55 protein-coding genes, 1 tRNA gene and 4 pseudogenes (1 of these 60 running past the window's edge) are annotated in these 56,520 nt (G+C 60.5%); 39 read left to right on the top strand and 21 right to left on the bottom strand.

The genetic code is table 11. The features are described 5' to 3' along the window. The 16 genes and pseudogenes from O4H31_RS15160 to O4H31_RS15085 all read left to right on the top strand — a co-directional run. On the top strand, nt 1-20 hold the 3' end of the coding sequence (locus O4H31_RS15160; RefSeq protein ID WP_093743399.1) for a DUF411 domain-containing protein. It extends 448 nt beyond the left edge of the window; 20 of the gene's 468 nt are visible here — the last part of the coding sequence; the start codon falls outside the window, past its left edge; the stop codon is at nt 18-20. A gap of 96 nt (nt 21-116) precedes the next feature. Further along, a complete protein-coding gene (locus O4H31_RS15155) occupies nt 117-551 on the top strand; it encodes a CBS domain-containing protein (RefSeq protein WP_093743400.1) in 435 nt (144 codons plus the stop codon). Between the two features lie 119 nt (nt 552-670). Further along, nucleotides 671-1,618, top strand: coding sequence for a cation diffusion facilitator family transporter (locus O4H31_RS15150; protein ID WP_093743401.1), 948 nt, complete (start codon nt 671-673; stop codon nt 1,616-1,618). 54 nt (nt 1,619-1,672) lie between these two features. Beyond that, entirely contained in the window at nt 1,673-2,101 is a 429-nt protein-coding gene (locus O4H31_RS15145) for a hypothetical protein (RefSeq protein WP_208597578.1), read from the top strand. A gap of 98 nt (nt 2,102-2,199) precedes the next feature. After that, nucleotides 2,200-3,147 carry a WD40/YVTN/BNR-like repeat-containing protein gene (locus tag O4H31_RS15140; RefSeq protein WP_244153696.1) on the top strand — a complete coding sequence of 316 codons (948 nt, stop codon included), beginning with the start codon at nt 2,200-2,202 and terminating at the stop codon, nt 3,145-3,147. Then, nucleotides 3,144-3,638 carry a DUF411 domain-containing protein gene (locus O4H31_RS15135; protein WP_093743402.1) on the top strand — a complete coding sequence of 165 codons (495 nt, stop codon included), beginning with the start codon at nt 3,144-3,146 and terminating at the stop codon, nt 3,636-3,638. The genes O4H31_RS15140 and O4H31_RS15135 overlap by 4 nt, the downstream gene beginning before the upstream one ends. Before the next feature lie 16 nt (nt 3,639-3,654). After that, nucleotides 3,655-3,792 carry a hypothetical protein gene (locus O4H31_RS15130; RefSeq protein WP_162931771.1) on the top strand — a complete coding sequence of 46 codons (138 nt, stop codon included), beginning with the start codon at nt 3,655-3,657 and terminating at the stop codon, nt 3,790-3,792. Beyond that, nucleotides 3,789-4,265 carry a c-type cytochrome gene (locus O4H31_RS15125; protein WP_093743403.1) on the top strand — a complete coding sequence of 159 codons (477 nt, stop codon included), beginning with the start codon at nt 3,789-3,791 and terminating at the stop codon, nt 4,263-4,265. The genes O4H31_RS15130 and O4H31_RS15125 overlap by 4 nt, the downstream gene beginning before the upstream one ends. Continuing rightward, nucleotides 4,262-4,840, top strand: a complete 579-nt coding sequence (locus O4H31_RS15120; protein ID WP_093743404.1) for a DsbE family thiol:disulfide interchange protein — start codon at nt 4,262-4,264, stop codon at nt 4,838-4,840. Before O4H31_RS15125 ends, O4H31_RS15120 begins: the two co-directional genes overlap by 4 nt. Then, the gene (locus tag O4H31_RS15115) at nt 4,837-5,352 is read left to right on the top strand and encodes a TlpA family protein disulfide reductase (RefSeq protein WP_093743405.1); all 516 of its coding nucleotides are present in this window, start codon (nt 4,837-4,839) and stop codon (nt 5,350-5,352) included. Before O4H31_RS15120 ends, O4H31_RS15115 begins: the two co-directional genes overlap by 4 nt. 311 nt (nt 5,353-5,663) lie before the next feature. Then, a complete protein-coding gene (locus O4H31_RS15110) occupies nt 5,664-5,951 on the top strand; it encodes a hypothetical protein (RefSeq protein ID WP_260010360.1) in 288 nt (95 codons plus the stop codon). A gap of 54 nt (nt 5,952-6,005) precedes the next feature. After that, nucleotides 6,006-6,653, top strand: a complete 648-nt coding sequence (locus O4H31_RS15105; RefSeq protein ID WP_093743407.1) for an SCO family protein — start codon at nt 6,006-6,008, stop codon at nt 6,651-6,653. Further along, a complete protein-coding gene (locus tag O4H31_RS15100) occupies nt 6,650-7,288 on the top strand; it encodes a hypothetical protein (RefSeq protein ID WP_269347061.1) in 639 nt (212 codons plus the stop codon). The genes O4H31_RS15105 and O4H31_RS15100 overlap by 4 nt, the downstream gene beginning before the upstream one ends. Beyond that, a complete protein-coding gene (locus tag O4H31_RS15095; protein ID WP_093743409.1) occupies nt 7,276-7,767 on the top strand; it encodes a hypothetical protein in 492 nt (163 codons plus the stop codon). The genes O4H31_RS15100 and O4H31_RS15095 overlap by 13 nt, the downstream gene beginning before the upstream one ends. Further along, nucleotides 7,760-8,488, top strand: coding sequence for a cytochrome c biogenesis CcdA family protein (locus O4H31_RS15090; protein ID WP_093743410.1), 729 nt, complete (start codon nt 7,760-7,762; stop codon nt 8,486-8,488). Before O4H31_RS15095 ends, O4H31_RS15090 begins: the two co-directional genes overlap by 8 nt. 218 nt (nt 8,489-8,706) lie before the next feature. Continuing rightward, a pseudogene (locus O4H31_RS15085) lies at nt 8,707-8,832 on the top strand (NAD-dependent epimerase/dehydratase family protein); the annotation flags it as partial. A 23-nt stretch (nt 8,833-8,855) separates the two neighbouring features. On the opposite strand, the pseudogene O4H31_RS15080 reads toward O4H31_RS15085, so the two are convergent. Both O4H31_RS15080 and O4H31_RS15075 read right to left on the bottom strand, forming a co-directional pair. After that, nucleotides 8,856-9,244, bottom strand: a pseudogene (locus O4H31_RS15080) (transposase); the annotation flags it as partial. A gap of 114 nt (nt 9,245-9,358) precedes the next feature. Next, entirely contained in the window at nt 9,359-9,565 is a 207-nt protein-coding gene (locus O4H31_RS15075) for a helix-turn-helix domain-containing protein (RefSeq protein ID WP_093743552.1), read from the bottom strand. Nucleotides 9,566-9,686: 121 nt separating this feature from the next. Here O4H31_RS15075 and O4H31_RS15070 point away from each other — a divergent pair, with 121 nt between their 5' ends. Further along, a complete protein-coding gene (locus O4H31_RS15070) occupies nt 9,687-10,064 on the top strand; it encodes a hypothetical protein (RefSeq protein WP_260010353.1) in 378 nt (125 codons plus the stop codon). An 89-nt stretch (nt 10,065-10,153) separates the two neighbouring features. Here the strand turns inward: O4H31_RS15070 and O4H31_RS15065 are convergent. After that, nucleotides 10,154-10,402: pseudogene (locus O4H31_RS15065) on the bottom strand (integrase core domain-containing protein); the annotation flags it as partial. A gap of 705 nt (nt 10,403-11,107) precedes the next feature. Here O4H31_RS15065 and O4H31_RS15060 point away from each other — a divergent pair. The 9 genes and pseudogenes from O4H31_RS15060 to O4H31_RS15020 form a co-directional block, all read left to right on the top strand. Next, nucleotides 11,108-11,668, top strand: a pseudogene (locus O4H31_RS15060) (replication-associated recombination protein A); the annotation flags it as partial. A gap of 31 nt (nt 11,669-11,699) precedes the next feature. Further along, the gene (locus tag O4H31_RS15055; protein ID WP_120351821.1) at nt 11,700-12,053 is read left to right on the top strand and encodes a fluoride efflux transporter FluC; all 354 of its coding nucleotides are present in this window, start codon (nt 11,700-11,702) and stop codon (nt 12,051-12,053) included. Then, the gene (locus tag O4H31_RS15050) at nt 12,050-13,096 is read left to right on the top strand and encodes an RluA family pseudouridine synthase (protein WP_067622210.1); all 1,047 of its coding nucleotides are present in this window, start codon (nt 12,050-12,052) and stop codon (nt 13,094-13,096) included. The genes O4H31_RS15055 and O4H31_RS15050 overlap by 4 nt, the downstream gene beginning before the upstream one ends. Continuing rightward, nucleotides 13,093-13,776, top strand: coding sequence for an HAD-IA family hydrolase (locus tag O4H31_RS15045; RefSeq protein ID WP_269347053.1), 684 nt, complete (start codon nt 13,093-13,095; stop codon nt 13,774-13,776). Before O4H31_RS15050 ends, O4H31_RS15045 begins: the two co-directional genes overlap by 4 nt. Beyond that, complete coding sequence (locus O4H31_RS15040; RefSeq protein ID WP_269347052.1) at nt 13,773-14,486, top strand: ATP12 family chaperone protein; 714 nt, start codon at nt 13,773-13,775, stop codon at nt 14,484-14,486. The genes O4H31_RS15045 and O4H31_RS15040 overlap by 4 nt, the downstream gene beginning before the upstream one ends. Nucleotides 14,487-14,679: 193 nt before the next feature. After that, entirely contained in the window at nt 14,680-15,696 is a 1,017-nt protein-coding gene (locus O4H31_RS15035) for an amino acid ABC transporter substrate-binding protein (RefSeq protein ID WP_067622203.1), read from the top strand. A 216-nt stretch (nt 15,697-15,912) separates the two neighbouring features. Continuing rightward, on the top strand, nt 15,913-17,127 hold the full coding sequence (locus O4H31_RS15030; RefSeq protein ID WP_269347051.1) for an amino acid ABC transporter permease: 1,215 nt from the start codon (nt 15,913-15,915) through the stop codon (nt 17,125-17,127). Between the two features lie 3 nt (nt 17,128-17,130). Continuing rightward, the gene (locus O4H31_RS15025) at nt 17,131-18,429 is read left to right on the top strand and encodes an amino acid ABC transporter permease (protein WP_067627541.1); all 1,299 of its coding nucleotides are present in this window, start codon (nt 17,131-17,133) and stop codon (nt 18,427-18,429) included. 14 nt (nt 18,430-18,443) lie between these two features. Next, a complete protein-coding gene (locus tag O4H31_RS15020; protein ID WP_067916165.1) occupies nt 18,444-19,211 on the top strand; it encodes an amino acid ABC transporter ATP-binding protein in 768 nt (255 codons plus the stop codon). A gap of 61 nt (nt 19,212-19,272) precedes the next feature. Here O4H31_RS15020 and O4H31_RS15015 read toward each other — a convergent pair whose 3' ends face one another. The 10 genes from O4H31_RS15015 to rpmH all read right to left on the bottom strand — a co-directional run bounded on the left by O4H31_RS15015 (nt 19,273) and on the right by rpmH (nt 27,653). Further along, a complete protein-coding gene (locus tag O4H31_RS15015) occupies nt 19,273-19,767 on the bottom strand; it encodes a SixA phosphatase family protein (RefSeq protein ID WP_269347048.1) in 495 nt (164 codons plus the stop codon). A gap of 60 nt (nt 19,768-19,827) precedes the next feature. Continuing rightward, entirely contained in the window at nt 19,828-20,691 is an 864-nt protein-coding gene (argB, locus tag O4H31_RS15010) for an acetylglutamate kinase (RefSeq protein WP_269347046.1), read from the bottom strand. A 36-nt stretch (nt 20,692-20,727) separates the two neighbouring features. Then, nucleotides 20,728-21,378 carry a ribosome biogenesis GTP-binding protein YihA/YsxC gene (gene yihA / locus O4H31_RS15005; RefSeq protein WP_269347044.1) on the bottom strand — a complete coding sequence of 217 codons (651 nt, stop codon included), beginning with the start codon at nt 21,376-21,378 and terminating at the stop codon, nt 20,728-20,730. Next, nucleotides 21,378-22,115, bottom strand: coding sequence for an MOSC domain-containing protein (locus O4H31_RS15000; protein ID WP_269347042.1), 738 nt, complete (start codon nt 22,113-22,115; stop codon nt 21,378-21,380). Before O4H31_RS15000 ends, yihA begins: the two co-directional genes overlap by 1 nt. Beyond that, the gene (yidC, locus tag O4H31_RS14995; RefSeq protein ID WP_269347040.1) at nt 22,115-23,986 is read right to left on the bottom strand and encodes a membrane protein insertase YidC; all 1,872 of its coding nucleotides are present in this window, start codon (nt 23,984-23,986) and stop codon (nt 22,115-22,117) included. The genes O4H31_RS15000 and yidC overlap by 1 nt, the downstream gene beginning before the upstream one ends. Nucleotides 23,987-24,266: 280 nt before the next feature. After that, nucleotides 24,267-25,808, bottom strand: a complete 1,542-nt coding sequence (locus tag O4H31_RS14990; RefSeq protein WP_269347038.1) for a putative bifunctional diguanylate cyclase/phosphodiesterase — start codon at nt 25,806-25,808, stop codon at nt 24,267-24,269. A 122-nt stretch (nt 25,809-25,930) separates the two neighbouring features. After that, nucleotides 25,931-26,785 (bottom strand): tRNA 2-thiocytidine(32) synthetase TtcA, encoded by an 855-nt coding sequence (ttcA, locus tag O4H31_RS14985; protein WP_269347036.1) that lies wholly within the window; start codon nt 26,783-26,785, stop codon nt 25,931-25,933. A gap of 66 nt (nt 26,786-26,851) precedes the next feature. After that, complete coding sequence (yidD, locus tag O4H31_RS14980; RefSeq protein WP_269347033.1) at nt 26,852-27,073, bottom strand: membrane protein insertion efficiency factor YidD; 222 nt, start codon at nt 27,071-27,073, stop codon at nt 26,852-26,854. Continuing rightward, a complete protein-coding gene (gene rnpA, locus O4H31_RS14975) occupies nt 27,070-27,492 on the bottom strand; it encodes a ribonuclease P protein component (protein WP_269347031.1) in 423 nt (140 codons plus the stop codon). Before rnpA ends, yidD begins: the two co-directional genes overlap by 4 nt. Before the next feature lie 26 nt (nt 27,493-27,518). Further along, the gene (gene rpmH / locus O4H31_RS14970; protein WP_007118882.1) at nt 27,519-27,653 is read right to left on the bottom strand and encodes a 50S ribosomal protein L34; all 135 of its coding nucleotides are present in this window, start codon (nt 27,651-27,653) and stop codon (nt 27,519-27,521) included. Nucleotides 27,654-27,971: 318 nt separating this feature from the next. On the opposite strand from rpmH, the gene O4H31_RS14965 reads away from it, so the two are divergent. From O4H31_RS14965 to O4H31_RS14950, 4 genes are all read left to right on the top strand, one after another. Continuing rightward, nucleotides 27,972-28,706: a TVP38/TMEM64 family protein gene (locus O4H31_RS14965; protein WP_269347027.1), complete on the top strand. Its 735-nt coding sequence runs from the start codon at nt 27,972-27,974 to the stop codon at nt 28,704-28,706. Next, the gene (locus tag O4H31_RS14960; protein ID WP_269347024.1) at nt 28,703-30,124 is read left to right on the top strand and encodes a dihydrolipoyl dehydrogenase family protein; all 1,422 of its coding nucleotides are present in this window, start codon (nt 28,703-28,705) and stop codon (nt 30,122-30,124) included. The genes O4H31_RS14965 and O4H31_RS14960 overlap by 4 nt, the downstream gene beginning before the upstream one ends. Before the next feature lie 8 nt (nt 30,125-30,132). Then, on the top strand, nt 30,133-31,518 hold the full coding sequence (locus O4H31_RS14955; protein WP_269347023.1) for a sensor histidine kinase: 1,386 nt from the start codon (nt 30,133-30,135) through the stop codon (nt 31,516-31,518). A gap of 76 nt (nt 31,519-31,594) precedes the next feature. After that, a tRNA-Arg gene (locus tag O4H31_RS14950) sits at nt 31,595-31,671 on the top strand. Nucleotides 31,672-31,709: 38 nt separating this feature from the next. On the opposite strand, the gene O4H31_RS14945 is transcribed toward O4H31_RS14950, so the two are convergent. Further along, a complete protein-coding gene (locus O4H31_RS14945) occupies nt 31,710-32,351 on the bottom strand; it encodes a 2-hydroxychromene-2-carboxylate isomerase (RefSeq protein ID WP_269347021.1) in 642 nt (213 codons plus the stop codon). A 349-nt stretch (nt 32,352-32,700) separates the two neighbouring features. Here O4H31_RS14945 and O4H31_RS14940 point away from each other — a divergent pair, with 349 nt between their 5' ends. Next, the gene (locus O4H31_RS14940) at nt 32,701-33,006 is read left to right on the top strand and encodes a M24 family metallopeptidase (protein ID WP_269347019.1); all 306 of its coding nucleotides are present in this window, start codon (nt 32,701-32,703) and stop codon (nt 33,004-33,006) included. Nucleotides 33,007-33,170: 164 nt separating this feature from the next. Here the strand turns inward: O4H31_RS14940 and O4H31_RS14935 are convergent, their stop codons facing one another. From O4H31_RS14935 to O4H31_RS14915, 5 genes are all read right to left on the bottom strand, one after another. Continuing rightward, a complete protein-coding gene (locus tag O4H31_RS14935; RefSeq protein WP_269347017.1) occupies nt 33,171-33,893 on the bottom strand; it encodes a hypothetical protein in 723 nt (240 codons plus the stop codon). A gap of 225 nt (nt 33,894-34,118) precedes the next feature. Then, on the bottom strand, nt 34,119-39,860 hold the full coding sequence (locus O4H31_RS14930; protein ID WP_269347015.1) for a hypothetical protein: 5,742 nt from the start codon (nt 39,858-39,860) through the stop codon (nt 34,119-34,121). 121 nt (nt 39,861-39,981) lie between these two features. Continuing rightward, on the bottom strand, nt 39,982-42,615 hold the full coding sequence (locus O4H31_RS14925) for a beta strand repeat-containing protein (protein ID WP_269347013.1): 2,634 nt from the start codon (nt 42,613-42,615) through the stop codon (nt 39,982-39,984). 58 nt (nt 42,616-42,673) lie between these two features. Next, a complete protein-coding gene (locus tag O4H31_RS14920; RefSeq protein WP_269347011.1) occupies nt 42,674-43,186 on the bottom strand; it encodes a hypothetical protein in 513 nt (170 codons plus the stop codon). Nucleotides 43,187-43,604: 418 nt separating this feature from the next. After that, nucleotides 43,605-44,225 carry a response regulator transcription factor gene (locus tag O4H31_RS14915; RefSeq protein ID WP_067624320.1) on the bottom strand — a complete coding sequence of 207 codons (621 nt, stop codon included), beginning with the start codon at nt 44,223-44,225 and terminating at the stop codon, nt 43,605-43,607. 251 nt (nt 44,226-44,476) lie between these two features. On the opposite strand from O4H31_RS14915, the gene O4H31_RS14910 reads away from it, so the two are divergent. From O4H31_RS14910 to O4H31_RS14875, 8 genes are all read left to right on the top strand, one after another. Beyond that, complete coding sequence (locus tag O4H31_RS14910; protein WP_269347007.1) at nt 44,477-44,959, top strand: molybdopterin-dependent oxidoreductase; 483 nt, start codon at nt 44,477-44,479, stop codon at nt 44,957-44,959. Nucleotides 44,960-45,037: 78 nt separating this feature from the next. Continuing rightward, entirely contained in the window at nt 45,038-47,575 is a 2,538-nt protein-coding gene (locus tag O4H31_RS14905; RefSeq protein ID WP_269347225.1) for a hybrid sensor histidine kinase/response regulator, read from the top strand. Nucleotides 47,576-48,121: 546 nt separating this feature from the next. Beyond that, on the top strand, nt 48,122-49,090 hold the full coding sequence (locus O4H31_RS14900; RefSeq protein WP_269347005.1) for an iron-siderophore ABC transporter substrate-binding protein: 969 nt from the start codon (nt 48,122-48,124) through the stop codon (nt 49,088-49,090). Further along, entirely contained in the window at nt 49,090-50,091 is a 1,002-nt protein-coding gene (locus O4H31_RS14895; RefSeq protein ID WP_419723607.1) for a FecCD family ABC transporter permease, read from the top strand. Before O4H31_RS14900 ends, O4H31_RS14895 begins: the two co-directional genes overlap by 1 nt. Beyond that, complete coding sequence (locus tag O4H31_RS14890; protein ID WP_269347003.1) at nt 50,088-51,119, top strand: FecCD family ABC transporter permease; 1,032 nt, start codon at nt 50,088-50,090, stop codon at nt 51,117-51,119. The genes O4H31_RS14895 and O4H31_RS14890 overlap by 4 nt, the downstream gene beginning before the upstream one ends. Beyond that, nucleotides 51,116-51,940 carry an ABC transporter ATP-binding protein gene (locus O4H31_RS14885; RefSeq protein WP_269347001.1) on the top strand — a complete coding sequence of 275 codons (825 nt, stop codon included), beginning with the start codon at nt 51,116-51,118 and terminating at the stop codon, nt 51,938-51,940. The genes O4H31_RS14890 and O4H31_RS14885 overlap by 4 nt, the downstream gene beginning before the upstream one ends. Before the next feature lie 97 nt (nt 51,941-52,037). Then, nucleotides 52,038-54,134 carry a TonB-dependent siderophore receptor gene (locus O4H31_RS14880; protein ID WP_269346998.1) on the top strand — a complete coding sequence of 699 codons (2,097 nt, stop codon included), beginning with the start codon at nt 52,038-52,040 and terminating at the stop codon, nt 54,132-54,134. Between the two features lie 61 nt (nt 54,135-54,195). Further along, nucleotides 54,196-55,239: a siderophore-interacting protein gene (locus tag O4H31_RS14875; protein ID WP_269346995.1), complete on the top strand. Its 1,044-nt coding sequence runs from the start codon at nt 54,196-54,198 to the stop codon at nt 55,237-55,239. 7 nt (nt 55,240-55,246) lie between these two features. Here the strand turns inward: O4H31_RS14875 and htpX are convergent, their stop codons facing one another. Both htpX and O4H31_RS14865 read right to left on the bottom strand, forming a co-directional pair. After that, nucleotides 55,247-56,170 (bottom strand): zinc metalloprotease HtpX, encoded by a 924-nt coding sequence (gene htpX, locus O4H31_RS14870; protein ID WP_269346993.1) that lies wholly within the window; start codon nt 56,168-56,170, stop codon nt 55,247-55,249. Nucleotides 56,171-56,250: 80 nt separating this feature from the next. After that, complete coding sequence (locus O4H31_RS14865) at nt 56,251-56,490, bottom strand: hypothetical protein (RefSeq protein ID WP_269346991.1); 240 nt, start codon at nt 56,488-56,490, stop codon at nt 56,251-56,253. Nucleotides 56,491-56,520: the final 30 nt, after the last annotated feature.

The following is a 56,520-nucleotide window of genomic DNA, read 5'->3' as shown; positions in this document are numbered from 1 at the left end:
CGCATTACGACGCTGCATAGGGCACTGCGCTGAAACTTGCTGCAAAGTATGGTGACAGGAACCTCAGTGTCCATCTTTTGGTTTGCACTGTGTCAACCAAAGCAAGGAGCAAGATCATGCAAGTTCAGGACATCATGACGAGCAATCCCACCTGCTGCGACCCCGATACTTCGATTCAGGAAGCCGCTGCCCTTATGGCTGAAAAGTCTGTCGGCTCCATTCCGGTGCTCAATGACGCCGGTGAGCCCGTTGGCATCGTGACGGACCGCGATATCTGCTGTGGTGCCGTTGCGCAGCGCAAGACGGTTGAAACACCGGTTTCAGAAGTCATGTCGAACGACCTTCTGACAGTCTCTGCTGACGACGACGTTGAGAGCTGTTGCAACAAGATGGAAGAAAAACAGGTTCTGCGTAGCGTGGTCACCGACGAAAGCGGTAAATGCTGTGGCGTCGTCGCCCAAGCGGATGTCGCCCGGGAGGCCGGTGAAGCGGAGACCGCAGAGTTGGTGGAAGAAGTTTCGCAACCCAAGAAGAAATCGGGCTGCTGCTGACAACGTAATGAGCCCAACGGTTCATCCGGATAAGGGCTTTCAGTTTTTTGCCAATGGAAATGATCAGAACGCGGTGTAGGACCGCGTTCTGATCGAACTAACAGAAAGAGGCGCGGCCGATGGCTCACGATCACGCTCATATAGATCCCGAGAGTGGTGACCGCAGGGTATCCATTGCGATTTGGGCGAACGCGCTGCTTACGGCGGCACAGATCGTTGGCGGGATTTTCGCCGGTTCGTTGGCGCTTATTGCTGATGCGCTGCATAACTTTTCTGACATGGCCTCATTGGTCATCGCCTTTGTCGCCCGAAAAATCGCGCGACGTCCAGCGGATGAACGCATGACCTTCGGCTATGGCCGGATCGAAGTCGTTGCCGCCCTGATCAACTACACCACGCTTATCCTTGTCGGGCTTTACCTGATCTATGAAGGCGGGATGCGCATGATTGACCCGCCGCAAGTGGCGGGTTGGACTGTCGTGATTTTGGGCGGGGTCGCGCTTGTAGTCGACACTCTTACGGCGCTGCTGACCTACTCAATGCAAAAGGGCAGCGTGAACATCAGAGCGCTGTTCCTGCACAATTTATCGGATGCTTTGGCTTCAGTTGCCGTAATCATCGGCGGCATCCTGATCATCCTTTACGATCTTCGGTGGGTTGATCCGGCCATCACCATCGGCATTGCCCTTTATATCCTATACCTCGCTCTAACTGAGATCGGCGATCCTATACGTATGCTGATGCTGGGCAGCCCGCCTGACATGGATGCGGGTGCGGTGGTTGAAGCGATGACGAACGTCGAGGGTGTGCGCGATGTGCATCACGTTCACCTATGGCAAATGCAGGAACATGAGGTCGCACTCGATTGTCATGTGGTTTTGGAGGGAACAGGTCTCGAGGACCTTGAGTCTGCAAAAGATACCCTCAAAGGAATATTGGCAGACGACTTTGGCATCACCCATTCAAGCCTTGAGTTTGAAACCCTCGGCAATGCGCATGAGAATGCATCACTGTTCGGTCATGCGGATCGGCGAAAGAGTAAAGGCGAAGGAACCGGCACAGATTGAGCGGCAGCCGAACTCGCGAAGGCTGCGCGCCGCCTTGAGCAACGTCCCGCCCATATGAGCGCATTCCGCCATTCTTCCGCTTTCCTTTTTCGACCAAGGATCGACATTTCAACAACGTGCTCCTATATCACCATCATGCGCATTTTGCTTCGCCTTGCCACGTTCTGCCTATCACTCGTTCTCCTAACGGGTGCGTTGGCGCATGATCTGGCGGCGGCGAATATGTCGATAGAGATGTCCGGCATGACCGTATCCTCGACAAGTGATCAGGGCGAAGCCTGCGCAGCTTGTTTGCCAGGGGAGCAAAGCGAGGTTGTCTGCGACATAGATTGCACAGCTCCCGTATTTGTTTATTCGCAGATGCATCAGTCATCCATAGAGAGCGTTCAGCGCTTCTTCATGCCTGCGCCAGCGGATCTCAGCCTTGCCGGGCTTAATCCCGGGTCTGATCCTTTCCCACCAAGAACCACCTTCCTGAGTTGACCGGCCGCACCGAAGGGTGACGGCCCGGTCTCGCGTTGTCTGCTGCCAAGCGGCAGCAAAGCGATCGACCTTATCCGTCACTTTCGGGAACGACCTTCATGTCACTTTATCAATCGCGCGATATTTCGCGTAGACGCATGCTGTCCAGCGGACTCGCTGCCATGGGTGCGGCGCTGACCCTACCTCATGTGTCATATGCAACCACTCAGGGGGCTTCGATCCGGGCCCTCGGATACGACGGCAACTCATTGATCGTCGCGTCTGAGCATGCTCTCTGGCGCGTCTCCACCGCAAATCAAATAAGCGAACGGCCACTTGATCACACAGTCACCGCGATCGCCAGCCACCCCGAGGCTTCGGGCAGTCTCTTTGCGGCGGTCGAGCCAACCGGTCTCTTGCGCAGCCGCGACGGCGGGCGCACGTGGACCAACGCAGGTGCAGGTTTGCCTCCAGTCCGGGTTACTGCTCTGACCCAAGCGGCCCTTGAGCCAGGTTTGGCCTATGCTGCGCTTGCGGGTGACGGGCTCTGGCGCAGCGAAGACGCCGGGGAAAGCTGGGAGTTCGTGATGGACCGGCCCTATCTGAACGGAGCCGAGCAGGAGGTGCTCACGCTCGTTTCTGTGGGAAATCCGACTGGCATGGGCGGCATCTGGCTATATGCCGGAACTGAGGCAGGACTAACCCGCGTGCCCGATTGCTTTTGTCGCTGGCAGGATGTGACGGCGGGTAATGCCATGGATGCTCTGGTCGAGGGTAAAGCGCTGCCGCCCACGACACCGCTGCCTGTAGGGCAGCCTGTCCCACATCTCGCGCTCTCGCCCAAAGCACCGGAGCAACTCTACGTGGGCCTCGACAGTGGCCTTTGGACTTCGGCAGACGCAGGGGTGAATTGGTCGCTGGTTGCTGATGGAAAAATCGACGCACTGGCTGTCGATCCTGCCGATCCTCAGCGTCTGACCGTCGTTCGCGACGGCAATCTTTCTGTCAGCCGCGATGGCGGCCTGACGTTCGACACTCTCGACATCTTTGAAGGAGACAAAAATTGAACAGTAAATTCACCCTCGGCACGGTTGCCGCAATCACAGCCGCCGGCATCATTGGTTTTGCCACCTTCGGCATGGCCGAAAGCGACAGAGCGCCTGACACGGATACCGCTGCGATCACCGTTCCGGCTGACCGCCAGATGACCATTTGGCGCGATCCGTCCTGTGGCTGCTGTGACGCCTATGCCGATTATGCAGAAGAAAACGGTTATCATGTCACCCGCATTGACGACCGCGATTTTGACAAGCGTTCTGTCGAAGTTGGCGTGCCAGAACAGGGGCTCGGTTGCCACCTCGCTGAGGTCGATGGCTATTACATCAGTGGTCTGGTCCCTGTGGAGGTCATTCAACGCCTAACGTCTGAACGCCCCGAGATCACCGGCATTACGCTGCCGGGTATGCCCAGCAACGCACCCGGCATGGCGGGCAAGAGTGGCACCCTCAAGACCTATGCCTTCGGCGAGGACGGCGTGGCCGTGTATTCAAATGAGTGAGGATGGAATGATGGAAATGATGAACGGATCTATGATGAATGGGCCGATGTCGGCCGGAATGATGATCGGCTGCGGCCTGTTGTTCCTTTTGGTGCTGGCGGTGCTGGTTCTGGGCGTGTTGGCTCTGGTCAAATACCTGAGGCGCTCGGCATGAGAGCGTTGATCGTAGCCGCTGTGGTTGGCATCACGGGCGCCGCTGCGGTTGCTGTCTGGGCCGGGGGGAAGGAAGACGCCCCCCCGGCGCTCACCGTGCTTGGCGTGCCTGTGGATGCGGAAATGCTCGATCAGGGCGCTGACCTCTATGCGGAGAACTGTGCCTCCTGCCACGGCGCAGACCTCGAGGGCCAACCGGACTGGCGCAGGCGGCTCGACAATGGTCGCATGCCCGCGCCGCCGCATGATGAAACGGGCCATACATGGCACCATGCCGATCAGCAGCTTTTCGACATTACCAAGAACGGGCTGGCCTCGGTCGTGCCGGGTTATGAAAGCGACATGCCCGTGTTCGAGGGCATTCTGAGTGACGCGGAAATCACAGCGATCCTTGGCTATATCAAGAGCACATGGCCCGAGCGTGAACGCAATTATCAGGCCGAGATCACCTCGAAGAACGAGGAAGGATCATGAGCAACCAGGATCAAGCTGCGCCCAAGTGGCGATGGTCCCTTCTGATCGCCGCGCTTCCTGCGGCGGTCTTCGCGGCCATCGCGGCGGCTTTCCTATGGGGACTGTTTAACAATGAAGACAGCCTTCCGAGCACCATGATCGGCCGGGACATCCCAGAGTTTGATTTGCCTCCAATCGAAGGACGCGAAAACGGCTTGTCGACATCAGATCTCCGCGGCGAAGTTTCACTCGTAAATGTCTGGGCCTCCTGGTGCGTGCCATGCCGGGTCGAGATGCCGCTGCTGGTGGAGCTTTCTCAGACCGGCAGCGTGTCAATCCACGGCATCAATCTAAAGGACAAGCCAGCCGCTGCACGCAGGTTTCTCGCAGAACTCGGCGATCCCTATGACCGGATCGGTGCGGATAGCTCTGGCCGGGCCTCTATTGACTGGGGCGTTTACGGAGTGCCGGAAACCTTTGTGATCGATTCAAAAGGGCGCATTGCTTACAAACATGTTGGCCCCTTCAACCGGCACTCTCTGGAAAACGATATTCTTCCAGTGGTGCGGCGTTTGCAACAGGAGCAGGGGGCATGAAGCGGCGCGGTTTTCTTGGCGGCGCACTGGCGCTCGGGGCCACGCCGGCTGCGGCGCGTCCGGTCATGGCCGAGCACAACGCGCCCTTACCAATGCTCTCGCCGCCGATCACCGACGGGAGGGGCCGGGACCTGACTTTGGCAGATTTCCGGGGACGCACGGTGTTGCTTAACATCTGGGCGACATGGTGCGCCCCTTGTCGTGATGAGATGCCAACCCTCGACAGACTACAGGCAAAGCTTGGCGGGCCAGAGTTTCATGTGCTCGCCTTGTCGATCGACCGGGGTGGTTTCGACACCGTCCGCGCATTCTATTCCGACATCGGCATTCAGCATCTTGCTCTCTACGCCTCGGATCAATTGAGGGCGATGATGGCTCTTGGCGTGGTCGGCTTACCGACGACACTTCTTGTTAGCGCCGAAGGCCGCGAAGTCGCCCGCAAAGTGGGACCGGCCGATTGGGACAGCCCGGCGGTAATCTCTCAAATCAAGCACGTCGTTTCAAAAGGATGAACCCAACAGTGACCCAAATTTCAAACAACGATAGGTCAGCAAGTGCGATCCCCGTGCCTTCGCGGCGACAGACCCTCATGCTGACTGGCTTTGCCGCTATCAGTGGCGGCGCTGCGCTCAACTGGGACTGGCTGACTGCTGTTGGTGCGGCACCTTTGATCCTTAGCCTCGCTCCTTGTGCCGCTATGTGCGCTCTGGGGCTTTGCATGCGCGGCGGCTCTGCCGGCTGCGCCAAAAACGATCCGACAACCAAGCCGGACACCACGACAGACTAATTCTCAACCCAAGAAGGAACTGACATGACTTACAAAATGAAAATCACCGCTGCTGCCCTGACCGGCATGATGTTGGCCGCTCCCATCGCTCAGGCACAAGATGCAAAACCAGAAGCGGGCGATATGCCGATGGCCGAAGGTCACAGCATGAACGGCGAGATGTCCGGCATGAAAAACATGGAAGGCATGAAGGGTATGGAAGACATGATGCCCATGATGAAAATGATGTCTGATATGGGGCCGATGATGGAAGCCTGCACAGAGATGATGCAGTCCATGACCGACCACATGAATTCTGCGCATGGCGAAGATCAAAAGGGCTGAACCTCGGTCCGCCCGTCTGACTGGCGGGCGGATCATTCTATTGAAAGAAGTATCATGACTAAGATTACGCCGGCCCGTCGTCGGCTAAGCATTGCCCTGTGGGCGAGTGCTATCGCTGCCGCCGTGCTTGTTGCGGGCCTTGCCCTGCTGCGCCCGGACCACGTTCCTGCCGGCCAAGCGGTCTATCGCGGCGACGCTGACATCCGTTCAGAATTCTCGTTGCTCGACCACAACGGTCAGGTCGTTAGCCAAAAGGACTACGCAGGCCGCTGGCAGCTTGTGTTTTTTGGCTTCACCCACTGCCCAGATATCTGTCCAACCACCTTGGCATATATGGGTAACGTGCTGGAACTGCTGGGCCCTGAAGCTGATGAGATTGCTCCGCTCTTCGTGACGGTCGATCCAGAGCGCGATACGCCTTCGGTTCTGAAGGAGTATGTCGCGAATTTTCACCCGAATCTGATCGGGTTGACCGGAAGCGAGGACCAAATCGCCGAGGCGACCGAGGCCTTCAAGGTTTACAACGAGAAAATTCCCGCAGAAACGGCGCCCCACGGATACATGATGGCCCACGCCGGCCATATTTACCTGATGAACCGCAAGGGTGAGTTTGACGCTGTTTTTCTTGAAAGCGCGCAACCAGCTGAGGAGATGGCCGAACAAATCTCCATGCGTATCGCGAAAGAGAAACGGACCCAATGACCCAAAAATACACCCCCATCACATGGCGCAGCGCCCTCTTACTTGTTGCCAGCCTACTTTTGGCCTCACCGGTTTTTGCCGATCATCCGGGTGAGAACCTTAATCAGGTGATGGCTGCCAAGGAAGCCGCCTTCGAACCGATCTTGCCCGGCGACGCACCAGACCTCGCTTGGATAGGGGCGGCGCATGAAAGCACATCCCTCAATGCTTTGAGGGGAAAGATCGTGGTTCTGAGCTTTGTGCCCGAAGGTTGTGGCGATCCTTGTGAGGCACAACAAGCTACGCTCACCGAAACGCTCACTGCGCTCAACTCCAGCGCGATGCGCGATATGGTGGTCTTTGTTACCCTTAGCGACGAGCCGCAAAGCGGTCCCGCTACGCAGAACAGGATATTCGCGCGGACGCCAGACCCTGAAAAACTTAGTCATCCAAACGCTGCTCTCGCTGGGGTAAGCGAACGGAAAGACCTAACCCCTCAGGTCCATCTGCTGAACCGCGCAGGCCAGCAGGTCGGCATTTTTCACTGCGCTGATTTTGAGCCGCTTAACCTCTTGCTCTATATCAATGTGCTGACCAACACCCATCCTCATGCTGAACCCAGCTTCTGGCAGCGAATGACTGGATGGTTCTTATGAAATCTTACAGCACGATCACGGGACCCCATTGGCTTTCCGCACTTCGGCGTTTTGCCGTAATCACCTTCCTGGGGCATCTTATTTGGGAGGCCGCACATATTCCACTTTATACCATCTGGGTTGAGGGAACGTGGGGTGAGATTATCTTTGCTGCCGTGCATTGCACCGGAGGCGATCTACTGATCGCCATGAGCAGCATATTGCTTGCCCTGTTCTTCTTTGGCACCGGCTCTTGGCCGCAAAGGCGGGTATATCCTGTTTTAGGCGCAATGATGGTGATGGGGCTTGGCTACACGGTTTTCAGCGAATGGCTAAATATCGAAGTGCGCGAAGCATGGGCCTACCGCGAGATCATGCCGGTCATTCCGATCATCGACGCCGGGCTAACCCCCATGTTGCAATGGATCTTCGTTCCTCTCGCGGCCTACTTCGGCGCGGTTAGGCATTCCTCCCGCAAGGTAGACGTGCCTGATGCTTGATGTCTCCTCTCTCGGGCTCATAGCGGCTTTGCTCGCCGGGATAATCTCCTTTGTGTCACCTTGCGTCTTACCTTTGGTGCCCGGCTATGTCTCCTATATCGCGGGACGAACTGGGGTTACTGGGGCGCATCGCAGCCGCAAACAAGCGGTTTGGTTAAGCTTCTGCTTCGTAGTGGGGTTTTCGACGATTTTCATAGGACTCGGGGCTTCGGCAACGGCTCTGGGGCAAGTGCTGCTGCGTTGGCGGTTCGAGTTAAACCTGATTGGCGGCGCAATCGTAATCCTTTTTGGGCTGTTCATGCTCGGGGCCGCCCGCATTCAGGCCATGGAACGTGACATGCGTTTCGACATTGACCTTCCCGGCGGGCAGCCGGTGGCATCCTACGTTCTGGGGCTTGCTTTCGGCTTTGGTTGGACCCCATGTATCGGACCGATCCTGGGTGCGATCCTGACAGCAAGTGCTGCCAGCGCCACAGTATCAGAAGGGATCGGATTGTTGGCTGTCTACTCAGCCGGCCTTGGCGTGCCATTCCTCATCGTTGCGGCTTTTACGGAGCAGGTTGCGGCCCGTCTGCGTGCCATCGGCTCTGTCGGGCGACGGCTCCATCAGGTGGCGGGGGGGATTATGGTCGTTATGGGGCTCACTATGATGACCGGACAGCTCAGTGCTTTCTCATGGTGGCTCTTGGAAACCTTCCCGATGCTGGGGCGGATCGGCTGAACTTTATTTGGAACCTTCCAGGGCTGGAAAGTGATTGTCCTCTTATAGGGTTAGTTTCGACCAGCAATAGATAGGGAAAAGAGATGATGGACGGTGATATGATGGGCGGCGGGATGATGTTTGGGATGGGGATCGGCTGGCTTTTGATCATCGTGATCCTCATTTTGGTGATCGCAGCTCTGGTTAAATATCTACGCAAGTAAAGCAGGAGACTGGCAATGAAGGAGTCCGACAAGCCAGTCATCGTCGTCACCGGTTCAAGCGGCTACCTCGGGGCGGCGGTCGTCAAACGATTGCACGAAAAATACCGTGTCGTTGGACTGGACCGCCATTCACCGCCTCATCCCCCGCATCAGGCCGAATGTATCTGCTTTGCTGGATACCTCATTCCTCGAACTGCCCAGCCCCTGTCATGCTTTTTTGAGCAGACGGTTCTCGAGTGTTAGGTCGGCCGCGCATTCTTTCAGAGCCATGGCTTCCGATCTCAACTCCTTCACCTCAGGGATGTCGCCTGACGCGCTGTCTCGCCGGAAAGACGACGATTTCCAGTCTCAAGGAATTCCTTCGACCAAGTGCAGTACAGGCTGTCAGAGATGCCCTTGCGGCGACATAACGCCGAGATGCTTTCCTCCCCGCGCAATCCGGCTAAAACAATTCTGATTATCTCCTCCGCCGAGTAGGTCTGGCGGTCTTACGGCGGAAGTTCTTGACCAGCTTGTTTGCTGCGTCTTTCGATGTTCCGGGCTTCTTGTTCATCTTCGCTCCTTAAAAGCTACGATGAACCAAAAACACTCCGTCGTTCAAATTCTAAAATCTGTCCCCCGGGGTGCTGGCGTCAGGCAGCGGACGCTTAACGATCGAAGCGTTACGCTAGCGTAAAGACGTTGGTGCGACTTCAAAAATAGATTGGAGAAACCGACAAGGATTGGTCCCAATACATTTCAGTATGACGCACAACTCGACCACATCTAAACGACGTTCTCCCAACTCATACTTGGCTACGTAAGAAGGAGGCTTTCCTAGCATTTTCGCAAGCTCAGCTTGTGAAAGTGCTGCAGCCTTCCGGCTTTCGATCAATTTTTTGCGGAAAACCAAGTATGTCTCCGTGTGCGCGGCGCCTGCCAATGTTTTGCTCCAATCGTGCTCGACAGGGTGCAATACGTTGGTTAGTCAGGCACTCCCAAAATAGGAGTGATTCGTGTCCCCAATAAATGGCCAACTTTCTGCCCTCGGTCTAAGCAATGATCTTGTTCTGCCCTTTTTACTCGTTTGGTATGGTTGGCTTTCTAAAGAGCAAGCTGGCGTTGCGAAAAAGCGGCGGCTCATAGTTATCAAGTGCAAGCTATCTGCCGAACCTGATGGAGGGCGTGCGTTTCTAACAGAGCGCGGGAGACGCAAGTTAAAAGCTTTTTTTGCAACCGACGTAGATCACGAAATGGCGTACGTTTATGCTACCTATCTAAAGGAGTACGGCAAGGTCAGCTCTGATCGTTGGTGCATGTACGCGGGCACTCCTCTCGGAGGCGGAGCAAGCGGGTTTGATTGGTATCACAATAAGGAAAATCTCATGCCATAAGGGCTTTTCGCTGACCTGCTCCCCTTAGTCCGCTATTTTGAGTTAGCTCTGTTCAGGTCTGGGTCTTTTACTAACCGTTGGTGATGCTCTCACGGAATGAGCCCGTCGAGGCTCGTGTGTGGGCGATGGGGATTGTAGTCCTCGCGCCAGGCAGAGAGCAGGTCCCGGGCTTGGCGCAGGTCGGCGAACAAATGCTCGCTGAGGCATTCGTCCCGCAGACGGCCATTGAAGCTTTCCACGAAGCCGTTCTGCATAGGTTTTCCGGGGGCGATGTAGTGCAATTCGACGCATCGCTCCTCCTGCCATTGCAAGATGGTGTTCGATGTTAGCTCCGTTCCATAGCACGTAGGGAAGAAGCGCCGCTGAGAGGTTCTAGCAGCTTCCGCAACCCTCAAATTGCGCAGCGGCTAGCCATAACCGGGTCTCAGGTCTCAACAGTGGTTTTGCATAACCACACCGCTGAGGAGACCGGCAATGGCGGCTATCTATGCTACCCTTGTCAACCGTGTTGGTCGCCATCGACATGAGGTTCTGATCAGCACTCCCGGCAAGTAGCGCCGCCGCCGCATATCGATCATGAACACGCTGGAAGATTTCGACCGCTTAGCCATAAATCCCGCCAGCTACGCCCGCAACAAGAGCTGCGGTTTGCCGGGAAGGCCCAGTAGGTCAGCCCACATCACACGTGAGCAAAATCGTGTTACTCGACTGGTTGTCGGTACATCTGTGGAATCACCACATACAAATCGACATGGCCGACACACTATTACTGCGGCGCAACGGCTGCGCACCGAACCGACCCGATCTGAGAAATCTGCAAACAGACACACCTTTCAATCTTGTGAGCCCGAGATTCTGGGTGGAAAACTCTGTATCACCTATTAGGTGACGATCTGGACGCTCGCCGATAGGTTGCGATTGGGAAGAAAAAAAATATACCCATGGAGAATACTGTTAAGGTTGCAGTTTCAGAACGCGCCGATCTACCTGATTATAAAGAAAATTTACTCGCTCACTCACTCACCGGGTAGAAAAACAAGTTAAATACGATTTCCGCCCTGCACAAATCCATGCGCGGCTCGGACCCGGACGCAGCGCTTTATTGGCTGGGCCGGATGCTGGAGGGCGGGGAGGACCCGCGCTACTTGATGCGGCGTATCACCCGCATGGCGGTTGAGGATGTTGGCCTCGCCGATCCGCAGGCGCAGGCTTTCTGCCTTCAGGCGTGGGAGACCTACGAGCGGCTTGGCAGCCCCGAGGGGGAGTTGGCCATCGCGCAGGCGCTGACCTATATTTGCCTCGCGCCGAAATCCAACGCCGTCTACAAAGCCTACAAAGGTGCCCGCAGGCTGGCCCGCAGCACCGGGTCAGAGCCGCCGCCCAAGCATATCCTCAATGCGCCGACCAAGCTGATGAAGGAGCAAGGCTACGGCAGCGGCTACGCCTATGACCACGACGCCGAAGACGGGTTCTCGGGGCAGAACTACTTTCCCGACACGATGGAGCGCCCCAGCCTTTACGAGCCGGTCGAACGTGGCTTCGAACGGGAGTTGAAAAAGCGACAGGATTACTTCGCGGGGCTGCGGGCTAAGCGGAAAACTTGACTCCGGGCCGCGCCCGCGCGATGGGGTGTCGATGATGAAAACACTGATCATGGTGGCGCTCGGCGGCGCTCTGGGCGCGTGCTTGCGCTACCTTGTCGGTCTGACCGTCGGCTTCCCGCTGGGCACGCTGGCGGTGAATGTCGCGGGCTCGCTCGCAATTGGGGTGGTCTGGGTTGCGCTGGCTGATAAGGCGCTGTTGCTGCCCTTTCTGATGACCGGCCTGCTGGGCGGCTTCACCACCTTTTCGGCGTTTTCACTCGACACGATGCGGCTGCTTGAAACAGGCCGCGCCGCTGTCGCATTTTCATATGTGGGGGCCTCAGTGATCTTGTCGCTGGCCGCCTGTTTGCTGGGCCTCTGGGTGGCCCGAGAGGTGTTGGCATGAGCCGCGTACAAACCATTACCGTCGCCGAGGGCGATGGCGACCAGCGGCTTGACCGTTGGTTCAAGCGGATGTTTCCGCAGATCAATCAGGGGCTCATCGAAAAGATGTGTCGCAAGGGCGAGATTCGCGTCGATGGGGGGCGGGTCAAGGCCAACACGCGGCTCGAAGCCGGCCAAGAGGTGCGCGTGCCGCCGCTGCCCGACAGCGCCCCGCCGCCGCCGCCAAAGCGGACGCGCATTACCGATGCTGATGCCAAGATGATCCGCAACTGCGTGATCTACCGCGACGAGCATGTCATCGCGCTGAACAAACCGCCGGGACTGGCCGTGCAGGGCGGCTCGGGGCAGGCGGATCGCCATGTCGATGCGTTGTCTGAGGCGTTGATCTTTGACGCCGAGGAAAAACCGCGTCTGGTGCACCGGCTTGACCGTGATACCTCGGGCGTACTGCTGCTTGCGCGGACCCGTCTGGCGGCCAAGGCGCTGACCGCAGCCATGCGGCACCGCGAAACGCGCAAGATTTACTGGGCCATCGTCGCCGGTGTGCCGACGCCGTACTTGGGCGAAATCAAATACGGTCTCGTGAAAGCCGGCGGTCATGGCCGCAGTGGCGAGGGCGAGAAGATGATCGCCGTGCATCCGCGCGATATGGATGACACGCCCGGCGCGAAACGGGCGCATACGCTCTATGCCACGCTGTTCCGCGTCGGCTCGCGCGCGTCTTGGGTGGCAATGGAGCCAGTCACCGGCCGCACGCACCAGCTGCGCGCGCATATGGCCGAGATCGGGCATCCGATTGTCGGCGATGGGAAGTACGGCGGCTCGGGGCAAGAGAACCTCGGCGACGGCTGGGGCGCGCAACTGGGCGGGATCATCTCGAAAAAGCTGCACCTGCACGCGCGGATGATGCGGTTTGAGCATCCCCATACCCGCAAGACGGTTACCATCACCGCTGAGTTGCCCGAACATATGGCGCATAGCTGGGACACCTTTGGCTGGACCGAAGATCTGGCCGACGAAGACCCCTTTGAGTCGCTGCAATGAGCAAGCCACTGCGTTTGGTGATCTTTGACGTTGACGGCACGCTGGTCGATAGCCAAGGCGATATCGTGGCTGCGATGACGGCAGCCTTTGCGGCAGTCGACGCGCCCGCGCCGAGCCGTGCCGAGATCCTGTCGATCGTCGGCCTGTCGCTTGATGTGGCAATGACCGTGCTGGCACCCACACGCCCGGCCGGCGATCACCTTGCGATGGTGGAGGCCTATAAGGCCGCCTATATGACTCTGCGGGCCGAGGTGGGCGTTGCGCAATCCTCGCCGCTTTATCCTGGCGCGCTGGACACGTTGCGGCGTCTTCATGGCGAACCGGAGGTGCTGTTGGGCGTGGCCACCGGCAAGTCGAAACGCGGGCTTGATAAGCTGATCGCCGGGCACGGGCTGGAAGGGCTTTTCATTACGCAGCAGGTCGCGGATTTTCATCCCTCCAAGCCGCATCCATCGATGATCCATCAGGCGATGGCCGATGCCGGGGTGGGGCCGGAGGCGACGGTGATGATCGGTGATACCTCTTTCGACATGGACATGGCCGCCGCCGCCCGGGTGACCGGGATCGGGGTCAAATGGGGCTATCACGGCCCGGAACGGTTGGCCGCTGCCGCGCATCTGGTTGAGGATTTCGCGGCGCTGCCCGCCCTGCTGGAACAAATCTGGAGCATTCCCGCATGAGTGACTGGAAAGCCAAACGCTTTTGGAAAGACGCCGCCGTGCTCGCGGTCGAGGACGGTTTCACCGTGGAATTGGATGGTCGCCGGGTGAAGACCCCGGCCAAGCGGCTTCTGACCCTGCCGACCCGCGCCATGGCCGATGCCGTGGCCGCCGAATGGCAGGCGCAGGAAAAGCAGATCGACCCCCGCACAATGCCGGTGACCAAAACCGCCAATGCCGCCATCGACAAAGTCGCGGTGCAAAAGGCCGAGGTCGTCGACATGCTGGCGGCCTATGGGGACAGTGACCTGCTGTGCTACCGCGCCGACAGCCCCGAAGAATTGGTCGCCCGGCAAGCAGCGCAGTGGGATCCGATGCTGGATTGGGCGGCAGAGACCCTTGGCGTCCGTTTGGAGCCGCGACAGGGCATCATGCATGCGCCGCAAACGCCCGAAGCCTTGGCCAAGTTGCACCGCCGAACGGCGCGGCTCGATGCGTTCGAATTGGCGGCATTTCATGACCTTGTCAGCCTGACCGGTTCGCTGATCCTTGGCTTTGCCGCGCTTGAACAAGCCTTTGACCCCGAAGAGATTTGGACCTTGTCGCGGCTGGATGAGAATTGGCAGGCCGAGCAGTGGGGCCGCGATGACATGGCCGAGCAAGAGGCCGAAATCAAGCGACAGGCGTTTTTACATGCATGTGCAATTATCGTGCTTTGCAAAGCTGCTTAACTTGATAAAAGCTTTGCCATGCGATGTGAAAACGCGCCCTGATTTTGCCCATCGCGCCCTTGACCTTCAAACCTGAATCCGCCCACACTGCTTTTCATTGAGCAGGGGGAACCCTGCGCAAGATCGCTTTCGGCGTCACCTGACGTCGGATTAACCGCCAGTGAACGTGGCGGACTATCAGGAAGAGGTAAAAATGAAAAAAACCGTAATTTTTGGCGCGCTGACCGTTGCTGGCCTTGCGGCCGGTGCTGCTGGTGCCGCCACGCTTGATGACGTCAAGGCCCGCGGCAAGCTGAACTGTGGCGTGACCACAGGCCTTGCAGGCTTTGCCGCGCCGAATGCCAACGGCGAATGGGAAGGTTTCGACGTGGCTGTGTGCCGTGCCGTTGCCGCCGCCGTACTGAGCGACAAGAACGCCGTGGAATTCGTGCCGACAACCGGCAAGACCCGCTTCACCGCGCTGGCCTCGGGCGAGATCGACTTCCTCGCACGGAACACCACATGGACCTTCAGCCGTGACACCGACCTGAAGTTCGACTTCATCGGCGTCAACTACTACGACGGTCAGGGCTTCATGGTCCCCAAAGCGCTTGGCGTTTCCTCGGCCAAGGATCTGGACGGCGCGACCGTCTGCATCCAGACCGGCACAACAACCGAGCTGAACCTCGCGGACTTCTTCCGCAAGAACAACATCAGCTATGAGCCCGTGCCTGTTGAAACCAACGCCGAAGGCCAGCAGCAGTACCTTGCCGGTGCCTGCGACACCTACACCACAGACGCATCCGGCCTTGCCGCGACACGCGCCACTTTTGAGAACCCCGGCGAGCACGTGCTGCTGCCCGAGATCATCTCGAAAGAGCCGCTCGGCCCGCTGGTCCGTCATGGCGACAACGACTGGGGCGACATCACCCGCTGGGTGCTGAACGCACTGATCGCTGCTGAAGAGCTGGGTGTCACGTCCGCCAACATCGAAGAGATGACCGGCAACACCAACAACCCTGAGATTGCTCGTCTTCTGGGCACCGAAGGTACCTTGGGTGAGATGATCGGCCTCGACGCCGAGTGGGCCAAGCGCGCCATCATGGCCGAAGGCAACTACGGCGAAATCTTTGCCAAGAACATCGGCGAAGAGACCCCGATCGGTCTGGCACGCGGGCTGAACGCCCAGTGGACAGACGGTGGCCTGCTCTACGCACCGCCCTTCCGCTAAATAGCAAGTCAAAGGGCGCAGGAATTCCTGCGCCCTTTGTGCCTCTGGGGGCGCGAAGTGCTTTGCGACACGAAAAACGGTCTAAAAACGACTGACAAAAACCCAACGAGACAATAAAAGCCTACGATCGAAGAAACGATCAACGACCAAAAATGATTCGGCCAAGGTGCGCCAAATGCACCAATAAAAAACAAGCCGGAACACAGGGATACATACATGACGACATTCTCCGACCCTCCCAAGGAGTCGTTCCGGCCATCTATGCTGTTGAGCGACACCCGCTATCGGTCGATTACCTTTCAGGTTATCGCACTTGCGCTGCTGGTCACGGCGATCTGGTATCTGGGATCGAACCTTGCCGCGAACCTTCGCGCCGCCGGGTTGAACATCTCTTTCCAGTTCCTCGGTAACCCCGCGGGCTATGACATCAACCAAACGCTGATCCCCTATACCAGCCAATCGTCGAACCTTCAGGCGGCTTGGGTCGGCATCATCAACACGCTGTTGGTGTCCTTCCTCGCCTGTATCACGGCCACAATCTTTGGCGTCATCGCCGGGGTTCTGCGCCTGTCGAACAACTGGCTTATCCGCAAGCTGATGGCAGGCTATGTCGAGATCTTCCGCAACATCCCGGTGCTGATCTGGATCCTGATCATCTACACCATCATGACCGCCGCGATGCCCGCGCCTTCGGCCTTCCGGGGCGATGATCCGGCGTCGAGCATGATGCTGGGGTCATTCGCCTTTACCAACCGGGGTGTCTATATCCCCGGTCCGGTCTGGGGGCCGGGCTCGATGATCGTGGTGGCGACCTTTGTCGCCTCGGTGATCGGTGTTTTTGCCTACCGCCGCTATGCGACGAAACTGCTTTATGACACCGGTCGCCTGCTGCCGATGCTTTGGCCCTCGGTCGCGATCTTGTTGCTGCCGACGATCATCATGTTCTTCATCATGGGCATGCCGATCGGGCTGGATTACCCCGCGCTCAAAGGGTTCAACTTCCGCGGCGGCATCCAGATTGGCGCACCGCTGATCGCGCTGTGGTTCGCCCTGTCGATTTACACCGGTGCTTTCATCGCCGAGAACGTCCGCGCGGGCATCCAAGCCGTCAGCAAAGGCCAATCCGAAGCCGCCGCTGCCTTGGGGCTGCGGTCGGGCCGGATCATGAACCTTGTGGTGCTGCCGCAGGCGCTGCGCGTAATCATCCCGCCGCTGATCTCGAACTACCTCAACATCACCAAGAACTCCTCGCTGGCGATCCTCGTGGGCTATGCCGACATCACCGCCACACTGGGCGGGATCACCCTGAACCAGACCGGGCGGGCGATCGAATGTGTCGTCTTGTTGATGCTCTTCTACCTCGTCATCTCGCTGGGCATCTCCATGGTGATGAACGTCTACAACAACGCAACGAAGCTGAAGGAGCGTTAAGCCATGTCAGACACACATGCTGAATCCATCGCCTTCGTGCGTGAAACCTCACTGCCGCCTTCGGCACCGCCGGACAAAGTGGGCGGCCCGGTGAAATGGGTAAAAGACAACCTCTTCCCGACATGGGCGAATGCCCTGCTGACGGTGGTGGCGCTTTATTTCCTCTATCTCTTGCTCGCCGGCTCATTGCCATGGCTGTTGAACGGCGTTTGGTCGGCAAGCAGCCTGTCTGAATGTCGCGAAGTACTGGACGGGGCTACGGGGGCCTGTTTCTCGGTGCTGAGCGAGCGTTGGCATCAGCTCCTGTTCGGGTTTAAATATCCCAGTGATCAATACTGGCGTCCGACCCTCGCGTTGGTGCTGCTGTTCCTTGCGGTGGCCCCGGTGCTCTTCATCGACCTGCCGCGCAAGCTGCTTTATTTCACTGGCGTCTACCCGTTTCTGGCCTTCTGGTTGATCTGGGGCGGTCCAATCTGGGGGCCGATCTTTGCCCTCCTGGGCGTGATCGCGGGCTATATCGTCTATAGCCGTCTGGTGCAGAAAAGCTTTGCCATGGCACTGGCGGGTGGCCTCGTTGCTGCGGTGATCGTCTGGTATATCGGTGGCTTCATCGGGGAGGCTTTGCGCCCCGCCTCGCCACTGCTGCAAGCGATCCCCAGCCGTGACCTTGGTGGCTTCATGCTAAACATGATGCTGGGCATCACCTGTGTGTCACTGTCGCTGCCGATCGGGATTGCGCTGGCTTTGGGGCGTCAGTCTCACCTGCCAATCGTCAAAGGCATCTGCGTGGTCTTTATCGAATTCGTCCGGGGCGTGCCGTTGATCACGCTCTTGTTCGTGGCGAACGTGATGCTCGCCTATTTCTTCCCGCCGGGCTCGGGCGTTGACCTCTTCATCCGTGTCGTGATCATGATCACCATGTTCTCTTCGGCCTATATCGCCGAGGTGATCCGGGGCGGTCTGGCCGCGCTGCCAAAGGGTCAATACGAGGCCGCCGATAGCCTTGGCCTTGATTACCCGCAGGCGATGCGGCTGATCATCCTGCCGCAGGCGCTGAAGATCTCGATCCCGGGCATCGTCAACATCGCAGTGGGCCTGTTCAAGGACACCACGCTGGTCTCGGTGATCTCGCTCTTCGATATCATCGGCATGATCCGCGGCCCGATCTTGGCCTCGACCGATTGGAACGGCGTCTACTGGGAGCTTTTCCTCTTTGCTTCCGTGCTGTTCTTCATCGTTTGCTACGGCATTTCTCAATACTCGCAGTGGCTGGAACGCCGTCTTGCGACTGACCATCGTTAAGGGAGGGTTCTCGCATGGCTGAGACCGCACAAATGAAAGTATCCGACGAAGTCGCGATTCGGATCGAGAACATGAACAAGTGGTATGGCGCGTTCCACGTGCTGCGCGACATTGACCTCACGGTGCACCGCGGCGAGCGTATCGTGATCTGCGGGCCTTCGGGTTCGGGCAAGTCAACGCTGATCCGCTGCATCAACGCTTTGGAAGAGCATCAGAAGGGCACCATCGAGGTCGACGGCACGCTGCTGAGTTCGGACCTCAAGAACATCGACAAGATCCGGTCAGAGGTCGGCATGTGCTTTCAGCACTTCAACCTCTTCCCGCATCTGACGATCCTTGAGAACTGCACGCTGGCGCCGATCTGGGTCCGCAAGACACCCAAAAAGGAAGCCGAGGAAACGGCGATGCACTTCCTTGAAAAGGTGAAGATCCCCGATCAGGCCAACAAGTACCCCGGTCAGCTTTCGGGTGGTCAGCAGCAGCGTGTGGCGATTGCCCGTTCGCTTTGCATGCGCCCGCGCATCATGCTTTTCGATGAGCCGACGTCGGCGCTTGATCCTGAGATGATCAAGGAAGTGCTCGACACGATGATCGAGCTTGCCGAAGAGGGTATGACCATGCTCTGCGTGACCCACGAGATGGGTTTTGCCCGTCAGGTGGCGAACCGGGTGATCTTTATGGACGAAGGCCAGATCGTTGAGCAGAACGAGCCGGAAGCCTTCTTCAACAACCCACAGAGCCCGCGCACACAGTTGTTCCTGAGCCAGATTCTGGGACACTAAGCCGCGCTGCGCCAGTACCGTGAACTAAACGCCCCGGCCAATCGGTCGGGGCGTTTGCGTTTCAGACCAGTTGCTTGGGCACGGTAAAGGCGCGCAACCCGCCGCTGCCGGGGGCGAGATCCGCCCAACTGTCGATATCGAAGTCCATCACCGTGGTCGCCCCCGAGGGATAGCGACCGAATGCATCTTGGTCGGGCGTGTCCTGCAACAGCGCCACCGCGGCGGCGGCAATGCCGGGGTTATGCGCGACAAGCAGCAGGGTGTCGCCAGACGTCCGTTGGCGCAGGGTCGCTATGATCTCATCAGGTTCGGCGAGGTAAAGCTGCCGCAGGTGCGTCACAGTGCAGCTTTCGGGTAGATCTAGAAGCGCGCAGGTTTCGCGCGTCCGCGCTGCCGTGGAACAGAGCACCGCATCAGGCAGCAGCCCTTCAGTCCGCAGCCAATTGCCAAGCGCTTCGGCAGCGCCGCGCCCGCGGTTGTTCAAGGGGCGATCGTGATCGCTGGTGCCGTGGGACCAGTCCGATTTGGCGTGTCGCATTAGGATCAGGCGGCGCATGTCATTCCTTTCACTGCTCGGCCCATCATAGGCGCGAAGCAGGGGCAGGGGGCAAGGGCTTTACCCCTTGCGAATAATGCTGCCCGCGCCGTGTTCGGTGAAGAGTTCCAACAGGCAGGCATTTGGCGCTCGACCATCGAGGATCACCGCCGCACGCACGCCACCTTCGAGCGCATCCAGCGCTGTCTGAACCTTGGGGATCATCCCGCCTGCAATGGTGCCATCGGCGATCATGTCGTTGATCTGGCTCGCCGTCAGGTCGGTCACCACCTCACCCGCGCCATCTTTGACGCCAGCCACGTCCGTGAGCAACAGCAGGCGATCAGCCTTCAGCGCGCCCGCAATGGCGCCTGCGGCAGTGTCGCCATTGATGTTATAGGTCTCACCGCCCCGGCCCATGCCAAGCGGTGCGATGACGGGAATGATGCCCTTGTCGGCAAAGTCGCGCAGGATGCGGGGGTTCACCTGTGTCGGGTTGCCGACGAGGCCCAGAGCGGGGTCTTCCGGCTCGCAAACGATCAGACCGCTGTCCTTGCCCGAGACGCCCACGGCGCGTCCCCCCTGTTCGGAAATCGCCTGCACGATCCGCGCATTAACGAGGCCCGAGAGCACCATCTCGACCACTTCCATGGTCGCGGCATCAGTGACCCGCTTGCCGTTCACGAATTCGGATTTGATGTTCAGCCGCGCCAGCATGTCGTTGATCATCGGGCCGCCGCCATGGACGATCACCGGGTTAACACCCACCTGCCGCATCAGCGCCACATCGCGGGCGAATTCATCCATCGCGTCGTCGCTACCCATCGCATGACCGCCCAGCTTGATGACCACGGTGGCATCGGCATAGCGTTGCAGGAAGGGCAGAGCTTGGCTGAGGGTTTGGGCGGTGGCGATCCAGTCGCGGTTCATGTCTTGCGTTCTCATCTGTTGACCCATGGGAAGCCGATAGCGGCGGAGGTGTTATACCAGCGTGGCGATGATGGCACGCAGGGTAGGGATGCCCCAGCCCTTTTCCGAAGACGTGACCACAATCTCGGGATAGGCGGCGGGGTGTTTGCTCAGCGCGTCTTTCACCTGCGTCAGGATTTTCTCGCGCTCGGCTTCTTTCACCTTGTCTGCCTTGGTCAGCACGACCTGAAAGGTCACGGCAGAGCTGTCGAGCAAGGACATGATCTCATTGTCGACCTTTTTGACGCCATGGCGCGCGTCGATCAGCACAAAGGCGCGGCGCAGGGTCTGACGGCCCGAAAGGTATTGCTTGAGCAGGCGCTGCCATTTCTCGACCACCGGCAGCGGCGCGTTGGCATAGCCATAGCCCGGCAGATCGACGAGGTAATGCTCTTCGCCCGCCGTGAAGAAGTTAATCTCCTGCGTGCGGCCCGGCGTGTTCGAGGCCCGCGCCAGTGCTTTCATGCCCGTCAGCGCGTTGATCAGCGTCGATTTGCCCACGTTGGAACGGCCCGCAAAGCAGACCTCCATCCGGTCTGGGGGCGGCAGCCCGTCCATCGCCACCACGCCTTTGACGAATGTCGTCTCACCGGCGAACAGCATGCGGCCTCTTTCGGCGCTTGGTGTGTCGGGCTCTTCGGCGATGGTGTAATTCACTTGCATCAGATTAGCTCCAGTTCGTCGCCCACGGCGATCTCTCCGCCGGTGGTGACGGTCAGGGTAACACCGAAGTCGCGGTGACCCAATTGGTCAAGTGCGGCGAGCGTATCGACGTCGCGCGCGCCGGTGTCGGTGTTTACGGTAGTGGCAAGGCAGCGGGTGATGCGTTTTGACACATGCAGCCGCGTCTCGCCGATTTTCAGGTCGCGCCCGATCCATTCGAACTCATCCCACGGGGCGGCCCCGTCAAACCAGATGTTGCCGCGCCAGCGGGCGGTTTGCAGCGGGCTGCCGACAAGCGCTTCGACTGCGGCATGGGAGGCAAGGCTATTGAGCGAGAGCGTCGGTTCGGCACTGTCAGTATAGCCGCGCCCGTCGAGCCGCAGGATATCTACGGGCGCTGCGCGGCCTTCGGCCACCAAGGGGCGCACCCAGTCGAGGAATGCGGCCTGTTCGCGATCGGGGTGAAAGGTGATTTCGCTGCGCGCCGGGTGGCGCAGGGTGAGCATCTCAGTCGTCTCATCCAGCTTGGCCGTGATCGCCTGCAACTGCGGCGACGATGCCCCCCGCGTGAAATTTAAGCACCGCGCCCAATCTCCGGGCGCGGCTTTGGATGCGTCATGGGCCACGGCCCAAAGGCGATCATAGGGCATCGACTGCCCGGCGCGCAGGGTCACACGCTCAACCGTCTCGCGGCCATGGGCCTTGAGCGGGTGTCGGTTGAGCGCGGTGACCTGCATTACTTTTTCGACTTGCCCGATTTGGGTTTGCTATCTGCATTGGCGGCATCACCCTTGGGCGTGCGTTTAAAGCCGCCTGCGATGTTGCCCCAGAGGTCAGGTTTGTACCCTTGGCTGCGCATGATCAGATACTGCTGAGTGAAGGTGATCGTGTTGTTCGCGATCCAGTAGACCACGAGGCCGCTCGCGAAACCGCCCAGCATGAACATGAAGACCCAAGGCATCCAAGCAAAGATCATCTGCTGCGTCGGATCGGTGGGGGCCGGGTTCAGCTTTTGCTGCAGGTACATGGAGATACCCAGCAGAAGCGGCAGAATACCGATGAACACCAGTGCCAGCATCGAGCCGGGCTCGGGGGCCGCATAGGGCAGCAGGCCCCAGAGGTTCATGATCGAGGTCGGATCAGGCGCGCTGAGGTCTTGGAACGGGCCAAAGAAGGGCGCGTGGCGCAATTCGATCGTGACAAAGATCACCTTGTAGAGCGAGAAGAAGATCGGGATTTGCAGAAGGATCGGCAGACAGCCCGCGGCGGGGTTCACCTTGTTCTTCTTGTAAAGCTCCATCATGCCCTGCTGCATCTTCTGACGGTCGTCGCCCGCATCTTTCTTCAGCTTTTCCATTTCGGGCTGAAGTTCCTTCATCCGCGCCATGGAGACGTAGGATTTATAGGCCAGCGGGAAGAGCAGCGCCTTAATCAGCAGTGTCAGGCCGATGATCGCAACGCCCATGTTGCCGATGAGCTGGTTGAGGTTGTGCAGCAGCCAAAAGATCGGCTTGGTCAGGAAAAAGAACCAACCCCAGTCGATGCTGTCGATGAATTTGGCGACACCGGAGGCTTGGTAATCCTGCAGGGTTTCCCACTCCTTCGCACCCGCGAAGAACTTGCTGGAGGTGCTCACGCTTTCGCCTGCCGCGACCGAGCGGGTCGGCTGGCGGGTGAAGGCACGGTAGGTGTCAGCGCGCGGGTCATAGGTGAGCGCCTGTTCAAAGGTCTCGCCCGCGTCGGGGATCAGTACGGCCTGCCAGTAGTGATCGGTGAAGCCAACCCAGCCCTCGGTGACGCCTTCGGTGACCACGGCGGGGCGGCCCCAGGTGCTGTTCACGTCGGCTTCGGCGATATCGTCCCAATCGACTTCGGAAAGCTCACCATTGGCCATGGCCACGGCACCTTCATGCAGGATGAAGAAGCTTTTCAGGTCTTCGGGCAGCCCGTGTTGCGCGATCATGCCGAAGGGGGCGAGGTTCACCGCGCCTTCGCCGTTGTTGGTCACGCTCTGGGTGATGTCGAACATATACTCGTCGTCGACCGAGATGGTGCGGGTAAAGACCTGACCGGCACCATTGTCCCAGCTTAATGTGACGGGGCTGTCGACGCCCAGTGTTTCGCCCTCGCTCAGGGTCCAGAGCGTATCGACACCCGGCACGGCATCGGGCGCAAGGCCAGAGCCTGCGGCCCAGCCGTGCAGCGCGTAATAGGCATCGCTCGATCCTTCGGGGGAGAGCAGGGTCACGATTTCGGCGTCTGCGTCGAGCGTGGTTTGGTAGTCGTTTAGTTTCAGGTCGTCGATCCGGCCACCCATCAGCGAGATGGAGCCGCTGACCTTGTCGGTCGCAATGGCCACGCGGGGGGCAGCCGCCAGAGCCGCGCGGCGGCCTTCGGGTGCGGCGCCTTCGCCATCCTCCGTGCCGGGCGCGGCAGCGGTGTCGGCGGTGGAGCCGGGGACCGAGGTGTCCTCGATGGTTTGGCTGGTCTCTGTGCCAGATTCTAGCGCAGGGTCGGCTTCGGGGGGCGGGAACAGGAGGAACCACACGAGGATGACGGCAAAGCTGAGCGCCGTGGCAAGGATGAGATTCTTGTTCTGTTCGTCCATGGGGACCGCCACCTGATGTCTTTGAATATCACGGGGGTTCAACAGAGTGCGGGGCCAAAGGTCAAGTGGAATCGGGTAAGGTTAGGGGCGATGTTGCGTGGTTTTGGCCCATCTGGCATGGGTTTTGCGGAGTTTCGCCGGGGGCGGTTGCAGGCAGTCCGTGGCACTGGCTTTGGCCGGGGCCGGGGCTGAAGGGGTTTGGCGGAGGGGCGTATCATCGGCTCGGGGCAGCTACGGCGTGCTACATTTGGGGCGTGCAGACCGGACGAGGGCGGCGCCGCTATGTGGCGCGCCCGTTCATAATGCGGGGGACATCTTGCAGTTTTGCATTGTGGCGGGCGATCCAATCAAGGGTTTGTTCAAAAGGCATGGGCCGGGCGATGCCGAAGCCTTGCACATGGTCACAGCCGAGCTGGGCCAGCAGGACATGCTCCCCCACCGTCTCCACCCCTTCGGCAAGGGTTTCGACACCCAGTCGTTCGGCCATGGTTAGGATCGCGCTGATCATGCGTTGCTGATCGGGGTCGCGATCGGCCTTCATGACAAAGGAACGATCGATTTTGATCCGGCTTACCGAAAAGCGGCGGATGGACGCGATGGAGGCATGACCGGTACCGAAATCATCAAGGTCAATGCGGCAACCGAGCTTGCGCAGGGCATTTATGTTTCGGGTGATCACATCATCGGCGGCAGAAGCGACGACCGTTTCCAGTACTTCGATTGCGAGCCTTTCGGGGGATAAATCAAAACGGTCCAACTCCCATGTGATTTTGTCGATGAGCTGAGGGTTGGCAAGTTCGCCGCCTGCGAAATTCACCCCGATTTGGGGCACTTCGGTGCCGGAACTGTCCCAGGCTTTGAGCGCAGCGAAGGAATGATACATCATCACCTCGGCCAAACGCTCCAACAGGCCAGCTTCTTCGACGGCGGGCAGGAAATCGGAGGGCGGGATCATGCCTTGGACCGGGTGGTTCCAGCGCGCCAGTGCTTCAAAGCCGGTGATTTGGCCGGTGTCGGTTGAGATCTGCGGCTGGAACCATGGTTGAATCTGCCCGCTGTCCAATGCCTGCGCGACCTCCTCGCGGAGTTCTACGCGGCTTTCGGTTTCCCGGCGCATCTGATCAGAGAAGGCGCGGATGGAAGATGGCCCGCGCCGCTGGCCGCTGCGCAGCGCCGTGGCGGCGGCGGCAAGCCAAGCGGAGCCATCACCACCCGGGGCGCGGGTGTTGAGGCAAAATCCGACGGAGGCCGTGAGATAGATCGTAACCCCATCGACAAAGAACGGTTCTTCCAAAGTGGCCTGAAGCCGCCCGGCGAGTTGAATGCAAAGCTCAAGATCAAGCTGGCGGACCGGAGCCGTGCAGATGGCGAAACGTGCTTCGCCCATCTTGCCGATGATATCGTCATCCCGCAGGGCGCTGTGCAACCGTTCGCCGCTTTGCCGCGCAATCGTATCTGCGGCAGATTGGCCGTAACGTTCGATAATCTGGTCAAAATCCTCAAGCGCGATAAAGCATGTTGCCGCCAAGCGGCCCTGTGTTCGGGCGCTTTGAAAGACCTGTTCGGTCAGCTCTTCAAAGGTGCTGCGCTGTAGTATGGCGGTGTGTGCGTCACGGGGTAACGTCGCCCCCTCGCCAAACCGCTGCCCTGTAAGAAAAAGAAGTGGCAGCGCGGCGGAGACACCAATCAGGGCCATTTCACCGCCAATCCAAAACGCCAGCAATGACATCGCGGGGAGAAAGGCCAGAGCGGCCTGACCGCTAAGCAAAGCGGCGAGCGACTGGCGCAGTTGCCTGAGCCCAGTGGTGCGGTAATGTGCCATCGCGATATCCCTCTTCAATGCGCGCCATGCCTGCGCCGATGGGGGTGGGATATCGCCTTTAGGGTGTGTCGTGGGTTAACAGAGACCGGTTTTTCGTGGATTATTATCTAAAATTGTTCTTGCTATGTACTCTCAATGTTCCGCGCAAGCCCGGCAAAGTCGAAAAGCCGAGGATCCAGCAAATGTGAGGGCCGGGCGTTCATCAGGGCGCGGAACATAACTTGCCGACGACCGGGGCTATTGGCCTCCCATCCGTCGAGAATCGCCTTGACCTGCTGGCGTTGAAGCCCGTCCTGCGACCCGCAAAGATCGCAGGGAATGATCGGGTAATTCATCGCCGTGGCAAAGCGTTCGCAATCGCTTTCAGCCACATGGGCGAGGGGGCGGTAGAGGAACAGATCGCCTTCTTCGTTTACCAATTTGGGCGGCATCGTCGCCAGCCGTCCGCCGTGGAAAAGGTTCATGAAAAAGGTTTCAAGGATGTCATCCCGATGATGCCCCAGCACCACGGCGGAGCAGCCCTCCTCCCGCGCGATCCGGTAGAGATTGCCGCGGCGCAGGCGGCTGCAAAGGGCGCAGAAGGTGCGTCCGGCAGGGATCTTGTCCATCACGATTGAGTAGGTGTCTTGATATTCGATGCGATGCGGAACGCCCATCTTTTTAAGGAATTCCGGCAGCACGGTGGCCGGAAAGTTCGGCTGGCCTTGATCGAGGTTGCAAGCCAGAAGCTCGACAGGCAGCAGGCCGCGCCATTGCAATTCATGCAAGACCGCGAGCAGGGTATAGCTGTCTTTTCCGCCGGAAAGGCAGACCAGCCACTTGGGCTTCGGCGCGCCCTCGGCGGTCGGCTCGACCATGCCGTACTGGTCAATCGCCTCGCGGGTCATGCGGACGATGCGTTTGCGCAGTTTCTTGAATTCGGTGCTTTGCGGTGCGCCGGCAAAGAGGGGGTGAATCTCGTTGGTTTCGTCCAGCATCGTCGGTCTCTCACTATCTGCTTGGCTTCACCTAGGGCATTTTACCCCTTTGCTGCAAGCGTGGCGCTAGTCTGGGACGTTGTCGATCCCGCTGTGGCCCCACGGGTGGCAGCGGGCGATGCGCCGCGCGGCCAGCCATCCACCCCGCAGCCCGCCGTGTTTTTGCAAAGCTTCCAACGCATAGGCGCTGCAGGTGGGCTGGTAGCGGCAATTGTATCCGACCCACGGGCTGAAAAGCAGCCGGTAGCCGCGCACCGGGAGGGCGAGCAGCGTCGCAAAGGGGGTCATTTGCGTGCCCCGTGCAGGATATCGAGCGCGCGGGTGAGATCGGCAAGCAATTGCTCGAAAGGCAGGGCCGCCGTCGCCTCCCGCCGCCCGACAAAGACATAGTCCATGCCCGCTTGGCCCGTCTGCGGCAGGGTCAGCCGTGCGATTTCACGCAAGCGGCGCTTGGCGCGGTTGCGGGCAACGGCGTTGCCGACCTTTTTCGAGCAGGTAAATCCCACGCGAATGGGCGCCGCGCTGGGCTCTTCCTCCCGGCGGGGTCGCATTTGCAGGATGAATCCCGGGGTCGCCACACGTTTGGCGCGGCTTGCACGCTGGAAATCCGCTCGTTTGGTCAGGGTTTCCAAACGCAGAGAAACCGCCGGGGCAGGGTTCCCCTTTGTGGCGCAAGTGCCATTCAAGGGTGCCTCCGGCGGTGTCATATTCTGGTTCCGAAGATCGAGGGCGCTTACGCGCTCAGCGATTTCCGGCCCTGTGCGCGGCGTGCATTGATGATCTTACGGCCGGCTTTGGTGGCCATGCGCGCGCGGAAACCATGGCGCCGCTTGCGCACGAGGTTCGAGGGTTGAAAGGTGCGTTTCATCGCTCCGTCTCCATCTAAAGCTGGCTGGGCACGGAATCACTTGAAGGGTTCCACCGCGGCCAGCGTCAATTCAAGCCCGTCCTCTAATGCGGCGGGGCGCGCAAGTCAAACCCTCTGAGGCGGAAAAACTGCGCTTTGCAACAAAATGCCGGTCAGAAGGGCGCGGTTTGTTTCAGTTCGCCCTTCTACCCTGCGAAATCGGGGCTCTGGGCACAAGTCCTATCAAGCGCGCGTGAGGAGCCTGTTCCTGCGCGCTGCTTCACGCCATCATTAAGGAAACGGAAAATGGTCTGACGTAGGCCTAATGAAAGTGTTGAAATGAGCCGCAAAGATCAAAGTAAGCCCGCGCTGATGCGTTACCTGCCCCTTGCGGTGATCCTAGCGGTCGCCGCCATCGGCGCGTTTACCCTGCGTGATTACCTGAGTTTCGACGCCCTGCGTGAGAATCGCGAGGCGCTGATCGCCTTTCGCGACAACAACTACCTGCTGACCGCGCTGGCCTTTGTTGCGGCCTATGTGGTGATCGTGGCTTTTTCGCTGCCGGGGGCCACGGTGGCCACGCTAACGGGCGGCTTTCTGTTCGGTCTGTTTCCGGGCGTCCTTTATAACGTGGGGGGGGCGACGTTGGGCGCGATTGTGATCTTTTTGGCCGCACAATGGGGGCTGGGCGACCGGCTGAAGGCGCGGATGGATGCCTCTGAGGGGGTGGTGCGTAAGATCAAAGCGGGGATCGACGACAACCAATGGTCGATGCTCTTTTTTATTCGGCTTGTGCCGGTGGTTCCGTTCTTCGTCGCGAATCTCGTCCCTGCTTTTCTTGGCGTGCCACTGTTTCGCTTCGCGATCTCCACGTTCTTTGGCATCATGCCGGGGGCGCTGGTCTTTACCTCTGTCGGGGCTGGGCTAGGTGCAGTCTTTGCCCGAGGCGAGACGCCCGACCTCGGGATCATCTTTGAACCCCATATTTTGCTGCCCATTCTGGGCCTTTGCGTTCTGTCGCTGCTGCCTGTGGCGATCAAGACATTTACCGGCAAGAAGGATCTGCTGAAATGACCAACCGTATCAAGACCGACGTTCTGATCATCGGCGCAGGCTCTGGCGGGTTGTCGGTGGCGGCAGGTGCCGTGCAGATGGGCGCGGATGTGACCCTGCTGGAAGGGCATAAAATGGGCGGCGATTGCCTGAACTATGGCTGTGTGCCGTCGAAGGCGCTGATCAAGACCGGCAAGACCGCCTATGCTCAACAGCATAGCGCGCAGTACGGCGTGGAGGCGGCCGCCGGAGCGGTGGATTACGCGGCCGCCAAGGATCACGTGGCCAATGTGATCTCGCAAATTGCGCCGGTCGATTCGGTTGAGCGGTTTGAGGGTTTGGGCGTGCGGGTGATCTGCGAATACGGGCGCTTCATTTCCGATAAAGAGGTGCAGGCGGGTGATACGATCATCACCGCGCGGCGCATCGTCGTGGCCACCGGATCCTCTCCGCTGGTGCCGCCGATTCCGGGGTTGGAGGATGTGCCTTATGAGACCAACGAAACCCTCTTTGAACTACGGGAGAAGCCGGAGCATTTGATTATTATTGGGGGTGGCCCCATCGGCATCGAGATGGCGCAGGCCCATGTGCGATTGGGCTGCAAAGTCACCGTGATCGAAGGTAGTCGCGCGCTTGGCAAGGATGACCCCGAATTGTCCGAGGTGGTTTTGCAGACCCTGCGGGACGAGGGAGTGGCCTTTGAAGAAGGCAGCGATGCCGCCAAGGTCAGTGGCGCGGCGGGGGCGATCACGGTCGAGACCAAGGATGGCCGTGTGGTCAAGGGCTCACATCTGCTGATGGCCGTGGGACGCAAGAGCAATATCGACCAGCTCGACCTTGATAAAGCGGGGGTGGAAACCACCAAAGCAGGCATCAAAGTCGATGACAGCCTGCGCAGCAGCAACCGCCGGGTCTATGCCATCGGCGATGTGGCAGGCGGGCTGCAATTCACCCATGTGGCGGGCTATCACGCCGGGGTTGTGATCCGCTCGATCCTTTTTGGACTGCCGAGCAAGACCAAGTTGCATCATATTCCATGGGTCACCTATGCCGCGCCGGAACTGGCGCAGGTCGGGCTGACCGAGGCGCAGGCGCGGGAAGAACATGGCGACAAACTGGAGGTCGTGCGTTTTCACTATAACCATAACGACCGCGCCATCGCCGAACGTCAGACCAAAGGGTTCATCAAGGTCATGGTTGTCAAGGGCCGCCCGGTCGGGGCCAGCATCGTCGGCCATCAGGCGGGTGAACTGATCACCCTGTGGTCACTTGCGCTGGTCAATAACATGAAGATGAGCCAGATTGCCGCTATGGTCGCCCCTTACCCCACGATCTCGGAAATCAACAAACGCGCGGCGGGGGCCTATTTCAGTCCGCGCCTCTTTGAAAGCGCGTTGGTTAAAACGGTTGTGCGCGCCGTGCAGCGCCTGTTGCCCTGAGATAGCTCATGATTCACTCGCTCTCTGGCCGTTTGCTGATCCTCACCACCATCTTTGTGATGCTGGCCGAAGTGCTGATTTTCGTCCCCTCCATCGCGCGGTTCCGCGAGGAATATATGCTGACCCGGCTAGAGCGGGCGCAGATCGCGTCGCTGGCGCTTTTGGCCGACGATATGCTCGACCCGGAGTTGGAGGCGGAGCTGCTGCGCAACGCCGAGGTCTTCAACGTGGTGCTGCGCCGGGACGAGGCGCGGCAACTGGTGCTGGCCTCTCCGATGCCACGCATGGTGTCGCAAACCTATGATCTGCGCGATGCCTCGGCGACTGTGTTGATCCGCGATGCCATGCTGCGATTGTTCCGGCCCGGTAATGAGGTGGTCCGCGTGATCGGCGCCCCGGTGCGCGAGGCGGGGCTGTTGATCGAAGTCACGATGGAGACCGCGCCGATGCGTGTCGCCATGCTCGACTACGGGATTCGCATCCTCATCCTCTCGGCAGTGATCTCTGTCATTACGGCGGTGCTTTTGTTCTTTGCCATGCGGGCTTTGCTGCTCAAGCCGATCAAGCGGGTGGCAGGGCATATGCAGCGCTATGCCGCCGCGCCCGAGGACGCCCGGCGGATCATTGAGCCCTCCGCCAGTGTCACCGAATTGCGCGAGGCTGAAGTGGCGCTGCAGAAGCTCCAGACGGACCTGACACAGGCGCTGAAACAAAAAGAGCGTTTGGCCCAATTGGGCAGCGCGGTCAGCAAGATCAGCCATGATCTGCGCAATATCCTCACCTCGGCGCAGCTGTTCACCGACCGGATCGAGATGTCCGAAGACCCAGCGGTCAAACGCATGGCGCCCAAGCTCGTCAGTTCCATCACCCGTGCGGTGCACCTATGCGAATCGACACTGGCTTTCGGCAAGGCCGAAGAGCCGGGACCGACGCTGACCCTCATGCTGCTGGAAGAACTGGTGGAAGAGGTCATCGATGGCGAACGCCTTGCCGACCCCGAAAGCGACATCAGCTTTGCCGCCGACATCCCCGCGAATCTGACCGTGCGTGCGGACCCCGAACAAATGTACCGCGTGCTGGCCAATCTGATGCGGAACGCCCGGCAGGCGATTACCGCCACCGGCAAACCGGGCGAAGTCTATTTGCGGGCTGAAGATATGAGCGATGCGTGGTGCATCACCGTCAGCGATACCGGCCCCGGCCTGCCACCGAAAGCGCGCGAGCACCTCTTTACCGCGTTTCAAGGCGGTGCGCGCAAAGGTGGGTCGGGCTTGGGTCTGGTGATCGCATCCGAACTGGTGCGCGGTCACGGCGGCACCTTGGCCCTGCGCAGCAGTGGGCCGGAAGGGACGGTTTTTGACATAACGCTGCCCAAGGGGGACGGCACCCTATAGATTTTCGCAGAAAATTGCATTTCCTCAAAACGAGGGCTTGCAACTCCCCGGGGCTAAGACTAAACCCCCGCTCAGTGGACCGATAGCTCAGCTGGATAGAGTACCTGACTACGAATCAGGGGGTCGGGGGTTCGAATCCTCCTCGGTCCGCCACTACCTAAAATTGAAGAACGAAGCGCCTTTAGGGCGCATCACCCGTCTCGCGGCGGATTGTAAAAGCCCGTGTCGCGGTATGGCCGGTCGAAGGCGTGATCCATCAATTCCAGATGGTCTTGGCCGTAATACATGTCTCCATTTAGGAAATAGCTGGGCGAGCCGAAGATGCCGCGGGCGATCGCCTCTTCGGTGTTCTTGGCGTGAATGGCTTGAGCGTCTGCATCCATCGCCTGCGTGATCAGAGCGTCGCTGTCGGGGTCAATCGCAGCGGTCGCGCGGCGCAGATGCTCGGGATTCGCGAGATCGATATCATCGCGCCAATGTGCCTGTAGAATCGCAAAGGAAAGCGCATCGACATCGCGCCCAGCCCGCGCTGCGGCGATTAGGTAACCGTTTGAAAGGTCGAGCGAATTGTCGTGATGCGTGGGGCGGTGGTTGAGGATGTCCAGCCCGCGGTACTGCGCCCAACGGGTGATCTCTCTGCCAAAGAAATAGTCGATATAATGGGGGGTGAAGCCACGAAAATGGGACACCCGGCCAGCTGCGATCACCGGATATAGATCAAAGGGGCGGTGGATGAGCTTCGCACCACGGGCAGCGCAAATCTCCAGCAGTTTGCGATGCCCAAGATAGGCGTAAGCGGAATGGGCGGAGTAGAAATATTCAATCGTGTCCAACGTCAGCTCCCTCTGTTGCGCGCATCATGGCGGAAACCAATGTGCAGGCAAGGACGGGGGCCGAAAGTTGAGGGTAGAATCGCGAAAGCGCTAAAAGCAGAACACCTAAATCAGCGAAAGTCGCTCAATACCGACGATTGGGTGTGGTGTTTGCACGCGGGCGGGGCGCAAGCGCGCGTGCCTGCCGGGGCTGGGGGAGCTGCTTTGCCACGAGTGCCAAAGCCACCGCGGCCGCGATCAGTATCAGAAATTCGTACGTCCACATGAGCCATTCCTCCTAGGGCATGTTCATAGGGTTAACGACGCGTATGCTCGCTGGGTTCCGCCCTCCTACCGGAGGCGGCGGTCTTTGGCCGAGGCCACGATGAAAAGCGCCAGCGCATACCAGAAGGCGGCGTTATCGGTTCAACCGTTGTTCAGAGACCAGACCTTCTGGCACATGACGGCCATCGTGGCGACGGCGGGCTGGGGCAACAGCGATGTGATCACGCAGGCAGGGTACGATGCGATTGTCCTGCACCGCCTGGGCCATGGTCTTGGCAGTGACTTACATGGGCCGCGTTATTATGTCGCGACGCATTCCGACCCGGTACTGGCCGATCGAATGTCTTTTCGAACGAGCGGGGCATCTACCTGGAATGCAATTTCGCCGTAAGCTTGGAGAAGACCTTGATCCTGCGCGCCGATGGTCTGGAAAACTTCTCGGAAATGCCGCGCGAGGTGCAGCGACGCAGCAAAAAAAGTGGCCAAAGCGGCGAAAATACACACGCTTTGGCCTGGAGGGAGACAGAGAGAAAAGAGAGAGAAGGGGGCCCGTGGTTAGGAGGTGCCGCGTGCCATGTTTTCAAAAATGCTTTTCATATGGCTGTCGAACTCATTCCACGTGATGACGGCCCGGTTGCCCGCATGGCCGTGATAATAGGACCGGCCCGTAGACGTGGGCAGCCCGGCCCAGATGCGGGCAAGGTTCTCCATAAAACGATGGCGACTGATCTTGCCCTTCATGAAGGGGGTAAAGCCCGCATCTTCGAGCAATAGATCGGCCAACAGGTCTTGGACCTGTGGGGTAAAGATGTCACTTTTGCTAAGCCCGGCTTCGGCGACGAGCGTTTTCAGTGTGTTGGGGATGAACTGGTAGCGCCCGATCGCATGGGGCTGGCCGGGGGTGGCCGCGATCCAGCGGTAGATTTCGCCGATGGTCATGCTTGTGGGGCGCTTCGGCGGCTTGACCCGTGCCCCGTGTTGCACTGCGTCATAGCCTTTGCCCCCGGCCTCAGCCGACGCGATGACATGGCGCACAGCGGCGGATGGCCCTCCGCGCGTGGGAATGGCAAGCTTGCGCGGTGCGCGTTTGGCGGTCGTCTTAATCATGCTGCGGTTAAGGTAAATGCGGTCCTCCGAAGCGGAGGGCGACAGGGCGAAATTCAAGCCGGTGACGGCGATCTTCCTGCTGTCGAAACGGGCGAAATCATTTGCATTTGCCGCACCGGAAAGGGTGGCGGCGATCAGGCAAAAGGCAGTGCTGGCAGCGAGCTTTTTCATCTGGGTTTCCCATCTGGGTTGGATGTTGCGTTGACCCTGATCATGCGCGCTTAAAATCGATATTTCATTAATGCGGACAGCTAGTTAGCGTCTCGAAAGGATAGCCGGTCCGGCGCTAGGAATAGGCCAGGTCACCTTTGGAGCGCAGCAGCGCTCTGAAAGAGAAATGAGCCACGTTCCAGATGCGCTTGGAACGTGGCTCTCCCTCGGGGCTGAGTCTCCCGGTCAGCTTCCGAGGAATTGGTCGAACTGGGTCCAGAGTGAATTGTCCAACAGCAGGTTGAACCGGAAATAGAACCCTTCGTCATAGAGGCCGCTTTGCCCGGCCACCCGGCCACGGGCCTTGTTGTAGCCGAGCGCCAGCAGGACACCTTCGCGCGGGGTGAAGCCGAATTCGGCGCCGATCCCATTGGAAGAGTTGCCCTCGCTGTCCCACAGATGCGTGACGTTGAGGCCGAGTTGGAAACGGTCATCGCCGAATTCGTAGTTCAGACCGCCTTGGATCAGCTGCGTGGTGGTATTGGCCGCCGCGCCGGCATGGGTGCCGATCTTTTGGTACTGGCCGGCATATTTGCCGTTGATCCGAAGGTCGGCGTCGATCTCGTAATTCGCATCGATCGACCATAGGTGTGTTTCCGTGCTGGCGTGTTTCTCTTCCAACCGGTGTTCGTACCATGCCAGCACATCAAGGCGGGCGTTGTCCTTGGGACGATAGGCTGCGCCGATGCGGGTGCGCATACGGCGGGAGTCTTCGCCATCGCGCCGGTCGAGCGCCGCACGGCTGCGCGCCAGAACGGCCAGGTCCGGGGTGACATTGCCCGCGATGCCGATGCTGGCGTAGTGGGTTTTGCCGGACTCTTCCCATGTGGTCTCCAGTTCGGCATCGCCGACCCAATCGCCATCCGCCGACTGCCAGCTTGTGCCGATTGCGAATGATGTCAGCTCACCGTCATCGGTCTCAAGGTTGCGCGAATGCTCAAGGTCAGCGCGCAGATTGGTGCTTTCGTTGATGTCCCAATCGACCGACAGACCCTGCACCATGGTAGTGTCGCTTGTGCCGCCGGCTTTGGTCATCTCGGTCCGACCAGTGACCCATTCGTTCAGCGTGTAGGTGAAACCATAGGCGGCGCGGGTGACCAGCTCGTCACTGCCGAATTGAAGCTCGATCTCATTATAGACGCGCCAACCGTTCTTGGGCTCGTCATAGAGGCCGAGGGTCAGTTCAGTGGGGGCGTCACCACCGAGCGGGGCGCGCAGCTGGGCTTCGATCACGGTGCCGGGACGGGCCGCTGGGGTCCAATGCGCGCCGAGGATGAGGGCGGTGTCGGTCTCGCTGCCGCTGGCGGTGCGGTCGCGGCTGTATTCAAGACCAATCTCGCCGCGCAGGGTCTTGCTCAGATGCCGCGAATAGATCGCATCCACGGTCAGCCGGGCGCTGTCGTTGACCCGGTCACGGGTGTATTCCGCGCCAAAGGCGATGTCGCTGCGCTGATCGATTTCTTCGCCATAGCTTAGGCGGACTTGGCTGGTGCCCGGGCGGGCCAGCCCGCCCTGAGCGTAGAAATCGCGCCCGGTGTGGATCGCCTCGAAAGCGAAATGGCGGGTCTCTGTCTTCAGCTCGTAGGACAGGCGCGCAGCGGTGTCGTTCTCGCCCATGGCGTTTTCTGAGCGGGCGACTTCGGCCTCCCACAGGCCGCCTTGGCGGTCTTCGTGCTGGATATAGGCAGAGTGCATCCGCTGGCGGGCCGTGTTGCCAAGGGGGGCGTCGGCATGCACCGCACGGGCGCCGATGGAGGTTCGCTCGGACAGGGCATAGTTCACCTCGCCTCCGTAGAGCCAATAGGCCTCGGCGCCCTCGGCTTCGACCTCATAGGTCACGCGGATTGACACGGGGTTGCCGTCAAGGTCGAACTGGCGAACCGGCGTGTCGAAGGTGATCGTGTTGCGGAAGAAGTCGAGTAAGTAGTCGGTGCCGCGCAGCAGGGGCGTGGCCGACAGGATATCGCCGCCATCTTCGTCCCGAACCAGGATTTCCACACGCTCGGACCCCTGCACATAGCCGCTTAGGTCAAGGTCATAGGGGCCAGAAACACCGCGCCCGCGGATTTCCTGTTCCTGCTGCTCCTGCGCGGTGCGGGCCGCGAAGACGGTGACCGATACGCGGTCGTTCTCCCAGTGACCTTTGGCGCCGGTGGCCACACGTTGCAGGCCACCCAGTTTCAACGCGCTGGCTTCAGGCTCGATGGCGATATCGCCGTAGAGCACGTAAGAGCGGCCCTTCTCCACCTTCACGAAAAGGTTGGACGAAGATTGCGCATCGGCACCACGTTCGGAATTGTCGCCATAGACGGGGTAGTATTCCTCTCCGCGGATGTCGCGGAACAGGCTGTCTTCGGTGTCACGGTCCGAGCTGTAGCGCAGGGTCAGCAGGGCGTCGCCACGGATCACCCCTTTGAGGTAAAGCTCACCGCGGATGCCTGTTGTCGTGTCTTCGAAAGCGCTGATGCGGTCTTCTTCGATGACGTTGCCCGCGTTCCCGCTCAGCGATACCGCGCCTTCGATCACGCCAATCAGTACACGTTCGTTCAGATCCGGGGTGAAGGTCAGCCGCGCTTCAGCCTCGCCAAAGGACGACCGAACGGTGATCAGATCGGGGCCAGAGGCCTGCGGTGGGATCAGGTTAAAGGTCGCCTCGCCATTGTCGAGATAGGCCTGCACGCCGGGCGCGCTGCTGCGGATGTCGGTCACATCCCAAAGCGACCGGCGGGCCGAGAGGGTCACCGTGCCGGATGCGGGCACCGGGCGACCCCGGGCGTCGAGTACGCGCACCACCACCGGCACCACAGAAGCGGGATTGGCCGCGGCGGTTTCCGGCAAGAGGATCTCGATCCGGGCGGGTTTTCCGGGCGCGGTAAGGCGCAGTTCTTTGCGGACACGTTCGATGCCAAAGCCGTCACGGCCCACCAGCGTCAGCACGTTCTCGCCCGAGCCCAGTTTCACCGCCACATATTCCAGCGCCTGCACGTTGTTCTTTTCCAGACTGGTGCGCTCTCCTACCCGGTCGCCGCCAAGCTCGCGGCCGTTCACCAAAAGCGTCAGCGTCAAGTCAGCCTTGCCCTTAATCCGGATGTTCTGGGTGGCGCGGGTGACGGCGGTGTCTTCGGCAAAGTCGACAAAGCCGGGGGCGCTATCAAGGTTTGGGATCATGCTGTCGAGCGTTTGGTGCTGCGCCGAGGCACGGGCTGCTTGAGCCACAGAGGAGGCGTCGACTCCGGCCTCTTCGTTTTGTGCGGCAACCATGCCGGGGGTCAGCTGGGTGGTGGTGGCGATGCCAGCCTCGCCGCGCACCGACCGGGTGCTGCTGCGCTGGCCGTCGATCGGCAGATCGGTTGCATTCACGCCCGGGGTCTGACGTTTCCCGGCGAAATGGTCACGACGTTTGCTGACTTCCTTGAGCGCTTCGGGGGTGCATTGGCCCACGGCAAAGTTCTCGGTTCTGAGCTCGCCCTTTTTCAGCGGCACCACGCGCGACCCACCGCGGCGCAGATCGTTGGTGCGGGTCACTTGCACCGCGCTCCCAGCGGGGAGGGTTTCGGGCTGCACGAGGAAAGCGTGGGTCACCGGGCGCATGCCGTTGAGCGAATAGGCGCCATTGATATCGGTCACAACGAAGAGCCCTTCTTGGGTTACGATGCGCACGCCGGGAATGCCCGGCTCATCCTTGGCGCGGTCGCGCAGACCGTTGCCGTTGCAATCCATGAACACGGCACCCAGAACGGTGCCCTGCCGGGCAAAGACGCCGCCCGAATTGTCGAGCCGTACCATAGCGCGGGCAGTCTGCGACTGTTGCAGCGCCCCGGTGCCTGCTTGGCGGCCCGACAGGATCGCGGTGTTTTCAATCCGGCCTTCGCGGGCTGCGGCAGAGAATTGCATCACATAGGACAGCTCATGGCTTGTCAGCGGTTCGAGCATGCCCACGTCAAAGCGCAGATCGCCGTTGCCGATCTCTTGCGGATCGTCCAGCGGCTCACCGTTAAGGGTGACCGTGCCGGGAACAAAGTTCACGCCATAGGCCGGGCGGTCGAGGACCTCGCCACCGATCAGGGCCTGGTGCATGTTGTTGGTAAAGCTGAGCGTGTAGGTGACGAATTCACCATGGCCCACGCTGTCGAGGTCCGCAGCCTTGTCCAAGGCCAGCGGCGTGCCGTAATTCGGATCCACCGGAATATCGGAGACGAAAAGCGCGCCGCCTGCGTGGTTGAAGGCGTTGCCCCAGCCTGCATCCATCACCTTGCGGCCCATCCCGGCATAGTCCAGCCGGGCGGAGGGGAAGATCCAAGCGGGCGCATCCATCACGGCATAGCGGTAGTCGCCTTCGGGCATTTCGGAGAAGGTAAAGAACCCGCGTTGGTCAGTCTGCGTGCGGGCCATTTCATTGCCCGTACGCGCATCGACAAGGGCGACAGACACATCGGCAACCGGGGCGTTCGAGACGGAGTTGAACAGGAAGTTGCCGGGGTTGATCATCAGATCGTCTTCAAGCACCTCACTGTCGCAGGTCGCCGTGGCGATGAAGCTGTCGCCAAAGTCTGTGGCCATGACCTGATCCCCGGCGAGGGCGGGCGACATCTGCGCCAACGGCAGGGCAGGGGTGAGGAAGATGCCGGTATTCGCGCCCGTCTCGGTCGCGATGATCGTTTCCACGTCGCCGGTCAGCATGCTGCGGATCGTCACCGCTGTGCTGTCGACCTCGGTGCTGACGTTACAGGTGCCTGAGGTGAGACGCAGACGGGTGTCGCTGCCCGGTGTGCCATAGGGCTGATCGGCGCCGGTTTCGGGGTGCTCGAACACCAATGTGCCAGCTGTCTCCGACTCGCGGTCATAGATCACGGTGTTGGAGGCCAGCAGTAGGGTGCTCTCTTGGTTGTTGTAAAAGGCGGAGGCGGTGTTGTGCACCTCGACCTTGCCCAAGGCGGCAGGCACGTGCACCGAAAAGCTGGGATCGGTGGCATGGCCGATGGCGTAGTCGCCCTCATGGAAAAAGGCCACCGCATCCACATCGTGGGAAAGCCCTGCGGGGACCACGCTGAGGTATTGGTGCGCGGGGGCGCCGCGCATATGAACGAGGGCCGTCATGGTCCCCGAATCCTGCACCGTGTTGAACACGGTATTCAGCGGGATCGCATCGCGCAGCAAAACACCGGTCCGGGGTGTGCCGTCGATAACGATGGGCTGGCCGTCGATCTGCGGATAGCCAAAGGCGTCCCGCTCAGAATCGTTGCGCAGCCGCAGGGTGTAGGTGATGAGCGCGCCTTCGTCGTTTTCCGAGACGACCTGCTCTTTGGAAACTTCGAGCCCGCCTTCTTCGACGCGCGAGACCCCCACCGCTTCTTCGCTCAGGCTTTGGCCATCCTCGGTCACAGCCGAGGCCGTCAACATGCTGGCGAACTGGGTGCTTACAGGGGTCTCTGCGGAAATGCGGAACTCATAGATCAGTTGCAGCCGCTCTCCCGCCGCGAGCATGATGGGCACAGACATGTCGACCGCCCGGTCTTCGACATCGATCAGGCCGTTGCCGTTCAGGTCGGGGAAAAGCGATTGGCGGGACATCATTTGGGCGCTGCCCTGTTCGCCAATGCTGAGCGATGTGGAAAGCGGCACATTGCCGGTGTTGATCACGTCGAAATGGTAGCGGCCAAAGGCACCGCGGGTCAGCAGAAGGTCGGAGTAGCCGGTCACTTCCAGCCCGGGAACTGCGGCGACTTCGGCCCGAACCGGGTTTGAGAAGACCCGTTCCATGATGCCCAGGGAGGTATTGAAATAGCTGACTTCTGCCACGTTGCGGATAAAAGACCCGGCGGGGGCCGGGGCGGCGGCGGCAGTGTGGGGCAGAAGGCTCAGGCTCATTGCGGAGGCGCTGATCAGGGCCAGAGCCGGGCGGGCTTTAGACATAAGGAAACTGCGCATCAGCTTGCTCCTGTGCGATCCCTGGAAAGGGCATGAAATAATTGGGGAGACGGAAACGGGGGTAGAAGGGGGGGCACCCCCGGGTGAGCGTTGCTCAGCCCGGGGGTGCCGGAGAGTTCGGTTAGTCGTCGACCCGCACGGTGAACTCTACCCGGGCAAAGCCGCCAGGAAGGATCGTACCATGTGTGCTCGATACGTTGGTCGAGGTGACGGTGGCCGTGCTGGTGCCCGGGAACAGGCTCTCTGGGCAGGCACCGCCACAGTTCGTGACCGCGGTATAGGCCGGTGCGGCGTCCGAGATGATCACGTTGTCCGCCGCAGAGGCGCCCGTGTTCTCGGCCTCGACCATGTAGCGGATGCACTGGCCGGGCTCGACATCAAGACGGGTCTTGGTGAAGGTGCCCACGGTGCCATCGCAGCCCGCGTCGATATACTGATACTTGCTCAGTGTGACATCGCCCGAGATGATGACCACGCGGTCTTCGACGGCGTTGTTGGTCTGGTCGATATCAGTCCCGGTACCGTTCAACGTGTTGTTGATCGAGATCGTGCCGACTTCGGAGACACCTTGGGTGGCTGTCGATGGCGTCTGCACGCGGTAGATCAGCGAGATGCTGTTGCCCGGAGCAAGCCCGTTGACACCCGGCGAAACGCCGTCGGTCAGGTCATCGAAGTTGTCGATCACCGGCTCGGATGGATCGATCACGCCGTTGCCGTTCTGGTCCCAGAAGATCGCGCCGGAGAAGTTGGTCAGACCGGATTCGGTGATCGACGCCTCGGTGATGGCCACGTTCCCTTCGTTCGAGATGGTGTGGAGAATGTCCACGATACCACCCGGCGAAGCCTGCGCGCTTTGGTTCTCGATGATCTTCACGTCGTAGATTTCGTTGACCGTGACTTGGTTGACGATACGGTCACCCTGTCCCGAGACGGAGGAGACGACCGCGATGTCGACCAAAGTATCGCCGGGCAGGGCGTCATCTGCCGGGGTGATGACCGCGCGGATAGCCTGCGATCCACCTGCCGGGATGGTGCCTGTGTTCGACACAATCGACCCGTCTGGCAGTTGGAACTCAACCGTCCAGCCTGCGGGCAGGGCCTGATCCAGCGACAGGTTGAAGCTGTCCGAGGTCGGGCCGTTGTTTTCGACCAGCATGTCAAAGACGACCGGTGCGCCGGGGTCTGTCGACTGGGTGACCCACGGGTTGCCACCGTTTGTCGGGGCCGCGCCATCACCCTCGGAACCGACCACAGCGTTTTCAAGGTCAACCGAAGCTGCAAGCACCGCACCGGAGAATTCGGCGGTCGATACGTCAGTGACGCCCGAGTTGTCCGACGTGGTGGTGATTGTCGCGGTGTAGTTGGTGGTGGCTGTTGGTGCGACGTTTGTCGGCAAGGTAGCAATCAACGTGACTTTGGCGCTATCGCCGATGCCCAGGGGACCAACGGAGCTTACCACCGGTGTGACACCATCTGCCCCGACAAAGCGGAAGGTTGTGCCTGCGGGGAAGTCCACATTGGCCACGTCAAGTTGCAGGCTGTCTGGGCTGTTGGAAAGGTTGGTCAGCACGAATTCCTGACGGATCACGCCACCTTGGTAGACATCGCCGGTTTCCGTGACGACATCGTTGTTTGCCGCGTCATCATCGGTGGCCGAGGCAATCGCCGTATTCGCAGTGCCGTTGGAGTTGATCGCGGTATCGGCAATCGCCACCGCATATTGGTTGTCCACGGTGACGGATGCGGTGTTCGACGGCGGAAAGGCTACGCCATCAACGTCTTGTGTCGCCACGTTTGTGATGATGCCTGCATTGGCGGTATCCGCGATCACAGCACGGAAGGTCACCTCGCCCGAGCGGCCAGAACCGACGGAGGAAATCAGGAAGTTGACGTTTTGGCCGTCATCATAGTCCCAAGCGATTGTCTCGCCGGAGCCGTTTGTGGTGTCCACGACGGTGGAGCCGTTGTCATCATCCAGGGGGGTTGCAGAGTCAGACCAGCGGGCCGAGCCGGGAACGTAGGTCAGGCGGCCATCGAGCACGTCCTGCACAGAGTAGTTGTTGGCGGCAGCGAGACCGGTGCTGGAGTAGGTCAGCGTGATGGTCACTTCGTCGCCTGCGTCAATGATGTTGGGATTGCCGCCTGAGGCCGGGTCCGCTGTCATCGATTTGACCAACTCGACAATCGCGTCGTTGGAGATTGTCAGCGTGTCCGTGTTGGTGCTCAGCACGGTGCCGTCGAGGGTCGAGGCCGCCGTCACGGTGATCGTGTCAGAGCCGGTCGCGGTGGAAGCGACGGAGGCTTCGATCACGATGCCGAACTGCTCACCCGGGGCAAGGGTCGGAGTCTCGGTCAGTGGTGTGGCGCTATCTGCCACGCCGTCCATATTGGCGTCGGGGTAGAAGACCAGCTGCGACGTATCAAGCGTGCCGGTGTCGGTTTCCACCGCGGTAAGAGCGAAGGCATCCGGGCCGTTACCATCGTTGGTAATGATGTGCGGCAGGAAGGCCTTGCCGCCGGGGGCGATCGTCTCGGAGTTGTCGGAGGTCAATGTCACGCCGGCAACTTGCTGAACGATCGTCTCAACGGTGTTGGAGGTTACCGTGATCGTGTCGCCCGCCGCGTTGGTATAGGTCGCGACGGCTTGGTTGCCGATGACCGAACCCGCTTCGGGTGCCGCGAAAGCGACAGTGCCGATCACGGCGGTCAGAGCAACGGCGCTCACGGAGCGCAGGAAGGTTGTATGGTTTTTCACGTTAATATTCCCTAGTTCTATAGTAGTTGGAGAGAGGGTGGAGAGAGAGGCGCCGGACTTAGTTCAGGCGCACGCGGTAGCTGTTGAAGGCGGAGGCGCCTGCTTCGAGCGGTTCCGAGAGGGTCCAGCGCACAGCGGCGACGGCTTCTTCGGGAAGGGGCTCTTCAATCATGTTGCCATTGGCATCGACGACCTTGCGGGTGGCGGGAACGGTCGACCATTCCAGCCCTTCCTGCTCTGGGTCCATCTCGGCCTGGACTTCAAAGACCGCGGCGACAGAGGTCACTTCGGCCCCAAGGGCGAGAGAGACGCCATCGGGAACCGGGGCGGCGATGACGAGCCCTTCCATCGCGCCTTCGGTCGTGTTCTGGTGGCGCAGCTCATAAGAGATCACCTCGCCCGGGCGGATCGTTTCACGCGCAACGAGGACTTCTTCGCCCTCGGCATTGGTTTCCACCACGCGGAAGGAGAATTCGCTCGTGAGCGCGTCGGCGGCAGCCGCGAAACCCGCGAGGGACAAGGCCGTACTCGCAATGAGTGTCTTGGATAATTGGGAGATATGGATACGCATCTAGTAGTTCCCTTGTGGGCCGGTGAAGAGCCGGCAGTTGCAATGAACGGACACGCTCATTGCGTTGTCCTGTTCTCATCTTCGGGGAACCGGATACCGATATCATCTGAGCGAAGGGTTAACTCGCTGAGCCTCTGGTCAGACGGTTAGTCGAAAGGATAGGCGCCCCTATCGGGTCGCGCCCCGGCCTATCATTTGGCGCCGGAATGGCGCTGGGGGCGGGGCGGACAGATGGTTAATTTTGCAGGAAAAATGCAGTTTCCGAATTTCTGATTCGGTGCAAAACGCCATAGGATAAACGCAAAAAAGCCCGCGCGGGGCGGGCGATTATGGTTTACAAGCCAGAGGGCAAATTGGACGCGCTACGGGGGGGCGCGCAGGGTCCGGACCGGGGCGTTTCAGGCGGCGAAAACGGGCCTCAAACGAAGCCCGCGTCGCGCGCAATGATCGCTGCATCCGTACGATTCTTTGCGTCCAGTTTTCGGCAAAGTGTTTTTACGTGCAGTTTGATCGTCACTTCTTGCAGATCGAGGTCGCGCGCGATCTCTTTATTCGACTGCGCGCTCATCAATCCGCGCAGCACTTGGCGCTCACGCTCTGACAAGGCTTTCTCGAAATCCGTCTCTTCGGGATTGTCTTTGCCCGACATGAAGGTGACCGGGGCATAGGTCTCCCCGGCGGCCATAAAGCGGACCGCGTTGACCAGTGACTTGGCGGGCAGGGTTTTGGGCAAAAAGCCGATTGCCCCCATTTCCAACGCCTGTTCGGCGATCAGCCGGGTGGCGGTGCCAGAGATCAGACCGACGGGGCGGCCCTCGTTGATACCAAGCACGGTTTGCAGGCCCTGCAGCCCCTTCATTCCGGGCATCGTATAATCGAGCAGAACCAGATCGTAGGGCGGCTCGGACTTGATCTTGTCCAAGGCACCGGCCAGATCGCATGCCGCTTCGGTGACGGTCGCCCCATCGGCATCAAGGAACATGGCAATGGTCTCTCGAACCATGTCGTGATCATCGGCAATTAAAATACGCAAAGACATAATAGATCTCCTGAAGCCCAAATGGCCGGCGTTGTCTAATGGGTAGAGTGTGCCCGTTTGAAAAGAAAGATGAAAGCCCAAGGGACAAAGGGCGCAAAGGCATGCGCCGCTATCCTTTGGTATGGCAGTTCGGGGCGCTCGGGGGCAGGCGCGCCTATCCTTTGGTATAGGGGGGATGCGCTTCTGCGCATTCGCGCCTCTCATTAGGTCAGGGTATGGTCAGGTCATAACGCCAGATAAGGAACCAAGACATGATTTTTCAGAATCTTAGCAAGACCATCACCGCAGCCGCGCTCACAATGGGCCTTGCTTCGGCGGTTGCCGCCCAAGACAAAGAGGCCGTGCTCAACGTGACGCTGGCCGGTGAAACCCATAGCTTTACCCTGTCTGACCTGCAGTCGATGCCGGTTTCAAGCTTTGAAACGACAACCATTTGGACCGATGGCGCGCAGGAGTTCGAAGGCGTTTCCCTCAAGGATCTCTTCGACACGCTGAACGTCGAAGACGGCACGATCACCGCGACGGCCATCAATGACTATGCTGTGGAAATCCCAATGTCCGACGCCGTCGAAGGCGGCCCGATCATCGCCTACCACACCAATGGTGAGGAAATGTCGCGCCGGGACAAGGGGCCACTCTGGGTCGTCTACCCTTACGACAGCGACATCGCCTACCAGACTGAACTGGTCTACAGCCGGTCGATCTGGCAGCTTGACCGCATTAGTGTCGAGTAACTGACAATGGCGCAGAGGGCTTGGATGAACGACGCAGGAAAATTCGGACCCGCGCGCGCCAGAAGCCGACAGGTATTGATGCTTATCCTCGTGGCGGGGATGAGCATCGCCGCCTATCTGGCCTATAACGTCTGGGATCGGATTCAAACGCTCGACAGTGCGCAGCAAGACCATGCTGAATGGGTCTTTACGCAGATCGAGATCGAATTCCTCAAGACCGACCGCGCCCTGGCGCAGGCAAAATCCGCCACGCCCGAGGCGCTGGAAGAGTTCCGCAAGCGGTTCGACATCTTCTACAGCCGCGTTTTGCTGGCCGAACGGGTGCGCAATAACGCAAAGGCCAAACCCAAGATTCGCGAACTGCGCATCCTGCTGGATGGATTCTTACCGGCGATCGACGGCTCTGATGCCGAACTGATCGCGGCATTAGACGATATCGACGCCATGTTGCGCAGCATCGAAGACGTGCCCCGCGAGATTGCCCTCGCCTCCATCGCAATCGCCAGCGAGATGTCCCAAAACGAACGCCATGAGATCGTGCGGCTGATCGAGGTGATGGCGGCGATCGTGTTGATCGTCACCCTTGCCTTGGTCGGCGCGGTCTACCGCCTGTCGCGGCAGGCCAGCCGGTTAAACCGCACCTCGCAATTGGTTGAGGAAAACCACCTGCGCCTTGCCACCACCCTTCAAGCATCGCTGGACGCCATCGTCGTTATCAACGACCACGGCGAGATCGAAGATTTCAACGGCTCCGCCGAAGAGATATTCGGAATCACCCATGAGGCCGCAAAGGGCAGAGACTATATCAGCCTGTTGATCCCGCCCGCCGACCGCAGCGTGCACCGCGAACGGCTTGAGAAATTCCGCCTGACCGGAGAGACGGAGGTCGCTGATAAGGGGCGCCGCGAGTTTGAGATGATCGACCAAACCGGGCGCATTTTCCCGGTGGAAATGTCCGTGTCGCAATCGCCCATGGGGCAGGGGTCGCTCTTCATCGCTTATATTCGGGACATCACCGAAAAGCGCCTCCGCGAGGCCGAGATCATTGCTGCGCGCGACGAAGCGCTTGACGCCTATCAGGAAAAATCGCGTTTCTTCGCCATGATGAGCCACGAGATGCGCACGCCGCTCAATGGTGTGATCTCGGCCCTGCAACTGCTGCAAGATGACCGGCTTGACGATGAGCAAAAGCGCTATCTCGATGCGGCGATGACCTCGGGTGAGATTTTGTTGGGCCATATCAATGACGTGCTCGCCATTGAGCGCAGCGAAGCGGGAACCTATGAACAGGTGCGTCAGACCTGTGACATGACGGTGCTGATGGCCGGAATCATCAACACGATGGACCCTCTGGCCGAGGCCGGGGGCACGCGGCTGCACCTAGATTTGACGCAGTTGGACGACAAGGCCATCGTGACGGACCCACGGGCGATCCAGCAGATTTTGGTCAACCTTCTGAGCAACGCGATCAAGTTTAGCCCCGGCGGTGATGTGACATTGCGCGGGTGGTTCGCCAAATCCGGCTCAGAAGGAGAGGAGTTCCGCCTTCAGGTCGAGGATGACGGACCCGGCATTCCGGCGGGGGATATCGACCGTATCTTCGAAGACTTCGTCTCGCTCGACAGCCGCTATGAGCGGCGCACCGGGGGCACCGGTTTGGGGCTTGGGATCGTGCGTCGTTTGGTCAAACGTTTGGGCGGCGAGATTACCTGCGACTCGACCGTGGGAGAGGGGGCATGTTTTACGCTGCGCTTGCCGGTGAAGCTTGCTGATCTGGCAGAGGTCGACTGCGACGCCGCCCCCGACCCACAGAAAAAGCGCGCCGAGGCGTTACCGGCAAAGCGGCTCAACTTGCTGCTGGTGGACGACAATGAGATCAACCGCGAGCTGATCAAGGCAATGCTTGAGAAGATCGGCCATGATGTCACCCTTGCCACCGGTGGGCGCGCGGCGATCGAGCTTGCCGAAGACGCGCCCTTTGATGCGATTCTCATGGATATATCCATGCCTGAGGTGAATGGCATTCAGGCGACCAAGGCGATTCTCTCCGGCGATGGCCCCAATCGGGAGACGCCAATCATCGCCGTGACCGCCCACGCCTTGCCGAAAGAACGCGCGGAGTTCAGCGCGGTCGGGATGTCGGGGTTTTTGCAAAAGCCGCTGGATATGAAAGTGCTGCGTGCAAAGCTGCGCGAGCTTTCGGGGCGTGAGGTGATGCCGGAACAAGCCCTGCCAGAGCGTTTGGCCAGCGCGCAGACATCGGTGCAGGCGAAATCCGCGAAACGGCCATTGTTGAACGAACAACAGATCGCGGACCTGATCGACCTATTGGGCGTGGAGAAGCTGCGTGAACGGGTGGAAAAGCTTGGCCATCAGGGCGCGGATGACCTGCCCGCATTGATGGCCGCCGATGGCTTGCCCGATTTGCAGGCGCAGGCCCATGCCATGGCCGGGATGTGCGGCATGCTTGGGGCGGACCGGCTGCACGGCCTGCTCAAAGAGATCGAGACCGCCTGCAAGACCGGCAAAGACGACGAAGCCCGCGGGCTATCAAAGGCTTTGCCCGAAACTTGGGACGCGACGCTGGCGGCAATGAAGGCGCAGGTCGGTCTGTAACGGGGTCGTGTCTGACCGGGCATGTCTGACCGGGGGGGCGGCAACCTATCCTTAAGACTAGCCCGTTTATACCCCCGCCCAGATGTAACGATGCACAGTGCGACCTATAGTTAAATATACCCGCCGATAGTCGGGTCTGCACGAAGGCGCCATTGACCAGAACAATGACCGCGTCCCAAGCTGGCAACCGGTTCATTTCGACCGTTTCGCCTGAGAATATGCTTCACGACGCGGGCCTTCTCGGGAGCTGCTGCCCGTTCCCCTACCCCAGGGAGCGGCTCCTCGATAGACTTGCAGCGATGCGCCCCACCGGTTTTCCTGTCCCTCCCCTCGGGGAAGACCGGGGGCGCATACGGGCGGTTCTAGCGAGGCTTTTCAGCTATCCGTCAATATATCGCTTGTCGCAGCGGCATCAGGGCCGACCGCGCGCACCTTCGCTTTGGTACGGCCCAACCCCATGATCCGATGAACTGCCCTGTTGCATCCGCGCCCGCTGCGGCATAACAGACAATAGTTTACTAAAAGAATCGGATTAAGGGGGCCGCGGTGCTCAGAACATTGTCATTCATTTGCCTGGCCTTTGGCGCGACTGCCGCCTCGGCGCAGGACTTTCCCGTCATCGTTGAACACGCCTTTGGCGAGACCACCATCGAAGAGCGCCCGGAACGGGTGGCGTCTGTCGGCTGGGCCAATCACGAGGTGCCATTGGCGCTCGGGATCGTGCCTGTCGGCTTTGCCCGCGCCTCATGGGGGGACGACGATGGCGATGGGCTGTTGCCTTGGGTGATCGAAAAGCTTGATGAATTGGACGCAGAGGTGCCCACCCTCTTTGACGAGGGCGATGGCATTGATTTCGAAGCTGTGGCCAGCACACAGCCCGATGTGATCCTTGCCGCCTATTCCGGTTTGTCGCAGGCGGATTATGAGACGCTCAGCCGCATCGCGCCGGTCATCGCCTATCCCGAAGCCGCGTGGACGACGACATGGCGCGAGATGATCCGCCAGAACGCGGCGGGCCTTGGCATGGCCGAAGAAGGTGACGCGATGGTCGCCGAGATCGAAGAGCGTATCGCAACCGCCCGCGAAGAGCATCCCGAACTGGCCGGCAAGACCGGGATGTTCGTCACTCACCTCGATCCGCGCGACCTCAGCACCATCGGTTTCTACGCCGCCGCCGACCAGCGGGTGCAGTTCCTGACCGACATCGGGATGGCGACGCCCCAAGCGGTGCGCGAGGCCAGCGAGGCTGGGAAATACTCGGGCCGGGTCAGCGCAGAGCGGATCGATCTGTTCGAGGACGTGGATGTTGTGGTCACCTATGGTGATCAGGCGCGGTTGGACGAACTGGCCAAGAACCCGCTGATCGCGCGTTTCCCCGCCGTCGCTCGTGGCTCGGTCGTGCTTTTGGCGAATGACCCGATGGGCACCGCCGCGAACCCAACGCCGCTGTCGATCGACTATGTGCTCGACGATTATCTTGCACGGCTGAGCGCGGCCGCCACGCGCGGCGAATAATGCAGGTGCAGCGCCCCCAACGGCTGGCCGGTCTCGCGCTTTTGCTGGGCCTGTTGCTGCTGATGACCGGCCTGTCGCTGACGGTGGGCGCGCGTTCAGTGCCTTGGGCCGAGATTTGGGCGGGCATGACTGGCCGGATCGAGACCATCGGCGCTGCGGCGGTCGCGGTGCGGATGCCGCGCACGGCGCTGGCCGTTTTGGCGGGCGCGGCGCTTGGCCTTGCGGGGGCGGTGATGCAGGGCATCAGCCGCAATCCTTTGGCCGATCCGGGCATTCTGGGCGTCAATGCGGGCGCGGCGCTTTTCGTCGTGGTGGGCATCGCTTGGTTCGACATCAGCGGCGCGCAGAGTTTTCTGTGGCTCGGCATCGCCGGGGCGGGGGTGACGGCGGTTTTCGTCTATCTGATCGGCTCCGCCGGGCAGGGCGGGGCGACACCGCTGAAGCTGACCCTTGCTGGCACGGCAACATCTGTGGCGGTGTCGGCCTTCATCATCGCGGTGGTCTTGCCGCGCAATGATATCGCAGGCTCTGTGCAATCTTGGCAGGTGGGCGGCATCGGCGGCGCGAGTTTCGAGACTCTCTTGCCCGCCTTGCCCTTCGCGTTGGTCGGGCTGGCGCTGAGCCTCGCCTCAGCCCGGGTTCTCGACGCATTGGCCTTGGGCGAAGAACTGGCCACCGGCCTTGGCCAGAGCGTCGCCTTGGGCCGGATCACGGCCGCGGCGGGGGCGGTGATCCTCTGCGGCACGGCGACGGCGCTTTGCGGGCCGATTGGTTTTGTCGGGCTGGTGGTGCCGCATCTGTGCCGGATGATTGCAGGCGTTGATTACAAGCTGGTGTTGCCGCTCTCGGCCTTGGCGGGGGCCTCCATGCTGGGGCTGTCGGACGTGCTGGGCCGGGTCATCGCGCGCCCGAATGAGTTGGACGTGGGCATCGTCACCGCCTTTGTTGGCGCGCCCTTCTTTATTTGGACGGTGCGCAATCACAGGATGCGTGGGCTATGAGCGATGTGACCTTCACCGCCCCGCGCAGCACCCGCCCCGTGGCCGCGCGCCGCCTTCAGGTGCTGGGCTTTCTGGCCGCGCTTGTGCTTGGCCTAATGCTGCTGACGCTCAGCTGCGGACGGGGCTGCGTGCCGCCGGGCGATGTTTGGGCCGCGCTGGCCGGTGCGCCGGAGGCGAACGCCGCTTTCGTGGTGACCGAGTTGCGTTTGCCGCGCGCGGTCATGGGGCTGCTCGCCGGGGCGAGCTTTGGCTTGGGCGGGGTGGCGTTTCAGATCATGCTGCGCAATCCGCTGGCCAGCCCCGACATCATCGGCATCAGCGCCAGTGCGGGGACGGCGGCGGTCTTTGCCATCGTTATTCTGGCGCTCGATGGGTGGTTGGTGTCGCTGGTCGCGGTGGCGGCGGGGCTTGGGGTCGCGGCGCTGATCTGGGCGCTGTCCTCGCGCCGCGGTGCCGCGGGGGCGCGGTTGATCCTGATCGGCATCGGCGTCTCGGCCATGCTCGATAGTGTGACAGCCTATGTCTTGCTCGAAGCGCCCGCATGGGACCGGGCCGAGGCGATGCGCTGGCTGACCGGCAGCCTCAATGGTATGCAGCTTGTCCAAGCCCTGCCCGTGGCCGGGGCGCTGTTGGTGTTCGGAGGGCTGCTGGCCGTCACCGCCCGCGATTTGGAGGTGCTGCGCCTTGGCGATGACACCGCCGAAGCCCTTGGCGTGCGGGCTGATGCCACGCGGCTGCGGGTGACACTGGCCGCCGTCGGCCTTGTGGCCATCGCGACGGCTGCGACCGGGCCGATTGCCTTTGTTGCCTTCCTTGCGGGGCCCATTGCGGCGCGGCTCTTGCCGGGGTCGCGCGGATTGCTTCTGGGGGCCGGACTGGTGGGCGCGGTGCTGGTCATCGCGGGCGATTTCGTGGGGCAGTTCCTCTTGCCCGCGCGCTTGCCTGTTGGCGTCGTCACCGGGGCAGTCGGCGCGCCCTTCCTTTTATATCTCATCGTCCGCGCAAATAGAAATGGGGGCACGCTATGACCCACGACCACCGTCTTGAAACGCGCAATCTGGGCGCGGGCTATGAAAAGCGCGTGATTTTAGAGGACGTCTCTCTCTCCCTGCCTGCGGGCAAGATCACCGCCATCGTGGGCGGCAATGCCTCGGGGAAGTCGACCCTGTTGCGGACGCTGGCGCGGATCCTGCAGCCAAAATCCGGCGCGGTCCTGCTCGATGGACAGTCGGTGCATCAGATGAAATCGCGCAAGCTGGCGCAGGTTATGGGGTTGTTGCCGCAATCGCCGATCGCGCCCGAGGGGATCGCCGTGGCTGACCTTGTCGGGCGCGGGCGGCATCCGCATCAGGGGCTGTTTTCGCGCTGGTCGGCAGAGGATGACCGCGCCGTTGCCCGCGCGCTCGCCGCGACCGGGACCGAAGAACTGGCCGAGCGCGATCTTGATACCCTGTCGGGTGGTCAGCGCCAGCGGGTGTGGATCGCCATGGCCTTGGCGCAAGAGACCGACCTGTTGTTGCTGGATGAGCCGACAACCTTTTTGGACGTTGCGCATCAAGTAGAGGTGCTGGACCTGCTTGTCGATCTTAACACCGCGCAGGGCACGACGATCGTCATGGTACTGCATGATCTCAACCTCGCCGCGCGTTATGCCGACCACCTGATCGCCGTGGGCGATGGCGGCATCCGCGCCGAGGGGCCGCCCGCTGAGGTCCTGACAGAGTACCTGGTGAAAACCGTCTTCGGCCTGTCGTGCCGTATTGTCAGCGACCCCGTTTCGCAGACCCCCTGCATGGTGCCGATTGGCCGCCATAAAATCGGGCAATTACGCAAAGAAGCTGCAGCTTAAAATAACTTACTAAATTAGTCAGATTGACTCTGGCGCCCTCCGTGTCATAGGGGTAAAGAAATCCCGACTGATTCACTAGGTTATTACGGAGACCGCCATGTCCTCTTTTAAATTCATTCCCCTGCAACTAGGGCGCGGCTCTCTGAAGACGGCGCTTTTATGCTGTACGGCGCTGGTGCCCGGCGCAGTCTCCGCGCAAGAGACCTACCAGTTGGACGACGTGATCCTAGAGACCAGCGCGCAAACATCAGGCGCGGCGGATGCCGAAACCGTGGTCGCCAGCGAACTCAGCAGCGGCGGCAAACTGTCGGGCGAGATCATTGATATCCCGGCCAGCGTCTCTGTCATCACCAGCCGCGAGATCGAAGCGCGCGGCGCGGATAGCGTGGAGCAGGTGTTGAACTACACCGCCGGCGCCAGCACCGACAGCTATGGCGCGGACGACCGGTTCGACTATTTCATTCTGCGCGGGTTCGAGGCCTATACCTACCGCGATGGGCTGACATTGGGCCCGAACTTTGGGGCCATCCGCGAAGAGCCCTTTGCCTTTGAGCGTGTGGAAGTCATCCGGGGCGCGTCGTCTTCGACCTTTGGCCTGTCCGACCCCGGCGGCTCGGTCAACTATGTCACCAAACGCCCGCGCGACGAACGCTTTGGCAGTGTCTACACCTCGGTGGATTCCTACGGCAGCTTGGAAACCGGTGTGGACTTCGGCGACACGCTGGATGAAGAAGGCACGCTCAGCTACCGTTTCACCGGCCTGCTGCGCAACGGCGAGCTTGAGTACCCCTATTCCGAGAATGACGAAATCTTTGCGATGGGTGGCCTCACATGGCGTCCCTCCGATGCGTCTGAGCTGACCGTGATCGTCGATCACCTTGACCGCGACTCCGTGCCCGGCAGCGGTGGTTTCCCGGCGGGCGGCGATTTTGACCGCAGCGACGTGTTCTACGGCGAGCCTGACTATAACTACCGCGGCACCGAACGGACCACCGTTTCCGTTCTGGGCGCGCATGACTTTGGCAACGGGCTGAGCTTTGGCGGCACCCTGCGCTACAGCGACAGCGCGGATGACTTCGGCTATGCCTATGTCAGCGACTATACCCCGAATGACAGCATGGTGGACCGCGCGTACTTTGCCAGCGACGGCACGAGCGAGAACATGATCTCTGACCTGCATCTGACCTATGAGGGCTTCCTTGGCGGGGCGGCCAGCACCACCACGGCGGGGGTCGAATTCTCGTGGTCCGACGAGACCGATCAACGCTTTTATGGCGCGGCGCCGTCGGTTGATCGCGACAACCCAAGCTACACAGGCCGTCCCAACAGCGTGCCGATTTTTGCCGATCTCGATACAGAGACGGAAGGCAAGGCGCTTTACCTTCAGCAAGAGCTGAACTGGAACGAACGTTTCATCGCCTCCTTCGGGCTGCGTCACGACTGGATCGACGTGACCGAAACCAACAACCTTGCCGGTACGGTGCAGACCAACGACATCAGCGAGACGACAGGCCGCGTGGGTCTGACCTATAAGATCAAGCCGAACGTTTCGGTCTTTGGGAACTACGCGCAGTCGGTCGTGCCCGCAGGCTTTGGCGTCGAGCCGGAAGAGGGCGAGCAGTTTGAGCTGGGCACGAAATGGCAGCCCATGGGAACCAATGCGCTGCTGACGGCCTCGGTCTATGACCTGTCGAAAAGCAACATCACCCGCACCAATCCGGCGACCAACCAGCCGGAAACCATCGGTGAAATCGGTGTCCGCGGCATCGATCTGGAAGCCAAAGCCGAGATGGGCGCCTATACCCTCACCGCCGCCTACAGCTATCTGGATGCCGAGATCAAAGAGAACGGCACCTCCGGCAACGTCGGCAACCGCCCCGGTCTGGTGCCTGAAAATGTCGCCTCGATCTGGGCCAGCCGGACATGGGAAAACCTTGGCCGTGGTGATTTGACGGTTGGGTTGGGCGCGCGGTTCAACAGCGGCTATTACTACAGCGACAGCAACGCCACAGGCGAGACCGGCAGCTTTTTCGTGGTGGATGCCGCCGTAAGCTATGACCTGTCCGAGCAGACCACCCTGTCGGCCAATGTCACCAACCTGTTCGACGAAAAGCACACCTCCTACGGCGGTTTCTACGCTGACTTCTACAGCCCCGGCCGTGAAGTCACCGTGAAACTGGCCCATAGCTGGTGAGCCTCAAGCGCGGCACCACCCTCGTGTGCCGCGCTTTTCTTTGCCTCAGGAGGAGCCCCAGATGACCATCGCCAAAGCCAAGACCACCATCCCGATGGACGCGCCGCAGGAGATGCTCTCGCAGATCCTGTCGCATCTTGTTGATGACCACGGCATGGCGTTTCGCGCCAAAGGGGCGACCGGTCATGTGTTTGAGCAAGACGGCTACCGGGTGGAGTTCGATCTCTGCGCGCGGGGGCTGGAAGTCAGCCTTCAAGCGCCCGGCGAAAACGCCATGCAATTCTCGAAAGAGGGCATGGTGCATCATGTAGCGGAGTTTGATCCCGCGCTGGCTGATCGCATCCGCTGGCAGGGCATCTCGCAAGAGGCCGGTGCCACGCCGCAGAACTTTCGCCTGCTGACCGTGCTGAACAGTGAAATCCTGTTCGAGGGGATGCAGCGCGTCACCCTGCATTACCCGGATATTGCCGAACTCGCCGCGCAGGGGCTGCATCTGCGGTTGATCCTGCCGCGCGATCCCAGCCGCGCACCGGTGTGGCCTGTGATGGGTGCCAACGGTGCGCCGGTCTGGCCCAAAGGCGCGGATGAGTTGCACGCGCGCTATGTGACGCTCAAGAACATCCGCGCCGCGCGCGAGGAGGTCGATATCGACGTGGTGCGCCATGGATCGGGCCTGATCTCGCAATGGGCGCAGAACGCCCATGCCGGGCAACGGATCGGGGCGATGGGGCCGGTGGGCATCAGCGCCTTGCCCGAAGCGTCTTCCTATTTTCTGGCCGCAGATGGCACGGGGCTGCCCGCTGTGGCGCAGCTTTTGGCGCGCCTGCCAGAAGATGCCGTGGGCGATGTGGTGGCCGCCTTACCGCGTGGCGTGTCCTATCGTGACTACCTGCCCAAGACCAAGCTGCGCGTCCATGCGCTGCCGCCCGCCGCGTTCGAAGCCGAGGTGCTTGGCCATGCGCAGGCGCTGACGGATGACGGTTTGGGCTATGCCTTTTTCGCCGGAGAGTTCCAGAACGCCCAGCAGTTGCGGGGGCATTTCAAAACCACCCTCGGCATGGATAAGACACGTCAGATTTGCACGGCTTACTGGCGGCGGGGCTGAGCGCGGCTTAGCGCCACGGCCCCGCGTCACCTCGTCTGCCAGCCTTGGGGATACGGCTGCTGGTGGTGGGGCGGGCGCTCTCTGCCCGCACCGGGGCCGCCGTGCGCGTCATCGCCCGCAGGGCCGCGATGCGGTTTTCCGTCGCCGGGTGTGTGGCAAAGAGGCTGTCATGCTTATGCGCGTGCAGCGGGTTGATGATGAACATATGTGCCGTGGCAGGGTTCCGCTCGGCGGCGTGATTGTCGATCCGCGCGGCGCCCATCGCGATTTTCTCAAGCGCTGAGGCCAGCCAGAGCGGGTGGCCGCAGATCTCGGCCCCGGCCTTGTCTGCGGCATATTCCCGCGTTCGGCTGATCGCCATCTGCACCAGCGCTGCGGCCATGGGGGCAAGAAACATCATCATCAGCGTGCCGATCATCCCCATTCGTTCACGCGCGCCGCCGAAGAACAACGCAAAGTTCGCCAGCATCGAAATCGCACCGGCGAAAGTCGCGGTCACGGTCATGATCGCGGTGTCATGGTTGCGGATATGGGCCAATTCATGTGCGATGACACCAGCGAGTTCCTCGCGGCTCAGGCTTTGCATCAGCCCTTTCGTGACCGCCACGGCGGCATTGGCCGGGTTGCGCCCGGTGGCAAAGGCGTTGGGCTGCGGCGTGTCGATCAGATAGACCTTCGGCTCGGGCAGGCCCGCGTTCCGCGCAAGCTCGGCCGTGAGGGCGTAAAGCCCGGTGCGGTCATTGGGGGAAACCGGCTGCGCGTTGTGCATCTTGAGCACCATGCGGTCGGAGTTCCACCACGTAAAGGCGTTCATCCCCGCCGCCACCACAAGTGCGATCAGCGCGCCACCCGATCCGCCGATCAGGTAGCCAACCCCCATGAAAAGCGCGGTCATCGCCGCCATCAGCATCGCTGTCTTTACATAGCCCATATTGGTCTCTCGCGGTTGTCCGTTGTAAAGGAGATATGGGTCGATTTCCGCAGGGTGCAAGGCAGGCGGCGACAGAGTGGCTAGTCGTCGAGATCACCGTCATCGGGTGTCGTGTGCAGGTAGATATGGCCGATCTTGCGGATCAGCGGAATGTTCACAAAGGCAACGATGGCGGCGGCAATCCCAAGACGGCTGAGGACGCTCAGCGGCATGGGGTCGTCTCCTTTGGCATAAATCAGCACCACGAAGGTCACCACCAAAAACCAGACGGCGAGGCTTGTCAGCAGGCGGCGCATGGGATGTTTTGGTATGTCAGTCATGGCCGCCTCAAATTGCACGCTTCTGCGCAC

The sequence above is a fragment of the Sulfitobacter dubius genome (genome assembly GCF_027214245.1).
Taxonomy (GTDB): domain Bacteria; phylum Pseudomonadota; class Alphaproteobacteria; order Rhodobacterales; family Rhodobacteraceae; genus Sulfitobacter; species Sulfitobacter dubius_A.
This window is presented reverse-complemented; position numbering and strand designations above follow the sequence as displayed.

Coding starts and splice junctions, on each gene's coding strand:
- O4H31_RS15155 (WP_093743400.1), top strand. CDS start 117: ATGCAAGTTCAGGACATCATGACGAGCAATCCCACCTGCTGCGACCCC.
- O4H31_RS15150 (WP_093743401.1), top strand. CDS start 671: ATGGCTCACGATCACGCTCATATAGATCCCGAGAGTGGTGACCGCAGG.
- O4H31_RS15145 (WP_208597578.1), top strand. CDS start 1,673: ATGAGCGCATTCCGCCATTCTTCCGCTTTCCTTTTTCGACCAAGGATC.
- O4H31_RS15140 (WP_244153696.1), top strand. CDS start 2,200: ATGTCACTTTATCAATCGCGCGATATTTCGCGTAGACGCATGCTGTCC.
- O4H31_RS15130 (WP_162931771.1), top strand. CDS start 3,655: ATGATGAACGGATCTATGATGAATGGGCCGATGTCGGCCGGAATGATG.
- O4H31_RS15125 (WP_093743403.1), top strand. CDS start 3,789: ATGAGAGCGTTGATCGTAGCCGCTGTGGTTGGCATCACGGGCGCCGCT.
- O4H31_RS15120 (WP_093743404.1), top strand. CDS start 4,262: ATGAGCAACCAGGATCAAGCTGCGCCCAAGTGGCGATGGTCCCTTCTG.
- O4H31_RS15115 (WP_093743405.1), top strand. CDS start 4,837: ATGAAGCGGCGCGGTTTTCTTGGCGGCGCACTGGCGCTCGGGGCCACG.
- O4H31_RS15110 (WP_260010360.1), top strand. CDS start 5,664: ATGAAAATCACCGCTGCTGCCCTGACCGGCATGATGTTGGCCGCTCCC.
- O4H31_RS15105 (WP_093743407.1), top strand. CDS start 6,006: ATGACTAAGATTACGCCGGCCCGTCGTCGGCTAAGCATTGCCCTGTGG.
- O4H31_RS15100 (WP_269347061.1), top strand. CDS start 6,650: ATGACCCAAAAATACACCCCCATCACATGGCGCAGCGCCCTCTTACTT.
- O4H31_RS15095 (WP_093743409.1), top strand. CDS start 7,276: ATGGTTCTTATGAAATCTTACAGCACGATCACGGGACCCCATTGGCTT.
- O4H31_RS15090 (WP_093743410.1), top strand. CDS start 7,760: ATGCTTGATGTCTCCTCTCTCGGGCTCATAGCGGCTTTGCTCGCCGGG.
- O4H31_RS15055 (WP_120351821.1), top strand. CDS start 11,700: ATGATGAAAACACTGATCATGGTGGCGCTCGGCGGCGCTCTGGGCGCG.
- O4H31_RS15050 (WP_067622210.1), top strand. CDS start 12,050: ATGAGCCGCGTACAAACCATTACCGTCGCCGAGGGCGATGGCGACCAG.
- O4H31_RS15045 (WP_269347053.1), top strand. CDS start 13,093: ATGAGCAAGCCACTGCGTTTGGTGATCTTTGACGTTGACGGCACGCTG.
- O4H31_RS15040 (WP_269347052.1), top strand. CDS start 13,773: ATGAGTGACTGGAAAGCCAAACGCTTTTGGAAAGACGCCGCCGTGCTC.
- O4H31_RS15035 (WP_067622203.1), top strand. CDS start 14,680: ATGAAAAAAACCGTAATTTTTGGCGCGCTGACCGTTGCTGGCCTTGCG.
- O4H31_RS15030 (WP_269347051.1), top strand. CDS start 15,913: ATGACGACATTCTCCGACCCTCCCAAGGAGTCGTTCCGGCCATCTATG.
- O4H31_RS15025 (WP_067627541.1), top strand. CDS start 17,131: ATGTCAGACACACATGCTGAATCCATCGCCTTCGTGCGTGAAACCTCA.
- O4H31_RS15020 (WP_067916165.1), top strand. CDS start 18,444: ATGGCTGAGACCGCACAAATGAAAGTATCCGACGAAGTCGCGATTCGG.
- O4H31_RS15015 (WP_269347048.1), bottom strand. CDS start 19,767: ATGCGCCGCCTGATCCTAATGCGACACGCCAAATCGGACTGGTCCCAC.
- argB (WP_269347046.1), bottom strand. CDS start 20,691: ATGAGAACGCAAGACATGAACCGCGACTGGATCGCCACCGCCCAAACC.
- yihA (WP_269347044.1), bottom strand. CDS start 21,378: ATGCAAGTGAATTACACCATCGCCGAAGAGCCCGACACACCAAGCGCC.
- O4H31_RS15000 (WP_269347042.1), bottom strand. CDS start 22,115: ATGCAGGTCACCGCGCTCAACCGACACCCGCTCAAGGCCCATGGCCGC.
- yidC (WP_269347040.1), bottom strand. CDS start 23,986: ATGGACGAACAGAACAAGAATCTCATCCTTGCCACGGCGCTCAGCTTT.
- O4H31_RS14990 (WP_269347038.1), bottom strand. CDS start 25,808: ATGGCACATTACCGCACCACTGGGCTCAGGCAACTGCGCCAGTCGCTC.
- ttcA (WP_269347036.1), bottom strand. CDS start 26,785: ATGCTGGACGAAACCAACGAGATTCACCCCCTCTTTGCCGGCGCACCG.
- yidD (WP_269347033.1), bottom strand. CDS start 27,073: ATGACCCCCTTTGCGACGCTGCTCGCCCTCCCGGTGCGCGGCTACCGG.
- rnpA (WP_269347031.1), bottom strand. CDS start 27,492: ATGACACCGCCGGAGGCACCCTTGAATGGCACTTGCGCCACAAAGGGG.
- rpmH (WP_007118882.1), bottom strand. CDS start 27,653: ATGAAACGCACCTTTCAACCCTCGAACCTCGTGCGCAAGCGGCGCCAT.
- O4H31_RS14965 (WP_269347027.1), top strand. CDS start 27,972: ATGAGCCGCAAAGATCAAAGTAAGCCCGCGCTGATGCGTTACCTGCCC.
- O4H31_RS14960 (WP_269347024.1), top strand. CDS start 28,703: ATGACCAACCGTATCAAGACCGACGTTCTGATCATCGGCGCAGGCTCT.
- O4H31_RS14955 (WP_269347023.1), top strand. CDS start 30,133: ATGATTCACTCGCTCTCTGGCCGTTTGCTGATCCTCACCACCATCTTT.
- O4H31_RS14935 (WP_269347017.1), bottom strand. CDS start 33,893: ATGAAAAAGCTCGCTGCCAGCACTGCCTTTTGCCTGATCGCCGCCACC.
- O4H31_RS14930 (WP_269347015.1), bottom strand. CDS start 39,860: ATGCGCAGTTTCCTTATGTCTAAAGCCCGCCCGGCTCTGGCCCTGATC.
- O4H31_RS14920 (WP_269347011.1), bottom strand. CDS start 43,186: ATGCGTATCCATATCTCCCAATTATCCAAGACACTCATTGCGAGTACG.
- O4H31_RS14915 (WP_067624320.1), bottom strand. CDS start 44,225: ATGTCTTTGCGTATTTTAATTGCCGATGATCACGACATGGTTCGAGAG.
- O4H31_RS14910 (WP_269347007.1), top strand. CDS start 44,477: ATGATTTTTCAGAATCTTAGCAAGACCATCACCGCAGCCGCGCTCACA.
- O4H31_RS14905 (WP_269347225.1), top strand. CDS start 45,038: ATGCTTATCCTCGTGGCGGGGATGAGCATCGCCGCCTATCTGGCCTAT.
- O4H31_RS14895 (WP_419723607.1), top strand. CDS start 49,090: ATGCAGGTGCAGCGCCCCCAACGGCTGGCCGGTCTCGCGCTTTTGCTG.
- O4H31_RS14890 (WP_269347003.1), top strand. CDS start 50,088: ATGAGCGATGTGACCTTCACCGCCCCGCGCAGCACCCGCCCCGTGGCC.
- O4H31_RS14885 (WP_269347001.1), top strand. CDS start 51,116: ATGACCCACGACCACCGTCTTGAAACGCGCAATCTGGGCGCGGGCTAT.
- O4H31_RS14880 (WP_269346998.1), top strand. CDS start 52,038: ATGTCCTCTTTTAAATTCATTCCCCTGCAACTAGGGCGCGGCTCTCTG.
- O4H31_RS14875 (WP_269346995.1), top strand. CDS start 54,196: ATGACCATCGCCAAAGCCAAGACCACCATCCCGATGGACGCGCCGCAG.
- htpX (WP_269346993.1), bottom strand. CDS start 56,170: ATGGGCTATGTAAAGACAGCGATGCTGATGGCGGCGATGACCGCGCTT.
- O4H31_RS14865 (WP_269346991.1), bottom strand. CDS start 56,490: ATGACTGACATACCAAAACATCCCATGCGCCGCCTGCTGACAAGCCTC.